This window comes from Acinetobacter indicus, assembly GCF_009914475.1.
Classification (GTDB): Bacteria; Pseudomonadota; Gammaproteobacteria; order Pseudomonadales; family Moraxellaceae; genus Acinetobacter; species Acinetobacter indicus.
Window position 1 is genome coordinate 2,882,474 of sequence record NZ_CP045198.1, and the last position, 57,671, is coordinate 2,940,144.

Annotated in this window: 54 protein-coding genes, 3 tRNA genes and 1 pseudogene (2 of these 58 running past the window's edge); 36 read left to right on the forward strand and 22 right to left on the reverse strand. The window is 46.3% G+C overall.

Going from position 1 to position 57,671, the window contains the following annotated elements; all coding sequences use genetic code 11:
* The 8 genes and pseudogenes from GA693_RS14120 to GA693_RS14155 form a co-directional block, all read left to right on the forward strand.
* Positions 1-1,313 carry the 3' end of a type VI secretion system Vgr family protein gene (locus GA693_RS14120; protein ID WP_160241660.1) on the forward strand. Its footprint begins 1,339 nt before the window's first position, so 1,313 of the gene's 2,652 nt are visible here — the last part of the coding sequence; its start codon lies beyond the left edge, outside the window; the stop codon is at positions 1,311-1,313.
* The gene (locus tag GA693_RS14125) at positions 1,314-2,228 is read left to right on the forward strand and encodes a DUF4123 domain-containing protein (RefSeq protein ID WP_160241659.1); all 915 of its coding nucleotides are present in this window, start codon (positions 1,314-1,316) and stop codon (positions 2,226-2,228) included.
* Positions 2,229-2,329: 101 nt separating this feature from the next.
* On the forward strand, positions 2,330-2,758 hold the full coding sequence (locus GA693_RS14130) for a hypothetical protein (RefSeq protein ID WP_075167225.1): 429 nt from the start codon (positions 2,330-2,332) through the stop codon (positions 2,756-2,758).
* Positions 2,759-3,055: 297 nt separating this feature from the next.
* Positions 3,056-3,502: a hypothetical protein gene (locus tag GA693_RS14135; RefSeq protein WP_160241658.1), complete on the forward strand. Its 447-nt coding sequence runs from the start codon at positions 3,056-3,058 to the stop codon at positions 3,500-3,502.
* A 12-nt stretch (positions 3,503-3,514) separates the two neighbouring features.
* Positions 3,515-3,820, forward strand: a complete 306-nt coding sequence (locus tag GA693_RS14140; protein WP_228718908.1) for a hypothetical protein — start codon at positions 3,515-3,517, stop codon at positions 3,818-3,820.
* A gap of 53 nt (positions 3,821-3,873) precedes the next feature.
* Positions 3,874-5,006 (forward strand): IS3-like element ISAba14 family transposase gene (locus tag GA693_RS14145; protein ID WP_223155595.1). Its coding sequence is split into 2 segments (ribosomal slippage): positions 3,874-4,126 and positions 4,126-5,006, totalling 1,134 coding nucleotides; the frame shifts between segments, so codons are not numbered across the junction.
* A 108-nt stretch (positions 5,007-5,114) separates the two neighbouring features.
* Positions 5,115-6,494, forward strand: a complete 1,380-nt coding sequence (locus tag GA693_RS14150; RefSeq protein WP_228718907.1) for a T6SS phospholipase effector Tle1-like catalytic domain-containing protein — start codon at positions 5,115-5,117, stop codon at positions 6,492-6,494.
* Between the two features lie 236 nt (positions 6,495-6,730).
* A pseudogene (locus tag GA693_RS14155) lies at positions 6,731-7,448 on the forward strand (putative type VI secretion system effector).
* A 94-nt stretch (positions 7,449-7,542) separates the two neighbouring features.
* Here GA693_RS14155 and GA693_RS14160 read toward each other — a convergent pair.
* Positions 7,543-9,255: an electron transfer flavoprotein-ubiquinone oxidoreductase gene (locus GA693_RS14160; protein WP_016659624.1), complete on the reverse strand. Its 1,713-nt coding sequence runs from the start codon at positions 9,253-9,255 to the stop codon at positions 7,543-7,545.
* A gap of 188 nt (positions 9,256-9,443) precedes the next feature.
* On the opposite strand from GA693_RS14160, the gene GA693_RS14165 reads away from it, so the two are divergent.
* The 5 genes from GA693_RS14165 to GA693_RS14185 all read left to right on the forward strand — a co-directional run bounded on the left by GA693_RS14165 (position 9,444) and on the right by GA693_RS14185 (position 13,857).
* Positions 9,444-10,055, forward strand: coding sequence for a DUF1285 domain-containing protein (locus tag GA693_RS14165; RefSeq protein WP_034598302.1), 612 nt, complete (start codon positions 9,444-9,446; stop codon positions 10,053-10,055).
* Between the two features lie 46 nt (positions 10,056-10,101).
* Positions 10,102-10,971: a glutamate racemase gene (gene murI, locus GA693_RS14170; protein ID WP_127801786.1), complete on the forward strand. Its 870-nt coding sequence runs from the start codon at positions 10,102-10,104 to the stop codon at positions 10,969-10,971.
* A 114-nt stretch (positions 10,972-11,085) separates the two neighbouring features.
* On the forward strand, positions 11,086-12,114 hold the full coding sequence (locus tag GA693_RS14175; protein WP_127801785.1) for a DUF4062 domain-containing protein: 1,029 nt from the start codon (positions 11,086-11,088) through the stop codon (positions 12,112-12,114).
* A 66-nt stretch (positions 12,115-12,180) separates the two neighbouring features.
* Positions 12,181-13,209, forward strand: coding sequence for a ferrochelatase (gene hemH / locus GA693_RS14180; protein WP_016659620.1), 1,029 nt, complete (start codon positions 12,181-12,183; stop codon positions 13,207-13,209).
* 3 nt (positions 13,210-13,212) lie between these two features.
* Positions 13,213-13,857, forward strand: coding sequence for an MBL fold metallo-hydrolase (locus tag GA693_RS14185; protein ID WP_016659619.1), 645 nt, complete (start codon positions 13,213-13,215; stop codon positions 13,855-13,857).
* A gap of 69 nt (positions 13,858-13,926) precedes the next feature.
* On the opposite strand, the gene GA693_RS14190 is transcribed toward GA693_RS14185, so the two are convergent.
* Both GA693_RS14190 and GA693_RS14195 read right to left on the reverse strand, forming a co-directional pair.
* A complete protein-coding gene (locus GA693_RS14190; RefSeq protein ID WP_005181916.1) occupies positions 13,927-14,106 on the reverse strand; it encodes a hypothetical protein in 180 nt (59 codons plus the stop codon).
* A gap of 181 nt (positions 14,107-14,287) precedes the next feature.
* The gene (locus tag GA693_RS14195; RefSeq protein WP_005181919.1) at positions 14,288-14,461 is read right to left on the reverse strand and encodes a DNA gyrase inhibitor YacG; all 174 of its coding nucleotides are present in this window, start codon (positions 14,459-14,461) and stop codon (positions 14,288-14,290) included.
* Between the two features lie 84 nt (positions 14,462-14,545).
* Here GA693_RS14195 and GA693_RS14200 point away from each other — a divergent pair, with 84 nt between their 5' ends.
* Complete coding sequence (locus GA693_RS14200) at positions 14,546-15,196, forward strand: class I SAM-dependent methyltransferase (protein WP_171293274.1); 651 nt, start codon at positions 14,546-14,548, stop codon at positions 15,194-15,196.
* Between the two features lie 2 nt (positions 15,197-15,198).
* Positions 15,199-16,401: a TIGR03862 family flavoprotein gene (locus GA693_RS14205; RefSeq protein ID WP_160241657.1), complete on the forward strand. Its 1,203-nt coding sequence runs from the start codon at positions 15,199-15,201 to the stop codon at positions 16,399-16,401.
* Between the two features lie 63 nt (positions 16,402-16,464).
* Here the strand turns inward: GA693_RS14205 and GA693_RS14210 are convergent, their stop codons facing one another.
* Both GA693_RS14210 and GA693_RS14215 read right to left on the reverse strand, forming a co-directional pair.
* Positions 16,465-17,013, reverse strand: a complete 549-nt coding sequence (locus tag GA693_RS14210; RefSeq protein WP_160241656.1) for a hypothetical protein — start codon at positions 17,011-17,013, stop codon at positions 16,465-16,467.
* A gap of 13 nt (positions 17,014-17,026) precedes the next feature.
* Positions 17,027-17,809, reverse strand: coding sequence for a class I SAM-dependent methyltransferase (locus GA693_RS14215; RefSeq protein WP_034598303.1), 783 nt, complete (start codon positions 17,807-17,809; stop codon positions 17,027-17,029).
* Positions 17,810-17,930: 121 nt separating this feature from the next.
* Between GA693_RS14215 and GA693_RS14220 the strand changes: the two genes are divergently transcribed.
* The 3 genes from GA693_RS14220 to GA693_RS14230 all read left to right on the forward strand — a co-directional run bounded on the left by GA693_RS14220 (position 17,931) and on the right by GA693_RS14230 (position 20,560).
* Positions 17,931-19,205 (forward strand): hypothetical protein, encoded by a 1,275-nt coding sequence (locus tag GA693_RS14220; protein ID WP_160241655.1) that lies wholly within the window; start codon positions 17,931-17,933, stop codon positions 19,203-19,205.
* A gap of 100 nt (positions 19,206-19,305) precedes the next feature.
* A complete protein-coding gene (locus GA693_RS14225) occupies positions 19,306-19,503 on the forward strand; it encodes a hypothetical protein (protein ID WP_160241654.1) in 198 nt (65 codons plus the stop codon).
* A 100-nt stretch (positions 19,504-19,603) separates the two neighbouring features.
* Complete coding sequence (locus tag GA693_RS14230) at positions 19,604-20,560, forward strand: 2-hydroxyacid dehydrogenase (protein WP_160241653.1); 957 nt, start codon at positions 19,604-19,606, stop codon at positions 20,558-20,560.
* Positions 20,561-20,658: 98 nt separating this feature from the next.
* On the opposite strand, the gene GA693_RS14235 is transcribed toward GA693_RS14230, so the two are convergent.
* From GA693_RS14235 to glyQ, 7 genes are all read right to left on the reverse strand, one after another.
* Complete coding sequence (locus GA693_RS14235) at positions 20,659-21,084, reverse strand: hypothetical protein (RefSeq protein ID WP_104470692.1); 426 nt, start codon at positions 21,082-21,084, stop codon at positions 20,659-20,661.
* A 204-nt stretch (positions 21,085-21,288) separates the two neighbouring features.
* Positions 21,289-21,813 carry a hypothetical protein gene (locus tag GA693_RS14240; RefSeq protein ID WP_160241652.1) on the reverse strand — a complete coding sequence of 175 codons (525 nt, stop codon included), beginning with the start codon at positions 21,811-21,813 and terminating at the stop codon, positions 21,289-21,291.
* A 290-nt stretch (positions 21,814-22,103) separates the two neighbouring features.
* Positions 22,104-22,493 carry a hypothetical protein gene (locus GA693_RS14245; protein ID WP_005181941.1) on the reverse strand — a complete coding sequence of 130 codons (390 nt, stop codon included), beginning with the start codon at positions 22,491-22,493 and terminating at the stop codon, positions 22,104-22,106.
* A 108-nt stretch (positions 22,494-22,601) separates the two neighbouring features.
* Positions 22,602-22,991: a hypothetical protein gene (locus GA693_RS14250; protein ID WP_005181943.1), complete on the reverse strand. Its 390-nt coding sequence runs from the start codon at positions 22,989-22,991 to the stop codon at positions 22,602-22,604.
* Positions 22,992-22,995: 4 nt separating this feature from the next.
* Positions 22,996-23,589 (reverse strand): DUF6036 family nucleotidyltransferase, encoded by a 594-nt coding sequence (locus GA693_RS14255; RefSeq protein ID WP_034598129.1) that lies wholly within the window; start codon positions 23,587-23,589, stop codon positions 22,996-22,998.
* Between the two features lie 2 nt (positions 23,590-23,591).
* Positions 23,592-25,661 carry a glycine--tRNA ligase subunit beta gene (glyS, locus tag GA693_RS14260; RefSeq protein WP_160241651.1) on the reverse strand — a complete coding sequence of 690 codons (2,070 nt, stop codon included), beginning with the start codon at positions 25,659-25,661 and terminating at the stop codon, positions 23,592-23,594.
* Positions 25,661-26,650, reverse strand: a complete 990-nt coding sequence (gene glyQ / locus GA693_RS14265) for a glycine--tRNA ligase subunit alpha (protein ID WP_005181950.1) — start codon at positions 26,648-26,650, stop codon at positions 25,661-25,663. Before glyQ ends, glyS begins: the two co-directional genes overlap by 1 nt.
* A gap of 480 nt (positions 26,651-27,130) precedes the next feature.
* Between glyQ and GA693_RS14270 the strand changes: the two genes are divergently transcribed.
* On the forward strand, positions 27,131-28,261 hold the full coding sequence (locus GA693_RS14270; RefSeq protein ID WP_005181952.1) for an HPP family protein: 1,131 nt from the start codon (positions 27,131-27,133) through the stop codon (positions 28,259-28,261).
* A gap of 68 nt (positions 28,262-28,329) precedes the next feature.
* On the opposite strand, the gene GA693_RS14275 is transcribed toward GA693_RS14270, so the two are convergent.
* Positions 28,330-28,596 carry a PspC domain-containing protein gene (locus GA693_RS14275; protein WP_005181954.1) on the reverse strand — a complete coding sequence of 89 codons (267 nt, stop codon included), beginning with the start codon at positions 28,594-28,596 and terminating at the stop codon, positions 28,330-28,332.
* Between the two features lie 288 nt (positions 28,597-28,884).
* Between GA693_RS14275 and GA693_RS14280 the strand changes: the two genes are divergently transcribed.
* Positions 28,885-29,481 (forward strand): hypothetical protein, encoded by a 597-nt coding sequence (locus tag GA693_RS14280; RefSeq protein ID WP_228718931.1) that lies wholly within the window; start codon positions 28,885-28,887, stop codon positions 29,479-29,481.
* Positions 29,482-29,606: 125 nt separating this feature from the next.
* Here GA693_RS14280 and GA693_RS14285 read toward each other — a convergent pair.
* From GA693_RS14285 to GA693_RS14305, 5 genes are all read right to left on the reverse strand, one after another.
* Positions 29,607-29,682 (reverse strand) — tRNA-Lys (locus tag GA693_RS14285).
* Between the two features lie 74 nt (positions 29,683-29,756).
* Positions 29,757-29,832, reverse strand: a tRNA-Lys gene (locus tag GA693_RS14290).
* 20 nt (positions 29,833-29,852) lie between these two features.
* Positions 29,853-29,928, reverse strand: a tRNA-Lys gene (locus tag GA693_RS14295).
* A gap of 130 nt (positions 29,929-30,058) precedes the next feature.
* Positions 30,059-31,900 carry a long-chain-acyl-CoA synthetase gene (locus GA693_RS14300; RefSeq protein ID WP_016659608.1) on the reverse strand — a complete coding sequence of 614 codons (1,842 nt, stop codon included), beginning with the start codon at positions 31,898-31,900 and terminating at the stop codon, positions 30,059-30,061.
* Between the two features lie 170 nt (positions 31,901-32,070).
* Positions 32,071-35,472 (reverse strand): Rne/Rng family ribonuclease, encoded by a 3,402-nt coding sequence (locus GA693_RS14305; RefSeq protein ID WP_160241649.1) that lies wholly within the window; start codon positions 35,470-35,472, stop codon positions 32,071-32,073.
* 753 nt (positions 35,473-36,225) lie between these two features.
* Here GA693_RS14305 and GA693_RS14310 point away from each other — a divergent pair.
* The 7 genes from GA693_RS14310 (at position 36,226) to GA693_RS14340 (ending at position 44,548) form a co-directional block, all read left to right on the forward strand.
* Positions 36,226-37,194, forward strand: a complete 969-nt coding sequence (locus GA693_RS14310) for an RluA family pseudouridine synthase (protein ID WP_016659606.1) — start codon at positions 36,226-36,228, stop codon at positions 37,192-37,194.
* 382 nt (positions 37,195-37,576) lie between these two features.
* The gene (locus GA693_RS14315) at positions 37,577-38,245 is read left to right on the forward strand and encodes an HAD-IA family hydrolase (RefSeq protein ID WP_016659605.1); all 669 of its coding nucleotides are present in this window, start codon (positions 37,577-37,579) and stop codon (positions 38,243-38,245) included.
* 537 nt (positions 38,246-38,782) lie between these two features.
* The gene (locus GA693_RS14320; protein WP_005181967.1) at positions 38,783-39,580 is read left to right on the forward strand and encodes a 2-keto-4-pentenoate hydratase; all 798 of its coding nucleotides are present in this window, start codon (positions 38,783-38,785) and stop codon (positions 39,578-39,580) included.
* A 36-nt stretch (positions 39,581-39,616) separates the two neighbouring features.
* Positions 39,617-40,513, forward strand: coding sequence for an acetaldehyde dehydrogenase (acetylating) (locus tag GA693_RS14325; RefSeq protein WP_005181969.1), 897 nt, complete (start codon positions 39,617-39,619; stop codon positions 40,511-40,513).
* Positions 40,514-40,524: 11 nt separating this feature from the next.
* The gene (gene dmpG / locus GA693_RS14330) at positions 40,525-41,544 is read left to right on the forward strand and encodes a 4-hydroxy-2-oxovalerate aldolase (RefSeq protein WP_005181971.1); all 1,020 of its coding nucleotides are present in this window, start codon (positions 40,525-40,527) and stop codon (positions 41,542-41,544) included.
* A gap of 589 nt (positions 41,545-42,133) precedes the next feature.
* Positions 42,134-43,405, forward strand: coding sequence for an OprD family outer membrane porin (locus GA693_RS14335; protein ID WP_160241648.1), 1,272 nt, complete (start codon positions 42,134-42,136; stop codon positions 43,403-43,405).
* A 282-nt stretch (positions 43,406-43,687) separates the two neighbouring features.
* Positions 43,688-44,548, forward strand: a complete 861-nt coding sequence (locus tag GA693_RS14340; protein ID WP_005181976.1) for an alpha/beta fold hydrolase — start codon at positions 43,688-43,690, stop codon at positions 44,546-44,548.
* Between the two features lie 75 nt (positions 44,549-44,623).
* On the opposite strand, the gene GA693_RS14345 is transcribed toward GA693_RS14340, so the two are convergent.
* Positions 44,624-45,301 carry a DUF1345 domain-containing protein gene (locus tag GA693_RS14345; protein ID WP_160241647.1) on the reverse strand — a complete coding sequence of 226 codons (678 nt, stop codon included), beginning with the start codon at positions 45,299-45,301 and terminating at the stop codon, positions 44,624-44,626.
* Positions 45,302-45,607: 306 nt separating this feature from the next.
* A complete protein-coding gene (hcaR, locus tag GA693_RS14350; protein WP_005181980.1) occupies positions 45,608-46,507 on the reverse strand; it encodes a DNA-binding transcriptional regulator HcaR in 900 nt (299 codons plus the stop codon).
* Between the two features lie 284 nt (positions 46,508-46,791).
* On the opposite strand from hcaR, the gene hcaE reads away from it, so the two are divergent.
* The 8 genes from hcaE (at position 46,792) to GA693_RS14390 (ending at position 54,539) form a co-directional block, all read left to right on the forward strand.
* A complete protein-coding gene (gene hcaE, locus GA693_RS14355; RefSeq protein ID WP_005181982.1) occupies positions 46,792-48,159 on the forward strand; it encodes a 3-phenylpropionate/cinnamic acid dioxygenase subunit alpha in 1,368 nt (455 codons plus the stop codon).
* A complete protein-coding gene (gene hcaF, locus GA693_RS14360) occupies positions 48,156-48,674 on the forward strand; it encodes a 3-phenylpropionate/cinnamic acid dioxygenase subunit beta (protein WP_005181997.1) in 519 nt (172 codons plus the stop codon). Before hcaE ends, hcaF begins: the two co-directional genes overlap by 4 nt.
* Positions 48,674-49,000 (forward strand): 3-phenylpropionate/cinnamic acid dioxygenase ferredoxin subunit, encoded by a 327-nt coding sequence (gene hcaC, locus GA693_RS14365; protein ID WP_005181999.1) that lies wholly within the window; start codon positions 48,674-48,676, stop codon positions 48,998-49,000. The genes hcaF and hcaC overlap by 1 nt, the downstream gene beginning before the upstream one ends.
* Positions 49,001-49,002: 2 nt before the next feature.
* Entirely contained in the window at positions 49,003-49,818 is an 816-nt protein-coding gene (gene hcaB / locus GA693_RS14370; protein ID WP_005182001.1) for a 3-phenylpropionate-dihydrodiol/cinnamic acid-dihydrodiol dehydrogenase, read from the forward strand.
* A gap of 67 nt (positions 49,819-49,885) precedes the next feature.
* A complete protein-coding gene (locus GA693_RS14375) occupies positions 49,886-50,851 on the forward strand; it encodes a 3-carboxyethylcatechol 2,3-dioxygenase (protein ID WP_005182005.1) in 966 nt (321 codons plus the stop codon).
* Between the two features lie 4 nt (positions 50,852-50,855).
* Positions 50,856-52,085: a 3-phenylpropionate/cinnamic acid dioxygenase ferredoxin--NAD(+) reductase subunit gene (hcaD, locus tag GA693_RS14380; RefSeq protein ID WP_160241646.1), complete on the forward strand. Its 1,230-nt coding sequence runs from the start codon at positions 50,856-50,858 to the stop codon at positions 52,083-52,085.
* A 312-nt stretch (positions 52,086-52,397) separates the two neighbouring features.
* A complete protein-coding gene (locus GA693_RS14385) occupies positions 52,398-53,306 on the forward strand; it encodes a DMT family transporter (protein WP_016659599.1) in 909 nt (302 codons plus the stop codon).
* Between the two features lie 183 nt (positions 53,307-53,489).
* Positions 53,490-54,539, forward strand: a complete 1,050-nt coding sequence (locus GA693_RS14390) for an MBL fold metallo-hydrolase (protein WP_005182011.1) — start codon at positions 53,490-53,492, stop codon at positions 54,537-54,539.
* Between the two features lie 69 nt (positions 54,540-54,608).
* Here the strand turns inward: GA693_RS14390 and GA693_RS14395 are convergent, their stop codons facing one another.
* Both GA693_RS14395 and GA693_RS14400 read right to left on the reverse strand, forming a co-directional pair.
* Positions 54,609-56,129 carry a catalase gene (locus GA693_RS14395; RefSeq protein WP_005182013.1) on the reverse strand — a complete coding sequence of 507 codons (1,521 nt, stop codon included), beginning with the start codon at positions 56,127-56,129 and terminating at the stop codon, positions 54,609-54,611.
* Between the two features lie 275 nt (positions 56,130-56,404).
* Entirely contained in the window at positions 56,405-57,070 is a 666-nt protein-coding gene (locus GA693_RS14400; protein ID WP_160241645.1) for a TetR/AcrR family transcriptional regulator, read from the reverse strand.
* Between the two features lie 80 nt (positions 57,071-57,150).
* Here GA693_RS14400 and GA693_RS14405 point away from each other — a divergent pair, with 80 nt between their 5' ends.
* Positions 57,151-57,671, forward strand: the 5' portion of a protein-coding gene (locus GA693_RS14405) for an acyl-CoA dehydrogenase family protein (RefSeq protein WP_160241644.1). Its footprint extends 1,132 nt past the window's final position; only the first 521 of its 1,653 coding nucleotides appear in the window; the start codon lies at positions 57,151-57,153; its stop codon lies off the right edge, out of view.

Here is a 57,671-nt window from a genome sequence, read left to right on the forward strand (position 1 = left end):
CACAGCGCGCCCGGGTAGTCGGTCCTGCTGGCGAAAGCATCCATGTCGATGAATGGGGACGGATTAAAGTCCGTTTCCTGTTTACCCGCAGTGATGACCATCAGCATGATGGCGGGGCCGGCAGTAATGACAATGACACCGATTCCGCCTGGGTCGATGTACTGACCCCCTGGGCCGGAGAAGGCTACGGGGCACGTTTCCTGCCACGGATTAATGAAATTGTGGTGATCGACTTCTTTGACGGTAACATCGATCGGCCCTTTGTCGTGGGGCGTCTACATGAAGCAGAACGCTCGCCAACCCAATTCGACCAACAAGGCCAACTCCCCGACACCAAAAAACTCAGCGGGATCCGCTCACAGGAAATTGAAGGCAGTGGCTTTAACCAGCTGCGTTTTGATGATACTCCGAAGCAGATCTCTGCCCAGCTGCAAAGTAGTCATGGTTCTACCCAACTGAACCTGGGGAACTTGAGCCATCCCAAAGCCAGCGCTGAAAGTGACGGTCGGGGTGAAGGTTTTGAACTGAGAACCGATCAGTGGGGTGCAGTACGTGCTGGAGAAGGCTTACTGATTTCGACCCATCCACAGGCACAAGCCGAAGGCAATCATCTTGATACCAGTGAGGCCAAATCCCAGATTGAAGGCTCACTGAACAATGCCCAAGCTTTAAGTGAAGTGGCCAAAAACCAGCAGACGGATCCTTTAGAAGTTCTTGATAACTTAAAGAACTTTTTAGAACAGATCGAACAGCAGGATGAAAGCAAAGCTGCTGCTTTTAAACAGGCCTTAATGATTCTTAGCGCACCAAACTCTATTGCCTTAAGTAGCCAGCAAGATGTGCATCTCTCTGCTGATGGTCAGATCAGTCACAGTGCCGGAGAGAGTATTAACCTCAGTACGCAGCAGTCTTTGATTGCCCATGCCAGTCAGAAACTGAGCCTGTTTGCAGCCCAAGAGGGTGCACGACTGTATGCCGGTAAAGGCAAGGTTGAGATTCAGGCACAGGGTGATGGGGCAGATCTTATTGCCAGAAAGGGGGTGCAGATTATTTCGACTGAGGCAAATGTCGACATCACCAGTGCGAAAGAAATCGTACTGACCGCAGGCGGTTCGCAACTAAGAATAAATGCTTCAGGGATATTTCCTACGACTGCAAGTAAATTTGAGGTGAAAGCGGGTCAGCATCAGTTTGTACCTGGCACGAAAGTAAATATGAACTTACCATTCTTCCCACAAAGTGTGTGTTGGGAATGTTTGGCACGAAGAGCAAGTCAACGTGGTGCATTTGTCAATAAAGGGGATGGTTCATAAATGATAAATTTATTACATCCTGATTTACATCATTTTTTTGAAGAATATCCATCTGAGGAAAATAAGACTTATTTTATTTATGCGTTGGCTGATGCAGCACAAGACAGTTGGTTCTTAAAAAAGAATTCACATTTACATTATCGCAATTTATTAAAAGAAGCTGCTGGTGATAAAGCTGCAGAAATATCACCTCATTTGGTTCAACTCGGGCACAATCATAATATCGAGTGGCACTATATCTCTAAACGCGTGGTTGGGACTCCTCGATTAACCTTAATAATAAGTTCTTTAGATTTTGATAGTTTATATTCACATTTGAGACAATTTCTAAATGTCCAATTTGAAGGTGGATTAGAGATGTATTTAGCATTTTGGGATCCAGCTATTCTTGGTACTTTAGTTGGTCAAATTTCAGATCAGACTCTTTATGTTCAGCAACAAGTGTTATCAGACCAGCAGAAGAAAGTGTTATTAGAGCCTATTCATAGTTGGTGGTATTGGGATCGAAAAGAAAAATTACATAAAATCATCGGTGGTAATGGTCATGAATCTCTGAAATTTTATGATTGGAAAAATCCGTTTACATTTACGCTACTACAAGAAGAATTGATGGTGGAAGCAACCTTTCCTGACCATTTGATTTATTATCTAAATCTGAATAATCCCTTCTTGGTTGAGGGCTTTAATGAATGGGAACTTTACCAGTATGTTGTGGAAAAAATAGCATTAGCACGTGAATATGGTTTGGAGGGTACTCGGGATATTTTAAATTTTATTTGTCTAACGTTGATATATAAAAATACTTTCGAGCAAGAAGAGCTGCTTCAAAGTGTGCTGCTAAAAGTGAAAAATAAGATGATGACAATGGATCAGGCGATGGAAGACTTAGAGAGTTTAGTTGACGAAAACGAATAAACTCATAAAACATAACTTTATGCTAACACAATTAATTTGGCATCAAAGAAACGTGAAGTTAGGAATATTCTTTAAGTAAATTAAAAATTATAGGTGATGTGATGAATATATTTAAAAAAATTGTGATGCTGCCAGTAGGCTTGGCTTTAGGTTTGGTTGGTTGCAGTGCAGGCTCAAGTAAAACTTATATACTTACGACAACCTCCTTTAATTATGATCCAAGTTATCGCACATATGATGTTTTGTTAAATGAAGAGTTAATTGGTAGTGGCGGTACGAAAAGATCGGCAGTTATTACAGGACCACAATATGTTACATGGGGGCAAACAAATATTCGTAAACAACACGTTGCAAAAAATATTCCTTATTTAACCAAAGAGGATTTAAAAGGAAAAAGTTATTTAGCAGTGCATCTCTATCCGGATGATAGTGTTGAAATTACACTTACAGATTCTGAAAGCATGCCTAATGCTACACAGAAAGGGCTAGAATGGAGAAATAAACTACGAAAAGAGAAAAATAATAAATAGTGGTGTCCTATGATAAATAATATAAAAAGTTAAGAATACAAATCAAGATGTAGATAATCTTGGTCCACAAAAAAACAAGACTGTGCTGATGGGGATTCAAGTTAGTCATCCTATTTATGTATCTGGTGTCGGAACCTCATTTAATCGTGAGCTAAATATAGTCGAAAAAAGAATAGCCACAGTGCAAGATTATGAGTTTACAGGTGGTGTAAGACGGATAAGATATGGTGAAAATCAAATCAGTATTAACTTTTCAAAGCCGTTCGAAAAGAAGTTGGAGTCGCGACAGGTGATGTGATGAATATATTTAAAAAAATTGTGATGCTGCCAGTAGGCTTGGCTTTAGGTTTGATAGGATGCAGTTCAGGTTCCGGTAAAACCTATGTTCTAACGACCACATCATTTGGCTATGATCCAAGTTATAGACCATATATTGTACGAGTGAATGGCGAGGAGGTTGGAGGAGGCTTTGGGGCAGCCACTAAACGATCTGCGATTATTACTGGACCACAATATATTACATGGGGACAAACAAATATTCGTAAACAACACGTTGCAAAAAATGTTCCTTATCTGACCAAAGAGGACTTAAAAGGAAAAAGCTATTTAGCAGTGCACCTTTATCCAGATGATACGGTTGAAATCACACTGACTGAAGGGCGGAATATGCCTGATGCTACAAAAAAGGGATTAGAAGTAAGATCAGAATTAATTGATGAATTAAATGAGAATGATAAAAAATAAAAAGGTAAGAATATGGTTTCTCAATTACAAAAAATAAAAAATAGCAATCAAGATGTCAGTAATCTGCATCCACAAGCCAAGCAAGATTGTGCGGATGTAGTTAATATTGCCGTTTTTTTTGATGGAACAGGAAATAATTTAGAGAGCGATCAAGATAAACAAAAATTGGCAAATCCAGCTAAATTGTGGAAAAATGCTCAGTCATATGCTCTATTTGAAGAAGAAAAAAATCGATTAGATATTAAGTTAAGTCATCCAATTTATGTATCTGGTGTGGGAACCCAGAGATGGATCCGTAAATTTGAACAACTCCTATAAGTGATATTCTGCTCCTCAAATGATGTTATAAACATCAATATATGGAGTATTTTATGGCACGTAGACCAAGAAGAAATCATTCAAATGATTTTAAAGCTAAGGTAGCACTTGCTGCGATTAAAGCAGAAAAAACACTTGCTGAATTGAGTGCTGAGTTTGATGTTCATCAAAACCAAATTATTGACTGGAAAAATCAATTGATCTCAGCTTCCTCGCAAGCTTTCGATCAATCAAAAGCTCCAACAGAACCACCCATCGATCTAAAAAAACTACATGCAAAAATCGGTGAGCAGGCATTAGAAATTGATTTTTTAGAAGGTGTGTTGAAGAAACTGGGCCGCTTCAACCACAAAAGTTAATCGACGACTCACTTCAGATTTCAGTATCTAAGCAAGCTAAGCTGCTGAAAGTCTCCCGTGGTTGTTATTACTATCGCCCAAAACCTGTGAGTGCATCAGATCTGAAGCTGATGCGATGTATTGATGAATTACATATGCAATATCCTTTTGCAGGCAGTCGTATGATGCGTGATTTGTTGAATCGTCAAGGACATCATATAGGACGACGTCATACACGTACTTTAATGAAGAAAATGGGTATTCAGGCGTTATATTGCAAACCAAATTTAAGCCAGGCTAATCAAGCTCACCGTAAATATCCATATCTGCTCAAAGGGTTGGCTATTCAGCGCAGTAATCAAGTGTGGTCTACGGATATAACGTATATCCCTATGGCAAAAGGCTTTGTTTATTTATGTGCTGTGATTGATTGGCATAGCCGCAAGGTACTTGCGCATAGGGTATCGATTAGTATGGAGGTGGATTTTTGTATTTCGGCTTTAAATGAAGCGATTGAAAAATATGGTCGACCTGAAATATTTAATACAGACCAAGGCAGCCAGTTTACCAGTGATGCATTTATTGATGTATTGAAATCAAATGGCATTCAAATCAGTATGGATGGTAAAGGTCGATGGGTAGATAATGTGATGGTTGAACGATTATGGCGGAGCGTTAAATATGAAGAGGTGTATCTCAAAGCTTATAGCAGTGTCACAGATGCGAAAAAGCAATTAAGTGCATATTTTGAGTTTTATAATTTGAAACGACCTCATTCGAGTCTAGACAAAATGACACCAAATGAGTTTTACTATGATCAGCTACCCCAACAAAACAAGGTGGCTTAACTAGAGCGGAATATCACTTATAAATACGCTTTTAGTTGTTCAAACAAGTGGGACCACCTCTCCCCATTTAATGGTGAGCTGAGCAAAGTTGATAAAATAATAGCTAAAGTGCAAGATCATGACCTTTCGGGCGGTTTTACAGGCGTTGGTGGTAGAAGACGCTTAGAATATGGTGAGAGTCAAATCAGTAAAAGTTTAGAAAACACCTTAAAACAAAAAATAGCCCAAGCCGAAGTGACCTTAAAGCCTCAAGTTGAAGCGCGAAAAAATGAAGCGATAGTTAAAATGGAGGCAAAGCTCAACGAACATCGTCTAATCAAAAAAGTTAATTTATCGATCTTTGGTTTCTCACGCGGGGCTGCGCTGGCACGGGTATTTTCTAATGAAATGATTTGGAAAACTGAAACTGAGGACTTGAGTTTAAAGTATCAAATCTCAGGTCAAGCAGAACCTGCACCGATGGAAATTCAGTTTTTAGGTATATTTGATACTGTTGCATCTTTTGGCTTACCGGCGACGAATATGCCAAATAAATTCAGTTTTAAAGGTCGAGACATGGTGATCGATCCGAGAGTAAAAAATTGTGTGCATCAAGTCGCGGGGAATGAGTTACGTTTTGCTTTTCCTGTAGATTCAATTTGTGTAGATGGTAAATTAGCTAACCCAAGAACATGGAAAGAAATAGTCTATCCTGGGATGCATTCCGATGTGGGTGGTGGCTATGAGCCAAGTTCACAAACAATTAGTAATAATTTCACCCGTATTCCTTTAAAAGACATGCTTGAAAGTGCTGAAAATTCAGGTGTTAAAATTTTTAATTATGAAAATCTTAAAAAAGAAGACCCTATTTTGTTTGAAGATGAATTTCAGATTGAAGAAAAAACCCAGCAACTTTTTGAGGCCGTTCAAAAAGCAGTAGGAGCCTCGACAGGTGAGGTAAAAAAAGACATTATAAATTATATGAAGCTTCAATATGGTGCCTATGGAACTTTACATCGTCAACGACAACAATATTTAGCACAGGGTAATTCAAAAGAAAATCCAGCTTATCTTTCAGTGAGTCAAATTGCTCGAGAAGAAGCCGGATTTTCTTTACCAACCGGTCCTGCTGATATGGCCACTGAAGTTGAAAGAGTTAAAACAGCTAAAAATTTCACCACATTTGATCAATCTAATTTAACAGGTATAAAACACGTATTTAGAATCATTTATCCATTTGCTAAAGCTTATGAGTTTTTAGTCGATATAGATGATTGGGAATTACAGAGTTGGGAAAAAAATGTTTCACAAGAAGCAGTAGATTTTTATTCAAGCTATGTACACGATTCTAAATATGGTTTCATCTATAATGCAGAGCCATTTAGTTACTTTAGACAACGAACGGTATATGAATCAAAACGAAGCTGGAAAGGTAAAAGAGTCGATAAAAAATTAGGACCTGTCCACGAGCAAATAGCTTATGAAAACAATGAACTTGAGAAAACTTAGAATAATAAGTTTTGAAAGTTAATAAAAACCCTAAGTGGGTTTTTATTAAATAAATTACCTGTTTGGATATTTAGGGTCACTCGTAAGATCAGGTATAACGTGCATAATATTCTGTAAAGGATCTTTAATATCTCGGTCTTACAGCGTATGCGGTTGGCTGTATTAATGAAGAATAAAAAGTCATGACGAGTTTTTAGATGTATGACATGTTAAAAATTGAAGGCCGAATCTAACGTTTGGAAGTTTATGATGGAACTTTAAATACCTCAGGATCTTCGGGAGATACACAGATTGGTGCTTCTGCTATTTTAAGTGGGATTACGGAAAGTGTTTCTCTGTCAGCCCAAACAGTAATTTTAGCTTTACATAGCCGTTTACATGTTAAATCTGTAGTGCTGGAAATAGATGGTCGAGCGTGTATAGGTCAGTTTCATCGAGCTTTATTTGAAGGAAATGAATATGTGATTTGTGTAGTAAGACGTCTTAAAAATAATCTGTATGAACTATATTCCGTATTAAGTCCTAAAACAGGTTTACTGCATATGCAAGTAGGGATGGGCGCTGCAGTTAAACCACATGATGCTTCAGTAATAAAAGGAGGCAGAATTTGGTATGGGATTACATGTGTATTAGTTACAATTATATTTTTTTTGGATTAGAGGATTCAATTTAGAAGACTTCTGGGTTTGGCTTTTTAGTTCTGTAGGCAGCTATTTTATTTTTATATTTATTGTAAACAATGCATCACGTTCATTAAAACATTATTCAGAAAAGTCAGAGCAAATTTTTGCTTTATATGGATTTAAAGACCCAAAGGAGCTACTTTTATTACCGAGCCGTTATTTTAGTGAAAAAGATTGTTTAATGTTAGAAGTAGTGTTTGAATACCGGAAAATTGTTGATGAAGACCCATACCCAGAAAGCTATATCGAAAATAAAGCATCTTTAAAATAATCTGGTTGTATCGCGCTTGATTCAATGATCAGCCAGTTGAATGATCTAAAACAATAAACCCGCTTACGCGGGTTTATTTTGATCTCAATCGAGATTACATATTTGGATAGTTTGGACCACCACCACCTTCCGGTGTTACCCAGGTGATGTTCTGCGATGGATCTTTAATGTCACAGGTCTTGCAGTGTACGCAGTTGGCTGCGTTAATCTGGAAGCGCTTGGAACCATCATCATTTTCCATAATTTCATACACACCCGCAGGGCAGTAACGCTGTGCCGGCTCATCCCATTTAGGCAAGTTCACATCGACCGGAATCGAGGCATTGGTTAGTTTCAGGTGCGCTGGCTGGTTTTCTTCGTGTACGGTATTGGATACAAACACCGAAGACAAACGGTCAAAGGTCAGCTTGCCATCCGGTTTTGGATAGTTCGGCTTAAAGCTTACCGCATCTACGGTTTTCAGTGCGCTGAAGTCAGGCACTAAATCATGCAGAGTAAATGGTACTTTAAAGATGTTCTGGTCGATGAAGTTAAACGCACCACCAAACCATTGACCAAACTTGTGCATCGCCGGGCCAAAGTTACGCGCGTTGTAAAGCTCTTCTTTTAGCCAGCTGTTGTTGAACTTCTCAGTGTAAGAGGTTAATTCTTTTACAAAGAAATCTTCACCCTCAGTCACGCGGGCAATGGCCAAGTCACCACCTTTTTCGACACCGGCAGCAATCGCTTCAAAGACTGCTTCACCACAGAGCATGCCGGATTTCATTGCGGTATGAGAGCCTTTGATTTTGGCAAAGTTCAGGAAGCCTGCATCATCACCAATTAAAGAACCACCCGGGAAAGTGAATTTCGGCAGCGAGTTAAAGCCACCTTTGGTCACGGCACGTGCGCCATAAGAAATACGCTTACCACCTTCCAGATACTGTTTAATCAGAGGATGAGTTTTCCAGCGCTGCATTTCCATAAATGGATACATGTGCGGGTTTTCATAAGACAGATCGACGATCATCCCCAGTGTGACCTGGTTGTTTTCCGCGTGGTAGAGCCACCAGCCGCCGGAAGAACCGGTTTCAGACAATGGCCAGCCGGCACCGTGCATCACCAGACCTGGTTTATGTTTGGCCGGATCAATTTCCCACAGCTCTTTAATGCCGATACCGTAGTGTTGAGGGTCGGCATCTTTGTCCAGATTAAATTTTTGGATCAGGCGTTTGCCTAAGTGACCACGACAGCCTTCAGCAAACAGGGTATATTTGGCATGCAGTTCATAACCTGGGGCAAAGTTATGGGTCGGTTCACCATCTTTACCAATGCCCATATCACCGGTTTGAATGCCTTTTACGGTGCCATCTTCATGGTACAGAATCTCAGACGCCGCAAAGCCCGGGAAAATAGACACTTCCAGCTCTTCGGCTTTCTGGCCTAACCAGCGCACCACGTTGCCGAGTGAAATGACATAGTTGCCATCGTTGTGCATGGTTTTTGGCACCATCCAGTGTGGCGCTTCTTTCGAAGTGGTTTCAGACAGCAGGAAGAACGTTTTATCTTCTGTCACCGGTACATTTAAAGGTGCACCTTCTTCTTTCCAGTTCGGGAACAGCTCATTGATGGCACGTGGTTCCAGCACCGCACCTGACAAGATGTGCGCACCGACTTCGGAGCCTTTTTCTACGACACAAACGGACAGATCATTCAGGTTATTTTCAATTGCAAGTTGACGGATTTTAATCGCCGCAGACAGACCCGCAGGGCCAGCACCTACGATAACTACGTCAAACTCCATCGATTCACGTTCGATGTGTTCCATGTAGGACTCCTCATAATACTAGAAGGTGGCAACCGTCATCTCAGAATCCGGTGCTGCCATGAGTGTTCTTAGTTCCTAGACACAAATTTGCTATCGTGTCTTTTATATTGTGGGCTAGTATAGTTTTAAACCTTGGTCTAGCCAATTGGCTGAATCATATTATTTTTCCGTCAGCAGGGTATTCAATGATGAACAATGAGCACAATGAACCAAATCCGACGAAAAAAGTAGCATTTTCTGATGATAAAAATTTAATGGGCATTGCGCAATACTTAAAAGATGCACAGCCCGGTCACAAAAGGTCAATTCCCCCTTTGGAGCAATGGCATCCAAAGCATTGTGGCAAAATGGATTTAACGGTAAAAGCCAATGGAGAATGGTGGCACGAAGGTCAATTGGTGAAGCGCCAGTCATTAATTGAGCTGTTTTCTACCGTACTCTGGAAAGAAGGTCACACGTTCTATTTAAAAACCCCGGTCGAGCAGATTGAAATTGAGGTGGAAGATGAGCCTTTATTTGTCAATCAGGTAGATCAGGTTGATATTGAAGGCAAGACCTATCTGCAACTGACCACTACCACCCAGGACCTGGTGATTGTCGATGAGCAGCATCCGATCTTTATGCGTGAATATGAAGGGGAGTTGCGTCCCTATGTACATGTGCGTTTTGGCCTAAATGCCCTGATCCAGCGCGCGGCTTTTTTTCATCTGGTCGAGCTGGGCAGCTTGCAGGAAAATGCCGAAGGCGATGCAATTTTAAGCCTGAAAAGTGGTGATTTGCTATTGCAATTAGGCACCTGAGGTTTAAGCTTGAGCCATCCTATTTCAAACTGCTCATTCCGCTGCTATGACTGCCATTCATCCCCTTGCTCCTTTGTTGCACCCTATGACCAGAGCGCAGGCGGATGCGCCAATCGGGATTTTTGATTCAGGCATTGGCGGCCTGTCGGTGGCACTGGAAATTGCCCAGCATTTGCCCAATGAACAGATTGTTTATTATGCCGACACGGCGCATGTTCCTTATGGTCCGCGTGATGATCAGGAAATTCGTGAACTGACTGCTCAGGCCATCGAGTGGCTATATCGGCAGGGCTGTAAAATTGCAGTGGTGGCCTGCAATACTGCTTCGGCTTTTAGTCTGGATTATCTGCGTGCGCATTATGGGGAAGATTTCCCGATTGTCGGTTTGGTGCCAGCCTTAAAACCCGCAGTCTTGCAGAGCAAAACCAAAACCGTGGCTGTGCTGGCGACACCAGCGACCTTTCGTGGCCAGCTAATTAAAGACGTGATTCAGCGTTTTGCCTTGCCGGCCGAGGTCAAGGTGATTCCTTTAACTTCGCTTGAGCTGGTGCCTTTTGTGGAAAGCGGAGCGCAAATGAGTGCTGCCTGTTTAACTACTTTAAGTGAACTGTTACAGCCAGTGGTGGATGCTGGCGCAGATCATCTGGTGCTGGGGTGTACCCATTATCCCTTCTTAAAAACTGCGATTCAGTCTATTTTTGGTCAGAAATTGACATTAATTGACTCAGGAACTGCCGTTGCGCGTCAAACTTCCCGCATTTTAACGAAAAATGAGTTATTATTTGAACAGAGCCGAGCCGATCAGGTGCAGATTCATTGTTATGTCAGTGGTCAAAATGCTGAACATTTACAACCGATTGTCGGGCGTCTGATGCCTGAGCAGATCCGCTGGAAAATTTCCAATCTGCCACGCTAAGCCAGCTCCATAAAGAAAGCAACATGATTGCTTCAGCATGACTTATTTTTTGATTGGGGAACAATACTGATGCCCATTGGGCGCTTCAGCTATTGAGGGAAGGAAGAAGAGCCAATGCTCGATAAACGCTATCAGGTATTTATCTCTACGTCCGGTTCAGAGATGCAGCCGGAACGCATGGTATTGACACAGACCTTGGTGGGAATGGGCTTCTTTTCCTGGGGCTTGGAGCAGCGTACGCCATTGAGTACGGCATTTGCCCGTCGTCAGATTGATGACTGCGATTATGTGGTGCTGTTATTGGGCAGCCAGTATGGCGAGCAGTCGGTATCGGGTGTGGGCTATATGCATCTGGAATATATTTACGCGGTCACCAAGCAGAAACCGATGATTGTGTTTATGCATGAAGACCCGGATTCACGTGATGCCAGCTTGCAGGATGCCAAACCTGAACTGCGGGAAAAATTTAAAGAATTCCGTCGCCTGTTACAGCAGGAAGTCGATCAGGTGTTTTGCTATCGCAGCTTGCGTGATCTGGAGCTGGCGGTACGCTTTAATATGCCGCAAATGCTGGAGCGTTATCCGGTGGTGGGCTGGGTGCGTCCGCAAAATACCCAGGCCCTGCATGATGAAATCGAGCAGCTACAGGCCAAAGTGGCCCAGTTAAAAAATGAACTTGGCAAGACCGAAGCCGATCCGTTTTTAAGCCTGCCCAAAGTATCCATGCATGAAGCTTTCCAGTTTGAATACCGGATGCATGCCTATCAGGATGGTAATTTTAAAGAACTGAAAGTACAAAAACAGCTGACCTGGGCGCAGCTGTTCAGTATTTTAGGCTCGACCTTTATTCATCCGACCCCGGAAGAATATTTTTCCAAACGCATGAATGAATATTTAAATGATACCGGCCTGACTGATGCGCGGCGTGAAATGCCACGGGCGCATGCGGTGGCACGGGCGCAAATCAATATTCGTGCCTTGCATACCATTAAAATGCAGATGCGCCAGAATGACTGGATTGTGCAGGCCGGCCGGGATGAACGCCAGCGTATGCTATGGCAGACTACAGCCAAAGGGCAGAAGTTGCTGGACAGTAACCTGCTTGATAATGATCGTGTTTTTCAATATAAATCGACGTATTAATTCATTTAGTAACAGACGGGAAAGCTGTTAAAGTAAACGCGTTCCCTGATGATTCCTGAGAGCCTAATGTCTGTTGTTGCGAAACCGAAAATCACCATTATTCTGGCCAATTTGGGCACACCGGATGCACCGACTGTGCCCGCGGTACGACGTTTTCTGAAACAGTTCCTGTCTGATCAGCGGGTGATTGAAATTCCCAAACTGCTGTGGCAAATCATTTTAAGGCTGTTTATTTTACCGTTTCGTCCCAAACGCGTGGCACATGCCTATGCCATGGTCTGGAATCAGGATTCGCCCATGCGCGAAATTTTGCAGGCGCAGGTTGATGCCGTCAGACAGACCTTAACTCCACTCTACCCGGAATTTGAGCTGAATATTGTGCCAGCCATGACCTATGGCAACCCGGGCATCGACGCTTTGCTGGCAAAGCTGGCCCAGCAGCCGCAAGATCATCTCCTTGTCCTGCCGTTATTCCCACAATATTCCGCAACCTCCACCGCACCACTGTATGATGCTATAGCCAAATGGATTCCGCAGCAGCGCAATTTGCCGGGGCTGAGCATTATCCGCGATTATTATCAGCATCCTTTGTATATTCAGGCTTTGGCGCAGAGTGTGCGTGAATTTCAGGCCGAGCATGGTCCGGCGGAAAAACTGCTGATGTCATTTCACGGTATTCCACAGCCGTATGCCGATAAAGGCGACCCGTATGCCGAGCGCAGTCGCACAACCGCTCAACTGGTGGCGCAGGCGCTGGGTTTAAATGAGGATCAATGGGCGATCAGCTTCCAGTCACGTTTTGGCAAGCAGGAATGGGTCAAGCCCTATACCGATGTACTGCTCGAAGAATGGGGCAAGCAGGGAGTCAAATCGGTTCAGATCATGAGTCCGGCATTTTCTGCCGACTGTCTGGAAACCCTGGAAGAACTGGCGATACAAAATGCCGAGATTTTTCAGCAGGCGGGCGGGGAACACTATGCCTATATTCCGGCGCTCAACCAGCGGGACGATCATTTACAATTGCTGAATGCCTTGCTTCAGGCTAATCTGGATGCGCTGAAACAGACTTTTGCCCATTTTCAACAGGACGCTTAACCCATGTTACAAGTCAAAATTGTGCCGGTCACGGCATTTGCCCAAAACTGTTCCATCGTCTGGGATGCAGAAAGCAAAGACGCCATTTTGATTGATGCGGGCGGTGAACCGGACAAGCTGCAGGCAGAAGTCGAAGCACTGGGCTTAACTGTGAAAGCCTTATGGTTAACTCATGGTCATCTGGATCATGCCGGTGCTGTCGGTGCCTTAAAAAAACGCTGGAATGTGCCGGTCATTGGCCCGCATAAGGAAGATGCATTCTGGCTGGATATGATTCAGGAAGTATCGGCGCGTTATGGTTTCCCGATTCCTGAAAAGGTCGAGGTGGATCAGTGGCTGGAAGGTGGTGAGCAGCTGCAGCTCGGCAATGAACAGTTTGAAGTGCGTTTTGCACCGGGACATACCCCAGGTCATGTGATGTTCTATAATGCCAATTACGGTTTGCTCTGGACTGGTGATGTGCTGTTTAAAGGCTCGATTGGCCGGACAGATTTCCCGCGTGGGAATCATCAGCAATTACTGGATTCAATCCAGCGTGAATGTTTTAGCCTGCCCGATGAAACCCAGTTTATTTCAGGGCATGGTCCGATCAGTACCATTGGTTTTGAAAAACAGCACAATCCTTTTGTGGCGGGGCAGGCCGGTTAATCTGCAAATTTCACCCTAACCAAAGTCAGCACAGTGCTGACTTTTTTATTGCGCCGTTTTGATTGCCATTTATTTGCGAAACGGGTCATTCAGCTGTTTTTTCGCTTCCATGCCAACCAGCCAGGCCATTAAGGCAAATAATACCGCCACCCCAATCAGCAGCGTATCCTGACTATATAAACCGACCGCCAGCATTAAGATTGCGGCAAGCAGAAAGGCGAAAAAAAGAATTTTCAGGAGCGTGGGCATACAGGGCTCGATAATTAGAATCTCGAGGCCATTTAAAAAAGAACCGAATGCGAATAGGGTAACGTTTTGCAGTAAAATTTTTAAATGTGTGCGCTGTTTGCGCAAAGAAGTTTTAAATGTGTAGGATTTTTATTACACCTTTCCAGTAAAAGCGGCTTTTTGTAAAACCGCGTAACTCATTTTAGTCTTCCGGGTTATCTACCGAGGGTGCATCCTGAGTCGGCAGGCGATATTCATCACTGGCCCAGGCGCCCAAATCAATCAGCTTGCAACGCTCGGAACAGAAAGGGCGAAATTCATTGCCTTCCCAGACAGAAGGTTCACCACAACGTGGGCAAGGGAATGTACGTGGCATGCGGGTCTCCTGATAAAATCCCGGATTAGATTAGGCAAAAACAGCTGCACTTGATAGACTTGTGCGGTTTTTTATAAGTTTGATCTGATTATGCCCATTCGTCAATTTCAAGCCCAGCGTATGCATGCTCCGCGTGACTTTCAAGCCATTGCCAATACTCCTGTCTGTGTGGAAATCGGTGCAGGCAAAGGCAAGCACGCGCTGTTGTTCAGTGGGCAACATCCTGAGCAAACCCTGTATGCGATTGAGCGCACCCGGGAAAAGTTTCTGGCCATGCAAAAGCAGCATGGATTAGAACCGCATGCCAATCTGCAGCCAGTCCATGCCGATGCCTTACCGTGGATTGTACATGCGCTATATCCGGCGCAAGTCGAGCAGTGCTTTATTTTATATCCGAATCCGGAGCCGCATAATCCGGCCCAGCGCTGGCTGAACATGCCATTTTTTGAGTTTTTGCTGTCACGTTTGCAACCGAATGGACAGATTACCCTGGCCAGTAATATCCCTGAATATATTGCCGAAGCTGAACAGCAATTATTGGCGCTATGGAAACTACCGTTTGAGAAACAGCGGATTGCCGCCGATTCTGCCCGGACCCATTTTGAAATTAAATATTTGCAGCGCGGTGAATTGTGCCAGCAACTGATTATTCGCAAACCGGAGGGTTATCGTACCCGTTTTGACGATTTTCAGCCGCTTCAGGGCCAGTCGCCAGCGCAGGCAGTGGAAGAATAAGCATGTCCAAGCGGATTGCCATTATCGGGGCAGGCCCGGCCGGCTTGATGGCGGCTGAGGTGCTCAGCCAGTATGGCTATAACCTGCATGTCTATGAGCAGAAGCCTTCGGCAGCACGCAAGTTTTTAATGGCCGGAAAAACCGGGTTAAATATTTCCCATGCCGAAGCAGTGCCGCAGTTTATTCAGCGTTATGATCAGGCCGACTGGCTGGCGCCGTGGATTCAGCGCTGGGATGCTGGCTGGATTCAGGACTGGATGGCAGGCTTGGGCATTCGCTCTTATGTCGGTTCATCCGGGCGGATATTTCCGGTGGAGATGAAAGCTGCACCGCTATTACGGGCCTGGTTAAAACGACTGGCGGATAATGGGGTGCAGTTTCATTACCGCCAGCAGGTCAAAGGCCTTGAGCAGCAACAGCTGCAGATTCTGGACTTAAAACATGGGCAACTGCGCAGTGAAGCATTTGATGCGATTGTGCTGGCTTGTGGTGCGCTGTCGTGGTCGCAATTAGGCAGTGATGGTGCCTGGCAGGACTGGCTCCGTCCAGAGCAGATTGAACCATTTCAGGCCAGCAATGCCGGGGTGGAATATCCGTGGTCCAGCTTTATGCAGCCAGTGTTTGGTCAGCCTTTAAAACGGGTTGAGGCCTGGGTAGAACCGCATACGCGCAGTATCGGCGATATTGTCCTGACCCATTATGGACTGGAAGGCGGCCTGATTTATAAGCAGGGCCGGGCCTTACGTGCACAGCTGAAACAGCAGCAGCGCATGGTGCTGTTTCTGGATTTACTGCCCGAGCAGTCCCAGGCGCAGCTGGCCAAAAAATTACACCCCAGTAAAAAGCAGTCGCTTAGCAATGTCTGGCGTAAAGCCGGTTTAGATGCAGCCAAAAGCAGTCTGCTGCGTGAACTGGTCGATAAAAGCTTATGGCATCAGCCGGAGGCGCTGGCGGCACAGGTGAAACAGCTGCGGATTGAATTAACGGGTTTTCGCCCGATTGAAGAAGCGATTAGCTGTGCCGGCGGAATCAAGCGCAGTGCCTTCAGCCCGCAGTTACAGCTGAAGGATCATCCGGCAGTATTTTGCTGCGGTGAAATGCTGGACTGGGATGCACCCACCGGCGGCTATTTGCTCACGGCCTGTTTTGCCACCGGACGGGCAGCTGGGGAAGGCGTGCATAGCTATCTCGCTACAGGGCAGTAAAACTCACCGGCATTCTCCCTGTAAAGATCAGGGCTATTTAGGCCCTGAAATGATAGATGTTATTTATTGGTCGAGCTGTGGATACTGGTCGCGCCAGTGTTCTAATTGCTCTTGGGCATGAATAAATTTCCCCAGACCTTTAACGCTGTCTGGTGCACTCTCCGATGCAGCTGAAGCTGGTTGCTGGGCATGCAGCTGGGCCTGATGATCCCAATATTCATACATCAGGCCCTGAATATAGCGGCCTTGTTCGGTCTTTAAATCCAGTTCTTTCAGCATATTCAGAGCCGACTGGATATTGTCACCTTGCCGGCTTCGTGCAAAGCCATCATCCAGCGTACCTTGCTGCTGCATTTGCATCAGTTCGGCTTCCATGTCTTCACTCATCTGGCCAAAACGCTGTTCATAGTCGGTTAACAACTGCAGGTCATGCAAGTCCTGCTCGGTTTTCGGGAAGTCGCGCACCGGCTCACTTTTCAGTTCTTGCAGCACCTGATCTTCGGCGCTTAATTCCTGCTTCGGTTCTGGTGACGGATTACGCTCGCAGGCACTCAGCAGCAGTGCACTGCCAAGCAGACAGGCCAGAGATAAAGGTTTGATCAGATTGGACATGACAGGTTCATCCTTATTGTTCTGTAATTTTTGTAAAGCTATACACATGGGTGAGGTAGGGAAAGTCAATTTGTTGCTGCGGCTGTTTGCCTGTATATTGCAGCACCATCTGCTCGAACTGCTGTTTCAGCTGCTGTTGCTGATGTTCAGGCAGCGCGGCAATAAAACTGGTAGAAAGCAGGCGTTTTGACACCACCTGTTCAACTGTACCGCTTTGCCATTGCTGAAAAGTAGCTTCTGCGTTAGCGTTAAAGCCGGTTGCAGCCGAAAAGACCTGTCGCCATTGGCCGCTATGAAAACGCGGGGTATCACCTTCCAGCGGTGCTATATGCTCGGCCAGTGCCTTGACCCAGTCGATGCGGGTGTCACGCTGATTCCAGATCAGCAATAGCTGACCACCCGGTTTCAGCACCCGGTAAATTTCGTTCAGGGTTTCAAGATTGGCAAACCAGTGAAAGGACTGCGCGCAGCAGACGGCATCGACACTGGCATCAGGCAGTGGCAGGGCATGACTATAGGCTTGAATGCTTTGCACATCAGGATAGTGTTGCTGCAGTTGTGCCAGCATTTCGGCCACTGGCTCAACAGCAATCACATGCGGGCTAAGCTGTTGCAGAATCGGCAGGAATTTACCGGTACCGGCACCCAGGTCGACACAGACCGGTGCGGCATCAGATTTGAGCTGGTTTTTTAACCATGCAACCAGCGCTTGTGGATAACTTGGTCGGACCTGTTGATAAAGTTTGGCGGCTGTGGAAAAGCCTTGTTCTGCTGCAGGATGGAGGAATTGTGTCATATTTTGCGCTTTTTTATCTGCCGGGCATCTATAAAATAACATATTCGCTTTTTAGTCGTCGGCATACGGTCTATTTGTTATTTTGAATCTTGATAGAGGGCTGTGCAGCTCTGGTGTGGGAATGGATAAACACATAATTTTTGAAGACGATCATATCCGCGTCATCTGGATGCCCGGTCATTCAGAGGCGCTGATTTTTTCTTTTGGCGATTTAATTACCCGCGCCAAAGGCCTGACCATTAATGCTGAAAAGTCATTGAGCAAACACGGCTATAATGTGGTTGGCATCATGCCAAAGGAGAAATCCTGGTTTCCCGAACAGTCGATGCGCGCGATGCTGAATGAAATTGCCGCCACCATTGCGCCGTTTCAGCAGCGTATTGGCTATGGCGGTTCGATGGGTGGTTATGCGGCCATCAAATATTCCAACCTGCTTGATTTGCAACGTGTGGTGGCACTGGTGCCGCAATATTCGATTGATCCGGAAGATATTCTGGACACGCGCTACAATATGTTCTTCCATCCGCAGCACAATGCTGACATGCGTATTCAGCCCCAAGATGTTTCGGCTGAGCGCGAATATATCGTGATTTATGATCCGCACTATGCCGAAGACCGCGCCCAGTATTTAAAACTGCAGGCGGTACTGCCTTCGCTGCAGACCCTGCATTTACCGTTTACCGGACATGATGCGATTGCGGTGCTGGCCAGTTCCGATTTGCTCAATGATTTTCTTAGCCATCCTTTTGATCCGGCACATTTTTACCAGAAGATGCGTCAGGTCAAAAAGAACAGCAAGTTCTACTATCGCAAGCTGATTGAAAACCTGTTGCCACGGCACAAACATGCGCTGGGGCAAATCCTGAAAAATAACGAACTGCAACTGGACAGCGGCTTTTTTGATGTCAAGCTCAAGCAGAACCTGATTCGCTCGCTGCTCAGCAATAAACAGGTCGATCAGCATGACCTGCATAAACTCGGGATTCAGTTTAACCTGCCGCAGGAAAGCCGCCGCCAGCTGATGGACTGTTTTGGCCATGGGCTGGTATTTAATGTCATTAGCCAGAAGATCGAAAGCTATGCTGCCAGTGCTGTGGCCTTAAACCATAAATTCCTGATTCCGATTTATGCCAAGGGCAATGGACTGGTACAAATCTGGCTGAATGACCAGCGTTATATTGTGGCCATGAATGATCGTCAGGTCATGAAACTGTTTCAGGAACAGGATGAGCTCAGCGCCGGTATGCACCCCATCGTGATTAAAAAATACAGCGATTATTATGTGCTGAGTTATAAACAGCTGAATTTAAGTAGTGATGAATTTGGCGGCAATGAATTTGTCGATGATAGCCCGGAAAGTGCCAAATTTGTGACCCAGCCCGAAGTGGTGCTGTAAGCCAAAACTGCACTGACCCCGAAGTCCTTGTTTTATTTTATATTCAGGCTAAGATGAAGATGGATGTAAAACAACCAGTGGATAAAAGTAGGGTAGTGTTATGACCATTCGATCTCTGTCTGTTGTGGTACTGAGCCTGCTGGGTTGGGCTGTTCCGTCGGTGGCTTCGGCACAAACGGTGCATTATTCAGCCTATATGGTGTTCGGCAGTGGCCTGTTATTGGTATTGGCTTTAACCATTTATGTCATTCGGCAAATCCGCTTTTCTTTACGCAATTATCACAGCAAGCGCCCATGAACTCATGGGCGTTTTTTTGTGGGCATCCCATTTTTGAACTGACGCGCAGCGCTACAAGTGTGCTTTAATTTCTTCACGCCATGATGAGAGGATGCACCACATGAACGCCATATTTCTGGATTTTGCCTCGCTGGATCAGGATGATTTACAGCTAGAAGACTTAAACGCTGTCTTTCAGCAGCAGTTAACGCTGTATCCAACCACTTCGCCTGCAGAGCTGCTGCCACGGGTGCAATCTGCCGAGGTGATTATCAGCAATAAAGTCTTGCTGGATGCCGCGACATTACAGCAATGCCCGCAGCTTAAACTGATCCTGATTTCAGCCACCGGTACCAATAATGTCGATTTGGAACAGGCACGCCGCCAGGGTGTGGTGGTGTGTAACTGTCAGGGTTATGGCACGGCCGCAGTGGCGCAACATACCTTAATGCTGATGTTAAATCTGGCTACTTCTTTTGTGCGTTATCATCAGGCGGTGCAACAGGGCCAGTGGCAGCGTTCTAGCCAGTTCTGTCTGCTGGATTATCCAATTGTCGAGCTGGCTGGAAAAACGCTGGGCATTGTCGGTTATGGTGAGTTGGGGCAGGCAGTGGCCAAGCTAGCCGAAGCCTTCGGCATGCAGGTCAAAATTGCTGCTCTCGCCAACCGGCCACAATCTGCGTCGCGGGTGCCTTTTGCCGAGCTGTTACCGCAGGTAGATTTTTTAAGCCTGCATTGTCCACTGACCGAAGATACCCGGGATTTAATCGGGCCGGCTGAGTTTGCTGCCATGAAACATAGCGCGTTTTTAGTTAACTGTGCCCGCGGCGGTATTGTCAATGAAGCGGCGCTGGCCGAAGCCTTACAGTCCGGACAAATTGCCGGTGCGGCGATGGATGTGCTGAGTGTCGAGCCACCCAAGCAGGGCAATATCCTGTTAGACTCAGCTATTCCCAATTTAATTTTAACCCCGCATAGTGCATGGGGCAGTGTAGATGCGCGGCAGCGGATTGTGCAGCAAATGGTAGAAAACGTGATCGCGTTTCAGCAGGGCCAACCGATCCGTCAGGTCAATTAAGCAGATATCAAGCAATAAAAAATACGGACGCATTCAGGTCCGTATTTTTGGGTGGAATGAAAAGGCGAGTGATGATGAGGCTCTCGCTCACTCCCGTCTTAAAGTTCGGTCACGGCATAGCTGGTGGCCCCTGAACCGGTTTCAGCAGGTACTGATGCCGCCGGTTGAGCGGTATCTGGCTGACTCAAGCTGCCCTGTACAATTGGTACCGGCTGTTGCGGTGCGCCGCCTAAAGCTTCTTTGGTGTCCTGAATTTTCTGGTTGGCCTGTTGCGTGGTGTTGCTGGTTAAGGTTTTGGTATTTTCCCAGGCCTGATGCACCGAAGGCCGTACTTTTTGCACACCTTTTTCTGCCACTTCACCAACCCGATCTGCCGCGTTTAAAACACCTTGCTGTGCTTTATAGGCCCAGACATGCAGTAAATTCGGATTATCGGCATACGGCTGAATCGGGGCTTGGAGCTTGGTGCTGCTATTCGCTTCTGCTGGTGGAGTTTGTGCCCAGACTGCAGTGCCCATGAGCATAAGGCCAACAGCCAATACGGATTTCATTTTATGCATAATCATGACCCCTGCTAAAAGAGAATGGAAAGCCTAAGCCTAAACTGAAGGCATGAAGAAATCATGAAGATTCCTGTTACTGTGTTGAGCATCTGCTGAATTGTCTTGAAACTCAACCACAAAATTAAAAAAGCCCGCAGGGTTGCAGGCTTGGTTCTCTCATTTTGATTATTGTGCAGCGCCAACCGCGGTATGGGTTTTACTGCTGACTTTGGCTTTGGCCACAGGCGTATCGACATCAACCTGCGCATTGCTGTGCAATTGTACCTGTGCCGATTTCTGTTTCAGGCTGTTTTTGGTTTTTTCCGTACGATCTGCGGCATGTTCACGGGCTGCTGCGGCTTTCTTGGCGGCAGACTGTTTCAGTTCGCTTGAGCGTTCATAGGCCGCCTGTTTTAAATCTGCGGCTTTTTCTTTGCCGGCTTCGGCTTTTTCATTGCTGAACTGTTTGGTGTTTTGCCAGGTGTTCTGGGTCGTGGTTTTTACGCTATGTAATCCTTGACCGACATGCTCGCCTGCGCTGTGTAAGGTCTGCTGCGTACCTTGCACTACATTATTTAAAAGTCCACCAGCCTGTGGCGTCTGCACATCTGCCGATGCGTTGACATTGGCCTGAAGTGCGGGCGCGGCATACAGTGAAGATGTCGCGAGTAGGGCGCTGCTCATGAATATTGTTGTGAGAGTTTTCTTCATAGGATTTTCCTTGCATGTGTGCCACAGACGCAATGCTGTGAGCGGTGCCTATCTTAAGGAGAAAAATATGCGCCGATATGCTTTATGCAAAAACATCCACAATCTTGCTACAACTGCTTAACAATTCAGGCATTTTTGTACACCGGGGATTGGCTGCGAAGTCTTATACCAGTTGGTATAGCAGATATAATTTGAATGATGAAAAATCTATTTATTTTTCGGGTTATTTTTATTTTTTCTAGGAAATGTGGAAAAGCACCATACCTTTTGCAGGCATGATGCTTGAATTTTTAGTTACATTGCGCCAGGGCATCTTTATGGAAATGATCGCGCAGGGTCAGGAAGTTTTTCTGTACCGTGGCATCATGCAGGTCAAAATTATGGGCGGTGCTGGTGCCATCTTGGGCAAAGGTAGCTGAACCGGCTGAAATGAGGGTGTTGCCTTTAAATGCCCATTGTTCAATTGAGCGGCCGGCTTTGAGCTGCCCTCTAAATTCAATCACGCATTTATCAATAAACTTGGTCAGTTTGGCCGAGTTATGCGTGGTGTCTGGATAGACCTCAAGATTTTGGACTTCTTGTAATACCCCCGCTTGTAGTTGTGGAATGACTGGCGCAGAGGTACATGCACCCAGAGAAAGGCAAGTTAGACCAGATAAAATTAAAGTTTTAAGTTTCATAAGCTTCTTTCTTGTTGAGTGTTTTCAGTTTGAGTATAGGGAATATGGAAGGAAAAGCCTATAGGTATGACCTATAGAATAGTAGTACTTAAGAGAAGGAGGAGAGAATTAACTGTAAAGTGAGTAGTGGCGTGTTTGTAAGGTCAGTAATTGAGGTTTTAAATGATTTAAATCTTCATTGAGGCCTACACGTTTTGCCAGAGGGTCAACTAATCTTCTTGTATCATGAGTGCTCGGCAATGGAACGACATTCAAGGCTTGGGAGAGTGCTTTAAGTTGTTGGCGTCTAGAAACACTTGAGCATGAGTATCTGCGGAATTTTTCTAATAGAAAAAACAGTCGGCGCTTTTCTAAGGGGTTTAAACTGGAACTCACAGCAGGTAGTAGTTCTGAATATAATAATGCTTCAGCAACGGGTTTAACCTGCTCGAATGTTGCAGAATTCAATGGCTGCTTTAACAGTGCTTTTAAAGCATGCTCAAATTCCAACTGATTCATGGTGTCAATCTCCCAGGTCTGAAAGAAGCGAAATCATATATTGAATATTAGAATCTAATTGCTCAGGTGTAACGTAATAGTCTTTAGCATTATTTGCTATTTCTTTGAACTGCTCAAGCGAAAACTTGTTTCTTGCATATAACGCTTGAATATCTTCGATGTCTCTGTCAGATAAGCGTGCCAATTTAGAAACAGCCAAATCTACGCCAGATACGAGATAGACCTCTACGATACTTTCAGCGGTTAAGGGGATAACTCGTTCCCTGTAATCAGGATCGATGGAGGCAAGGCTGGTATTAAATCCACTGTCAAATTCTAAATTTGTTTCAAGATTATTATGATCCAGATATTCAATATCATTATTTTCTAGAAATAAGAAAATATCTTCTTTTTTTAATTGGCTGATCGATTGGATTTCAGCATCAATATCATTGCTACCTCGAGCATTGGTGTGGATGTGAAACGCACAGCCACCAAAAATAAATGCCTTAACGGCACCATGAGGAAGATATTGATGATTCATTGAAATCCAATCCTCAAGCTCTTGAAAGAGCTTGAGGATTGCAAGGGTGATAGGTGAGTCGTTATAAATACTCATCTTTAGTGTTGAAGCACCGAAATATCCGCCACTTTGGTAAATAAGGCGCGAAGCTGAGCAAGCAAGCGTAAACGGTTTGTTTTTAATTCAGCATCGTCAGCCATCACCATTACACCGTCAAAGAATGCATCAACAGGCGCACGAAGTGCAGCAAGTGCAGAGAGCGCAGCAGTGTAGTCTTTAGCAGCAAATAATGGCTCAACCATTGGTGTGATTTTCGCAAGTTCAGCGAACAATGCTTTTTCAGCATCTTCAACCAAGTTTGCTTCAACCACTTCGCCAGCTGGTGCCGCTTCTTTGGCAAGAATATTGGCAACACGTTTGTTCGCAGCAGCAAGGGCAGCAGCTTCAGGCAATGCACGGAAGTGATTTACCGCATTGACACGTTTGTCAAAATCAAGTGGTGATTTTGGTGACAACGCTTGAACCGCTTGAATCACGTCAACAGCAACGCCTTGGTCTTCGTATTTGGCACGGTAACGACCTTCTAAGAATGCAGCTGCATCGTTTAAAGTCTTGTCGTGATCTTTGAGTACATCGCCATACGCAGCTAAAGCAAGTTTGATCAAATCTTCGATTGAAACATCAAGCTCGTTTTCAGTCACTAGACGTAAGATACCAATTGCAGAACGACGCAGGGCAAACGGGTCTTTCGAACCTGTAGGCGCTTGACCAATACCGAAAATACCGGTGAGCGTATCTAAGCGGTCTGCAAGCGCAATGGTTGTACCTGTTTTGGTTTTCGGTAAAACATCACCTGCAAATTTAGGCAAGTACTGCTCGCCAAGTGCTTCAGCCACTTCATCATTTTCGCCTTCAAGACGTGCATAGTAAGTTCCCGCGATGCCTTGAAGTTCTGGGAATTCACCCACAAGCTCAGAGGTTAAGTCACATTTTGCCAGCAGGGCAGCTTTTTCAGCGTCAGCCGCATTTGCACCTGTAATTGGCGCAAGCGCAACAGCAAGTTTGGCAATACGTTCAGATTTGTTCCAAAGCGTACCCAATTCTGCCTGGAAGACCATGTTTGCCAATTTCTCTTTACGAGAAGCAAGCGGTTGTTTTTGGTCTTGCAGGAAGAAGAATTCAGCATCCGACAAACGTGGACGAACGACTTTCTCGTTACCTTCAATAATTTGTGACGGATCTTTCGACTCGATGTTTGACACCGTAATGAAGTACGGTTGCAGTTTATTATCGCTATTCACCAGGCAGAAGTACTTTTGGTTGTCCTGCATGGTCGTAATAAGCGCTTCTTGAGGAACAGCAAGGAAGCGTTCTTCAAAGCTTGCACGAAGTGCAACAGGCCATTCTACAAGAGCTGTTACTTCGTCACGAAGATCTGCAGGCACAATCGCAATGGCATTCACTTCATCAGCAAGTGCTTTCACTTGTTGGTCGATGATGGCTTGACGCTCTTCAAAAGACGCCACAACGTAAGCTGCTTTAAGCTTGCTTAAGTATTCATCAGCATGCGTTAAAGTGATTGCTTCAGGCGCATGGAAACGGTGACCATACGTCACGTTACCAGCTTTGTGATCTTGAATGGTGGCATCAACCACGTCATTGTCTTTCAGCAACACTACCCATTTCACAGGACGTACGAATTCGGTACGGCTGGCTGCAGAACGCATGCGTTTTGCAATTGGCAGGTTGTCCAAGGCATTTTGTAAAATTTGCGGTAACAGCGCATCCAGGCTTTGGCCTTTGACATCTTTTAAGTAGCAAACTTTTTCAACTTTACCGGCCTGGAATGTCGAAACCTGATCAACCGTAATGCCTTGGCCACGCATAAAGCCTTCAAGCGCTTTGGTTGGCTTGCCTTCTGCATCATATGCTGCTTGCACAGCAGGGCCGTCAAAACGTTTTTGTGTATCGGCTTGCGCGCCATCTACATTGACGATTTTAAGCGCCAAACGACGTGGTGCAGCATAAGCTTCGATTGAATCGAAAGCCAGACCTGCATCTTTTAAGCCTTTAACCGTTTCTGCCTGTAACGCATCACGTAATTTTTTCAGGCTTTTTGGTGGAAGTTCTTCACAGCCAAGTTCAAATAAAACAGTATGTTTAGACATTATTTGCTCTCCGCTGATTTTTCTGCTTGCGCGGCTTCCGCCTCAACCTGTGCTTTTAACTGTGCCAGAACTTCATCACGTAAGTGCGGTTCCGCCATTGGGAAACCAAGCTCTGCACGTGCGGCCACGTAGCTTTGTGCAATGGCACGCGCCAATGTACGGACACGTAAAATGTAGCGCTGACGCTCAGTCACAGAAATTGCACCACGCGCATCGAGCAAGTTAAAGCTGTGTGATGCTTTGACCACTTGCTCATAAGCAGGAAGTGGCAGTTTTGCTTCCATCAAACGAGAGGCTTCTGCTTCGTAAAAATCGAACAGTTCAAACAGTTTGTCGACTGGCGCATATTCAAAGTTATAGGTCGATTGTTCTACTTCATTTTGATGGAATACATCGCCATAGGTGACCGTACCGAACTGACCTTTAGTCCAAACAAGGTCATACACAGAGTCGACCCCTTGCAGATACATCGCCAGACGTTCTAAACCGTAAGTGATTTCACCGGTGACCGGATAACATTCAACCCCACCGACTTGCTGGAAGTAAGTGAATTGCGTCACTTCCATACCATTCAGCCAGACTTCCCAACCTAAGCCCCAAGCACCGAGTGTTGGTGATTCCCAGTTATCTTCGACAAAACGGATGTCGTGAACCAAAGGATCAATCCCGATGGCTTTTAAAGAATCCAGATATAACTGCTGGATGTTGTCCGGGTTTGGCTTTAATACCACCTGGAACTGGTAGTAGTGTTGCAAACGGTTCGGGTTTTCACCATAACGGCCATCTTTCGGACGACGTGATGGTTGCACATAAGCGGCATTCCAGGTTTCAGGACCCAGTGCGCGAAGGAAGGTCGCAGTGTGGAATGTTCCTGCACCCATTTCCATGTCGTAAGGCTGCAACACGACGCAGCCTTGCTCCGCCCAGTAATTTTGTAAGGCAAGAATTAAGCCTTGGAAAGTATCAATATGCGATATGGCGCGACTCATGGTCATCCACTTAAAATTAGAGAAAAATTGTGCTCAATTATAAGGATTTTGGCGGGAGGTAGCAAAGGTTATCCATACAATGCTGGCGCTTTGATCAGGAAGCGAAGCCTAACCGAAAAATCGTCGTAAAAAATCAGTAGAGAAACCGGCGTTAGATTGATCCGTCTATCCACAAAAACCGGATTTTGGTCTGTAGGATTCGGGGAAAACCCAGCATTGTCATTTCAGTCATTTTTCTCAAAGATCGGTTTCATCTGGTGTATACAGCGCAATCATCTGCGCTGAACGGTGTGTACGCAAAAACGATGTTTTTAAAATGAAGAGCTTATCAATTTTTTCTAAAAAGAGGATGATTCAGTGTGCCTATACTGATATACATCTCAACAGAAAAATTCATAATTATAAGATATAGAATGAATACATCTTATAAGCTGCTTCATTTTATAATGGCGGCCGTCGCCAAAATCACAAAGGATTCCCGTGTTTCATCCGCAATCTGAATGGTTAGAAATCTTAAAACCCAATTTCAAATTACTGCCGCTGAAAGAACGTCTGTTGTGCGGATTGGGTGCTTTGCTGGGCTTAAGTTTATCTTCACTGATCAGCTTATGGATTCTGGGCGATATTAATGCCTGGTATATCGCGCCGATGGGTGCGTCGTCAGTATTGCTGTTTGCGGTGCCGGCCAGTCCGCTGGCACAGCCGTGGAATATGGTGATTGGCAATACTATTGCCGGCATTATTGGTGTGACTTGTGCGCTGTATATTCCGAATCTGACCGAAGCCTTTAGTGTGGCGGTGGCCTTATCTATTATTTTAATGATGTCGACTGATTCGCTGCATCCACCGAGTGGTGCAGTGGCAATTACTGCGGTATTGGGCGGTGAGGCGGTCAGTGAACTGGGCTATTTATTTATCTTTTATCCGGTGCTGTTAAATTCGCTGTTATTGCTGCTGGTGGCGATGATGTTTAACCGACTGACCGGCAAGCAATATCCGCACAAGGCCCAGCTGAATCTGCGTTCGCAAGACCCGACCCCGACCCAGAAAGTCACCATTCAGCCGCAAGATATTCATCATGTACTGGAGCATCAGACCGAGCTGCTGGACATTAGTGAATACGATTTGCAGAAAATTATTCTGGAAGCGCAATATCAGGCCAATGCGCGTATGCAGGATGAAAACGTGCAGGAATGGCGCTGTGAAGATATCATGACCCATGATGTGATTACCTTGCAGCAGGATGATGATATCCAGCTCGCGCTGGACAAGTTCAAGCAGGTCAATTTAATGAGCTTGCCGGTGGTAAATGCCGAGCAGCAACTGGTCGGCACATTGGCACTGTATGAAGTGGTGGAATGGTTTAAACATGCTACCGATGTGCGGATGTCATGGCAGCATCAGGTCAAACACATTATGAACCGCAAGGTGGTGACGGTAAAACCACATCAGAGTATTGCCGATCTGGTCCCGTATTTTGTGGAACGTTCGTTTAACTATATTCCAGTGGTGGAACAGCAGCAGCTGGTCGGGATTATTAGCCGCGCCGATATGATTGCCGCCATGAACCAGCGTCTGATCTGGCTACGCAGCAAAACTACGGAAAGTTAAAGCCAGAAAAAAGAAGCTACGGTAATAGGGGTCCACCGTAGCTTTAAACTGTGCAAGAAAAATGAAGATTAACGGTAACTGTTCTGATCTTCATGAATGGTACGTACCGGATTGCGATAGCCATTCACGTGTTCAATTTCAGCTTTCTTTTTCGGCATCACCAGCCACAGTACCAAGTACACCAGAATACCCGGGAAGGCGGCACTCATAATGGATACCAACACAAAAATAATGCGGAGTAAATTTGCATTCCAACCAAAACGTTCAGCAATACCACCCATTACACCTGCAATCATGTTTGAGCGGTTAGAGCGGTATAAACCAACATTGGCCATTGAGGTCTCCTTAAAAAATAAAATGGTGAGTCAATCAACAACTCATAAAATAAAATTGGCGACCTATTTCCGTTTTTAAAGGGTCAATGCGCTATAAATCGTTAATTTATGTAAATAAAATGACACGGTATAAATATTGCGCTTTAAAATCTTGAAACAGGTCTACAAAAACTGTAGATTTGGGTGAAAATTCATATAATTTCAATAGCTTCGCTGTGAGCCCATCAACCTGATGCAAAGGCATACGGTGGCTATTTTTATTGATACCCGGGAGACACCATATTGGCTGTGCATTGTTCGAAATGGTTATGGGGAATCTGTTGCCTGTCTTTGGCCGCTTGTGACCCGACGTTTAACAGTCAAGAAGGAGAGGAGGCACAGCCGTTTACACCCGTGGCAGACCTGCAGGTGACGGAAGATGTGCCAAGTAAACGCCTGAGTGAAGTGGCTGGCCAACCGGTATTTCCATCTGCAAAAGATGCCGATAAAGCCGTGGTGCCGGAAGCGGCCTTGGCCTATGTCGGCCGGTATCAGGTAAAAATTAGCTGTGAAGATGCCTATGTCAAATGTGAGACCGGTACAGTCGATTTTATTCTGACTTTATTGCCCGATGGCACCGCACATCGTTCCATCGTCTATCTGGGCCGGGTCATGGCCGGTGCACAAATGAATTATCATCTGGATTACTGGATGTATGATGAAACCACGCACCAGATTATTGTGCATCGCAGTAATGGGGTGGAAATTTTTTATGATATTGATGACACGCAGAATCTACGCATGGATTTAGAAAAAATTGCCACAGTATCGACGGTAAATCAGCAGTATTTTTCCCGTAATCCTTTACCGGCACATGCTTATTATCTGGAAAAGTCGGCCGATTAAAAAAGCAGATTGAGCGTTCTTTCATCCACATTAATATTGAGGTTGTAGCGCAGATACGATGCAGCCCAGCATATAAATGTGCAATGCAGAGTAGGGAAGCGAAGATATTTATTCTGGAAGATAAATGGTGGGTCGTCCGCGACTCGAACGCGGGACCAACGGATTAAAAGTCCGCTGCTCTACCAACTGAGCTAACGACCCTGAGGAATAAAAAATAAGCTGCTTATTTTTTAAGATGCAAGAACTGGAGTTTTTGCAGAGTTCCTAAGGAAAGATGGTGGGTCGTCCGCGACTCGAACGCGGGACCAACGGATTAAAAGTCCGCTGCTCTACCAACTGAGCTAACGACCCATCTTAGGCTTTCAAATGAGTGGTGGGTCGTCCGCGACTCGAACGCGGGACCAACGGATTAAAAGTCCGCTGCTCTACCAACTGAGCTAACGACCCATATCATTTGATGGAGCGTATTGTAGCAAGATCTCGTTTGAGCGCAAGTAAAAAATAAAAAAGTTGTCTATGTTTGATTATAAATGAAACAAATTCATGCTAGGGAATCAAAAAATAGACAACTTTGGGCTTAGAAGCGGTATTGATAGGTTTGAATCTGCTCGAAAATTTCCGGGGTTAGATCAGTATAAGCCGCTGCACCGGGCAGCAACACCAGCAAACGATCCGTGGTAGCTGCCGGATTAAATGCCTGTTCTTTGAGCTTGTTTTTCTGATATTTAAAAGTGCCGGTGGTTTCAACCTGGGCCTGAATCCGTAAAAATACGGGAACCGCATAGCCGGGCAGGGCCTGTTTAAACTGGCTCACCATCTGCTGCAGGTCATGTTCATCCAGTGTTGCATCGGCATTTAAGGTAATGGCCGCCATTCCGGCCCGACCATTGGTTTCTGGAATTTCTACGCCGTAGACCACCGCTTCGGCAATTTTGTCATAATCACAGAGTATATTTTCCACTTCGGTGGTGGAGACATTCTCGCCTTTCCAGCGGAAGGTATCCCCGAGGCGGTCAACAAACTGGGCATGACGGAAGCCGATATTTCGTACCAGATCACCGGTATTAAAGTATTGATCGCCACGCTGGAAAACGCCTTTTAAAATCACCGCCTTGTTTTTTTCCGGATCAGTATAGCCATCAAACGGCGAACGGCGGGTAATTTTGCCAATCAATAAACCAACTTCACCTTTTTTGACTTTCTGGCACCAGCCGCGCGCATCCCGGACCGGTTCATTTTTTTCTTTATCGAAAGCCACAATCGCATAGGGGGTTGGAGAAAAGCCAACGGTATTGTCAAAGTTAAAGATGTTGCTAAAGCCAACATTGCCTTCACTGGAGGCATACAGCTCCAGAATTTCTTCAATCCCAAAGCGCTGTTTAAACTTGTTCCAAATGTTCGGGCGCATACCGTTCCCAATCATTTTGGTAACACGATGGTCCTGATCCAGCGCAGATGGCGGTGCATCCATCAGGTAGCGGCACAGCTCGCCGACATAACCAATGGCGGAGGCATTAAATTTCTGTACATCTTTCCAGAAGCTGGAGGTGGAATATTTACGTCGAATTGCCAGGGTTGCACTACCGGCAATTACCCCACACCAGCACACCACAATACCGGTGGCGTGATACAGCGGCAGGGTCACATACATGACATCTTTTGGATTCAGATTTAGCACATGGCCATAGGTGCCGTAAGCCAGGGTCCAGCGGCTATGGGTGAACACCACGGCTTTCGGCAGGCCGGTGGTTCCCGAGGTATAGATATAAAACAGGCCGTCTTTGCCCTGGACCGAATGTGTGGTCGGCGGATTGAATTTCGGGAAATGGTCGATCTTTTCGGCCAGATTATTAAAGCCGTTCGGAGCTTTGCCGGCATCGCGCTGGGTTTCCTGATCGGCAAACCAGTCCAGACGATCTGCCGGTAAATCCAGCGCCTGACGAATCTCCTCTACCGCAGCACGGCATTCTTCGCCAACAATTAGCGCGACCGGTTTGACCAGATTGATGCTATGGGTCAGCACCTTGCCGACCTGTGAGGTGTTTACCAGTGCAATGGTGACGCCAATTTTGGCCAGACCGATGACAGTCGCGATCAGTTCCGGGCGGTTTTCCAGCATTACCGCAATCACATCGCCTTTGCGTGCGCCTTGTGACAGATAATAGTGGGCAATCTGGTTGGCCCATTCATTCAGGGCTTTGTAGCTAAAGCGCTGCTCTTCAAACATTAAAGCCAGACCATGCGGATTACGTTTGACCGCTTTTTCAAAGGCAATGCCCAGACCGGCAGGGGTGGATGGCGTTCGTAAATAGGCTTGACTCAGACCCTGAATAAGATTCGGGACTTTGCCGATAAACTTTGGAATTTTGGCGGCGACATCGGCCAGACCAATAAGATCATGTTGTGTTGTATGGCTCATATGAATCCTATTTATTCTCGACATCCAATCTGTAGTTCTAGCGCATGAATATTGCACTTTAAGGTTTTAATCGTTTCGTTGTAGTGTAATCAACCTAATCTGACAAATTAACAAAAAAAATCCAGCCACCGAAATGACTGGATTTTTTTATTCACCTGCAAAAAAGCAAATTATGACTCAGTTGAGGTGTTGGCTTTCTTTGGTGGACGGCCACGTGGACGACGCGGACGTGCCGGTTTTTCTTTCTCGGCCTTGTCTGCTGCGGCTTCTGGAGCTTCAGCTTCTGCATTTGCCGGTGCTTCGCTGGCATCTGCTGCATCAACTGGCAGTTCAGCCTGTACTGGTTGCGCTGCTTCAGCTTTCGCTGTTTCTTTAGCCGGTGCTTCGGCTGCAGCGCTTTCTTCAGTCGCCACTTCAGTTTCAGTCGCAGTGGTTTCAGCCGCTGGTGCTGCTTCAGTTGCTGCTGGCTCGGCAGTCGCTTCTACAGGTGCTGCTGTGCTGCTTGCAGCAGTGGCTTCTGTTGCTTCAGCTGCTTGAGCGTCCGCCGCAGTTTCTGCTGGTGCATCGTTAGCGGGTGCTTTTTCTGCTTCGTCGGCATGGGCCTGTTTGGCCTGTTCCAGCGCCTGTTCGGCAGCAAGTTTGGCTAAACGACGACGCTCACGCGGATCATTGGCCACACGTTTGACTGGCGCTGGTGGAGTCAGGTCCAGCACAGGAGCAGGTTCTGCTTCTGGCTCAGCTTTGCTGACTTCAACATCACGGGTCACAGGCTGCTTTTGGCTTTCTGCCGCAGGTGCTTGAGCGACCAGGCTGGCTGCATATTGTTCAGTGAACTTTTGCAGGGCGCGGTTAAAGGTTGGGATTAAACCAAACTGCTCAATCAGTACCGAGCAATCTTCACCATACACATGACGGATCAGGCTGCCTACCGTGTACTGCTGCAAGGCTGGAACCTGAGATGGTGACAGCTTTGGCGGCTGGTTTTGTTGCGCACGACCTTCACGTTGCTGGCGACGACGCTGACGCGGATCGTTGCTGGCGCGTTTCACCGGTTGCGATTTGTGCTCTTCAGCCACAATTGCCGCAGGTGCCACTTCTTCTTTTGGTACTGGTGCTTCTTCTACTGCTTCAGTGCTGGTCGCAACCGGAAGTTCAGCAGTTGCTGCAGGTGCAGCGGCTGCGTTCTGGTTTAGCGCGACAATTTCACTTTGTGCAGCATCAACATTCACCACCAGAGCAGTTGGCATCACGTCCTGACGTGGTGCATCCACCAGGTCCACTTTCAGGCCTTGTGCTTCAGCGGCTGGTGCTGCTGTAGCTGCTGCCGGTGCAGCCGTGTCATTCAGCACGCTGGCATCGCGGTGGCGATTTGGACGCTCTGGACGTTGCTGGTTACGACGGTCACGACGTGGCACAGCATCTTGCTGTTGCGCTTCGTTTTGCGTCTGTTCATTGTTGTTGTGCTGACGGCGGGAGTTGCGTTTGTTTTCACGCGCTTCCTGACGTTGCTCCTGACGTGACAGCTGCACCACTTCTTCGTGTACCTGATGCTGTGCTGGGCTGTTGTCATTCTGGCTGTTTTGCTCGCGCGGCTCTTTGTGCTTGCTGCGCTTTTTGTTGTTGTGACGTGATGACTTTTCTTCACGTTCAGCCGGTTTTTCAGCGTGATCACGCTCATGCTTGGCCACAGTTGATGGGGCAAGATAAGCATTGCTGGTTGCTGCTGCTGGTGCAGCCACAGGCGCCGCAGCTGCAATCTGACCGAACTGGCCACGGCTAACTGCGCCATTATTGACCATTTGCTCAATCGCTGCAGCCGCATTGTTGGCGCTACGTGACTGATCAACCGTGTTGGCCTGTTTTTGCACAAACAGGTTTTCTAACCATGCACATGGGCTAGCACTTGGTGCAGCGGCAGCAGGGGCCACTTGTGCAGGCGCAGCGGCTTGAGCTTTGGCTGGACGCTTCTGTTCCTTTTGCGGTGCTGCAGGCGCAGCTGCATGCTGAGCGTGCTGTTCTTCTTCTAAATGCCATTCAGAGGCTTCATAACCTAGTTCCTGTTCGCTTAAGCGGGTGGCTGCTGTGCGTTCATAGCTGGTTGGGGCAAAGCCTTCCGGATTGTAAGAGATTTCGTAATGTGGGGTTTCTAAATGCGGGTGCGGCAATACCGTTACACGTACATTTGAGGTTTGTTCAAGGTAAACCAGGCTGTGACGCTTTTCATTCAATAAGAATGCTGCAATTTCAACCGGTACTTCAACCTGAACTTCACCATGACGCTCACGTAGCGCAATCTCTTCCACTTTACGCATAATCGACAGTGAGAGAGAACGTAAGTCACGTACCATGCCGGTACCATGACAACGTGGGCAAACATAACCGGTCGCTTCTTCTAAAGATGGACGTAAGCGCTGACGGCTCATCTCCATTAAACCAAAGCGTGACAATTGACCAAACTGGATACGCGCGCGGTCGCTTTGCGTTGCTTCACGCAGCTTGGCTTCCACCATACGCTGGTTACGGTCTTTGGTCATGTCGATAAAGTCGATTACTACCAGACCACCGATGTCACGTAAACGTAACTGGCGTGCAATTTCTTCAGCAGCTTCCAGGTTGGTGTTTAGTGCGGTATCTTCAACGTCCTGACCACGAGTTGATTTTGCCGAGTTAATGTCGATTGACACCAATGCTTCGGTTTGGTCAATCACGATTGAACCACCTGAAGGCAGTTTGACTTCGCGTTCATAGGCGGTTTGAATCTGGCTTTCGATACCGAAATGCGCGAACAGTGGTTCATTTAGGGTATAGGTTTTTAACTTGTCGAGCTGACGTGGCATCACCGCTTTTACGAAGTTATAAGCTTCGTTATAGGCCTGTTCTGAGTCAATCAGGATTTCAGCCACATCATCACGCAGGTAGTCACGAATGGCACGCGTGACGACACCGGCTTCCTGATGCACCAGCATTGGCGATGGACCAGAACTTGAGGTGCTTTGAATTTGCGCCCACAGATCTAGCAGATGCTGTAAATCAAGTTGTAATTCTTCTTGAGAACGACCAATACCGGCAGTACGTACAATCACGCTCATACCGCGTGGCACGTTTAAAGAGGCCAGCATTTCTTTCAGTTCTTCACGCACTGAACCGGAAATCTGACGGCTGATACCACCCCCTTTCGGGTTGTTTGGCATCAGGACCAGGTAACGGCCCGCCAGTGAAATAAAGGTCGACAGGGCAGCACCTTTGTTGCCGCGCTCTTCTTTTTCTACCTGAACCAGCAGTTCGGTGCCTTCAGTAATCAGTTCGCGAATATTTGAAGTTTGACGAGGATCGGCCTTGTAGTAAGAGTTGGCAATTTCGCGCATCGACAGGAAACCTTGACGACCGGCACCATACTCAACAAATACAGCTTCTAAAGATGGCTCTACGCGAGTCACATGACCTTTATAGATATTTGATTTTTTTTGTTCACGGGTACGATTTTCTAAATCAAAATCGTAAAGACGCTGACCAGTGACAAGTGCAACGCGAATTTCTTCAGCATGTGTTGCATTAATCAACATACGTTTCATGGGTGTAACACCTTATAGTGATACACAGCAAAACATCGCTCTATACGTAGCGAGCATCAAACATCACGGATCATGGTTCAGATCTCAAATACAGCGGTCTGAACGTTTCTCTACCGGCCTGATAATCGGGTTTCGGTGGATGATTCACGTATTGATGATGTCAATACGGCTTCAATCTTTAAACGATTAAAGTCACCTGGTCGTTTCACTGGCGGACGAGCGGTACATTGGATGTGAGTAACTTTCACTGTCACATTGCTCAAAGATCATCCCTTCTTTTAGTCGAGTGTCTTGATACGGAATTATCGTCGTATCTTTACAATTTGTGCAGATCCAATGTATCAACGCTGTAGCCTGAATGCGACATCAGGGAACGACTAGTCTGATGTGTATCAGTTTACGTTTAAAAACCAACTTGAGGTTGGCGACATATTTTTTCAGGCAAACTGATTTATGTACCTTAAGTACAATTAAACGCAACAGTTTGCAGTTTTGCCGATATAATAAGCCTTCGGCGTCGGCATAATTCTTTTGGGACCTTTACGTGTTTAGTGGAGTGTTTGATTGAATAATCAACTTCAGTAAAAACCGAAATGACCCAACTTTTACCCACTTACGATGGTTTCCGTGCGCTGACTATATCAAACCTTGCATCATCTGCCTATGGGCTAAGCTTATGTTTCTTGTGTAAAGCATAGCCCAAGTGATCAGTTTTTAATCAATTTTAGTATTTTTTTAGGTCGTCGTAACTGTATGAATTCTACCCAACAATGGCAAAGTGTCACTTGGTTTGAAGTCGATGAGCATCAAGCGGGGCAACGGATTGACAACTTTTTGTTTAGCCGTTTAAAAGGCGTGCCCAAAAGCCGGATTTACCGTCTGATTCGTGAAGGTCAGGTGCGGGTCAATAAAAAACGGGTCAAAGCCGAAACCAAGCTGAATATTGGCGATCAGATCCGGGTTGCTCCAATCCGTTTTGAACAGAAAGATGATACCCCGGCGCCGGTGTCAGATAAAGTTGCTCAAGGCTTGCTGAACCGGGTCATCTATGAAGATGAAGGGCTGATGGTGGTGAACAAGCCATCGGGCATTGCCGTGCATGGGGGCAGTGGTGTGGCCTATGGCTTGATTGAGGGCTTGCGCGCGGCCACCGGGAAAAAATATCTGGAGCTGATTCACCGCATTGACCGCGATACTTCGGGTCTGGTGATGATTTCGAAAAAACGCAGCGTATTAAAAACCTTGCAGGACATGCTGCGTGAGCACAAAATCCGTAAAACCTATGCTGCGGTGGTGAAAGGACAGGTGACGCTGGACAAACAGCTGATTGATGCACCTCTACATCGTTATGAGCTGGCCAATGGCGAACGTCGCGTGCGTGTGTCTAAAGAAGGTAAAGAATCGAAAACCCAGTGGAATGTGCAAGAGCGCTTTATGCATGCCACACTGGTCTATGCATCGCCGCTGTCTGGACGTACCCATCAGATTCGTGTGCATGGTCTGAGTATTGGCCATCCGCTGGTGGGTGATGAAAAATACGGTCATGAAACCGAATATCGCGGGCCTAAACCACGCCGTTTATGCTTGCACGCCATGCGTCTGGAGATTCCGGGTTATCCAACCATTGAAGCACCATTGCCTGAAGATATGCAGAGTCTGGTGGCGCAGTTAAGAGCGCAGAAGGCGGATAAGGTGGTAACGCTTGCAGAAGATGATGAGTAATCTTTGGCTTTTTAATTCTCGTTCGTCTTGCTTTATTTAAGTGGGAAATTTCCCTCTTTATTAAAATTAAAGATGAGGAACATTGTTCCGAAAGGGGGAGATTAAATTTCGGAAAAATCCTCTCCCTGAGCAGCACTGCTGCGCAAGTCTCCTTCTTGCACGTCGTTTAAAGCAGTGCTTTAAACTCGTTCAGGAGAGGGAGCGTTGCGATAGTAAATGATATCTGCATCCGAAATGTGCGAAAGGCGACATGGATGTCGCCGTTGGGTAATTAATATCTGTTGTGATCTTGCAATAAAAGTTATTTTCTAATGAAGCTCTCCCTCTTTTTTAAAGGAGGGTCGGGGTGGATTTAAACCGAATCAAATCGAGGAAACCATATATGAATACAGCTGTAGAACTCATCATTTTCGACTGGGATGGCACCTTGTTTGATTCAGTCGGTCAAATTGTGGCGAGTTTACAGTTCGCTGCACAGCAGTTTCAGCAACCCTTAACCGATGAAGCAGCCAAAAGCATTATCGGTTTGGGCCTGCCTGAAGTGGCGCAGCGTTTGTTCCCGATGGTGCCGGAATTGCATGGCGAGATTTTACAGTGCTATTCCGAGCACTATGTAGCCAACTCCAAAACCGATGTCTGGTTTGATGGTGTGGCGGCGATGCTGGATGATTTACAGAATGCCGGGGTAAAACTCGCGGTGGCTACCGGTAAAAGTCGTAAAGGCCTAGATCGTGTATTGCAGCAGACTCAAAGTATGAATCTGTTTGCTGCGACCCGTGCCGCCAGTGAAACCCGCTCTAAACCGCATCCCTTAATGTTAGAAGAAATTCTGGCAGAAACCGGGGTGCGCCCTGAGCAGGCAATTATGGTCGGCGATACCTCTTATGATCTGGAAATGGCGCAGGCTATTGCCATGCCGCGTGTGGGTGTCAGCTATGGGGTACATACGGTCGAAGTGTTACAGCTGTTTCAACCGCTAAAAATTGCCGGGGATGTCAGCAGCCTGCATCAGTTCCTGTTACAGCAGGTACAAATGAAACAGGCCATCTAGGTGGGAGAGCATCTTTTCAGAAGAAGTGAACCTCTTGCCGCTTCTTCTTTTATTCAAGAGCTTATTTTCTTCCTTCTTATATTGATCTCTGCCTGGGCATGTTGCGTGATTGCAAAGTTTCGTCTTTCTTTTTCTGTTCTAGAGGCTGTATAAACACTGTGCAGCCTTATTGCCTCTAAAAGCTGCTGATAAAATCGTCTAATACCGAAGCCTTAAGCGCTGAAACTTCTCATCCAGATTTTCTTAAAAAGTGGATAGAAATACTCGGAAATCTATAGCTATCAGGGGCTTCGTGTCGGTTGAGTTGTGGCTGTGTTATAGGTTCTAGCTATTGTAAAAAATAAAATAAGTATTGGCATAAAAAGTCCATTTTTCCGATTCTAAATCAGTTTATATCTATGCGCGTTTGCTAGAGATCGGCAGCAACAGCCTGTTGCCGCTCTGATCAGTCCCCCCTATATCGGCCGATGTTCAGCTGCATGCCGGAAAATCTAGTCAACAGCATAAGCCCAATTTTTGCAGTTTAAGGAAACATTGATGTCGAATTCTGCTGTTGTTGCATCAGTTGCTCAAGCGTTAAGAGATGCTGAATTATCACAAACTGCGATTGCACCGATTCGCCCACAATTAGGCGGTGAATCTGCTGATGTAGATATCGCGTACGCAGTTCAAGAAGTAAATACCGAACGCGCGTTGAAAGAAGGCCGCCGTTTAGTAGGTCGCAAAATTGGTTTGACCTCGAAGGTAGTTCAGGCACAACTGGGTGTTGATCAGCCAGATTTCGGTATGTTGTTTGCAGATATGGCCTATGGTGATGGTGAAGCCATTCCTGCAGGTTTGCTGATTCAACCGAAAGTTGAAGCAGAAATTGCACTGGTCATTAAAGAAGATTTGACCAAAGAAAAACACACCTATGCTGACATTATCAGTGCAACTGACTACGCACTGCCAGCAGTAGAAGTGGTGGATAGCCGTATTGAAAACTGGAAAATCAGCCTGATTGACACCGTGGCAGACAACGCATCTTCAGCGGCGTTTGTACTGGGTTCTCAACCGGTAAAACTGGAAAACCTGGATCTTGTGAACTGTAAGATGGTCATGACCCGCGGTGAAGAAGTGGTTTCTCAAGGTGTGGGTAAAGCCTGTTTAGCCAACCCATTGAATGCTGCAGTCTGGCTGGCAGATGAAATGGTACGCCGTGGTCGTCCATTGTTAAAAGGCGACATCATCTTAACAGGTGCATTAGGGCCAATGGTTGTGGCGCAACCAGGCGATGAATTCAAAGTTGAAATTGAAGGCTTTGGTTCAGTTACAGCGGCATTCGCTGCTGAATAAGCCCCAACCTGATCAGAATTTTAAGAGAGTACATTCATGAAAAAGATTAAATGTGCAATGATCGGTCCAGGTAACATCGGTACTGATTTGCTTTACAAATTACAACGTAGCGAATGGTTAGAGCCAGTATGGATGGTGGGTATTGATCCTACATCTGAAGGTCTGGCGCGTGCGGCGAAAATGGGTTTAAAAACCACGGCTGAAGGTGTAGATGGTCTTCTTCCTCACGTAATCGAAGATGACATCAAAATTGCATTCGATGCAACGTCTGCATACGTACACGCAGAAAACAGCCGCAAGCTCAATGAACTTGGCGTGTTAATGATTGACTTAACACCGGCTGCAATTGGTCCATTCTGCGTACCACCTGTCAACCTGGAAGCATTGCTTGCGGCTGGTGAAGTGCCAAACGTCAACATGGTAACGTGTGGCGGTCAGGCAACCATTCCAATGGTTGCTGCGGTTTCTCGCGTTCAACCGGTTGAATATGGCGAAATCATTGCAACGGTATCGACGAAATCAGTTGGTCCAGGTACGCGTAAAAACATTGATGAATTTACCCGTACTACTGCAGGTGCAATTGAGAAAGTTGGTGGTGCGAAACAAGGTAAAGCGATCATCATCATTAACCCAGCTGAGCCACCACTGATGATGCGTGACACAGTACATTGTTTAGTTGAAGGTGAGCCAGATCAAGCTGCGATCACTGAATCTGTACATGCGATGATTAAAGAAGTGCAAAAATATGTACCAGGTTACAAACTGGTAAACGGTCCTATTTTTGACGGTAACCGTGTTTCGATCTTCTTAGAAGTCGAAGGTTTAGGTGACTTCTTGCCGAAATATGCAGGTAACCTCGACATCATGACAGCAGCAGCTGCACGTACTGCAGAAATGTTTGCTGAACACGTTTTCAACACTGCTGAAGCTTAAGGAGCAACCTCATGTCTAAGATTATTGTTCATGATATGACTTTACGTGATGGTATGCACCCGCAGCGCCATCAAACCACTGTTGAGCAAATGATTGCCATTTCAACAGCATTAGATGATGCAGGCGTACCTTTAATTGAAGTGACCCACGGTGACGGTCTTGGTGGTTCATCAGTGAACTACGGTTTTGCTGCTGCTACTGACGAAGAATACCTGTCTGCTGTTGTGCCACGTATGAAGAATGCGAAAGTGTCTGCACTGCTTCTTCCTGGTATCGGTACAGTTGATCATTTGAAAATGGCGCATGAAATTGGTGTATCAACGATTCGTGTTGCAACACACTGTACAGAAGCGGACTGTTCTGAACAGCACATCACTGCTGCTCGTAAACTCGACATGGACACCGTGGGCTTCTTAATGCTGGCTCACATGGCTTCTCCTGAGCGTCTTTTAGAAGAAGCACAGAAGATGGTGTCTTACGGTGCGAACTGTATTTATGTCACAGACTCAGCAGGTTACATGCTTCCTCAAGACGTGAAAGACCGCGTGGGTCACTTACGTCAACACCTTGACCCAAGCATCGAACTCGGTTTCCACGGTCACCACAACTTAGGTATGGGTGTATCAAATACGGTTGCTGCGGTTGAAGCAGGTGCAGTACGTGTGGACTTGGCCTCTGCAGGTCTTGGTGCGGGTGCGGGTAACACACCACTTGAATTGTTCATTGCTGTAGCGAACCGTATGGGTATGGATACAGGCGTTGACCTGTTCAAAGTACAAGACGTTGCTGAAGACCTTGTGATTCCAATGATGCACAACCCAATTCGTGCAGACCGTGATGCGGCAACTTTAGGTTATGCGGGTGTTTACTCTTCATTCCTGTTGTTTGCAAAACGCGCTGAAGCGAAATATGGCGTGTCTGCGCGTGAAATCCTGATGGAACTTGGTCGCCGTGGTACAGTGGGCGGTCAGGAAGACATGATTGAAGACCTGGCGCTTACTATGTCTAAAGCACGTGAAATGCAAGCTTAAGTTTTAATTTTAAAACTGGCTTAAGCAAAGCACTCCAATATATTTGGGGTGCTTTTTTTATTGGTGTGATTGAGTTGCTTAATATCACACTTTAAAAATAAATCCGGATTTAAAATCACACAGATCAATGTATTTAAAACGCATCTTATTTTTATATAAAAAGTCTTTTAAATGATCAGCCGAGATTTATTTTAAAAGGATGGAGAAGGGGGAATGGAAAGCTAAGGGGTTTAAATTCGGGGAAAAGCTGAATTGTTTTAAATATTAAATTTTTTATAAATAATACTGATAGTTAAAAGCTATTAGTTAAAGTGTTAATGTTAAAACCAATAAATAAAGCCTAAAAACTCAAAATAAATAAAAAATACAGTGAAAAATAATATGAATAACAGGGGTTTATATTTGCAGGGTGGAGAGTATTTAGCAGGGAAATGATTGGTGAAATATCTTAAAAAAATAAAAAAAGCGCTGTGAAATCAAAAAAATGCCCAAAACGATAAATGTTTAATACTGTGGTCGGATTTTCTATTTGATTATGCTTACGCATGATGACGGCATTGTTTTTATCTGCTGAATGGGAAAATTTACCATGCGTCGTCAAAAATTATGGATAGCAATGCTTGCTGCGACAGCAACTTTAGGAACTTCTGCTATATATGCAGATTTTATTGATGACAGCAATGTTCAACTTAAATTTAAAAATTTCTATTTAGATCGTCAGTATCAAGATAAACCAGAATTGAACTTTGGTTCATGGTCACAGGCGGTAACTTTGGATGCCAAGTCTGGTTATCATGATATTGGTGGTGGCGTGCAAATTGGAGCAGATGTACTGGTTCAACATGCAGTTAAACTCAACGGCCGTGATCAAAATCCGGATTGGGTGTTACCTCACGATGGCAAAGAATCTAAAGATCATTTTGGTAAAGTTGGTGCAACCTTAAAAGTTAAGGTATCTGAAACTGAGTTGAAGGTTGGTGATCTATTACCAATGTCACCAGTGGTATTCTTTGATCCATCTCGCCAATTACTGACTACTTATAGTGGTGCCTGGTTAGAGTCTAAGGACATTAAAGATACTAAACTGACCTTGGCATATTTAGATGGCATTAATGCACGTTATGAAAATCAATATCATGACCTGAGCTTATTTCCGCAAAACAACTTTGCGACAGCAGTCAGTACAGATGACGGTATGTATATTGCCGGGATTGATCATCAATTCACCCCAAAAGTGGGTGGTAGTTACTGGTATGCCGATGTCACCAACATCTACCAACAACACTATGCCGCTGTAAACTATAAAACGACCTTGGCTGAAAACACCAAGTTAGACACCCATGTACGTTATTTTGACAACAGCGAATCGGGTGACCAGCTGTATGGCAAGATTGACAGCCAGGCCGTGTCTGCAGGTGCAAAAATCAACCATGGTATGCACACAGTACAATTAGGCTACCAGCAAATGTTTGGAGAGCATGGTAACAAAGCGCCAATGTTCCCGACATTGGGTGGTTGGGTACCACAGCCTTATCTAGACAACTGGTCGGTGGCAAGCTTTATCCGTAAAGATGAAAAATCATGGAGCTTGGGTTATACCTATAACTTTGCTGATGTGGGTGTACCAGGTTTAACCGCAACTGCACGTCATTTCCGTGGTTGGGATGTCGATAATGGTGCAGGCGAACCGCGTGGCAAAGAAAATGAAAACAACCTGATTGTGAACTATGTGGTACCAGAAGGTAAGCTAAAAGGTTTAGGTTTCAACTACATGTTTATTGATACCAACTATGACAATATCTCAGGTGGTAACGATCTAGAAGAACACCGTATCGCGACGACCTATACCTATACATTCTAATTGGTCAAGCTCAAAGAGCAGCTGCACCTCCAGCTGCTCTTTTTTATGTAAAAACAGATGAAAGTCCTAATAAAAATAAGGATTTAAAATTAACTAAAATGTTTAAAAACAATGGCTTAAATAATCGTTTTTTTGTAGCTTAAAATCGTAATTTTGTATCAGTTGAAAGCGCAGGAGCGGTTAATATAAGCCTATAGAAAACGCATGTTCAACGAGTCACTTGACGTCCAGACCTTCCAAGATTGAGGGAAACGCAAGCTAAAGACTGTATGAGGAGTAAGTATGAGCACTGTCCAAATCCCTGACTATACAACAGATTCATTCTTTGGCTTAGAAGATAAATGGATTGAAACCGCAGAAGGTGAACTCACCCATTACCATGAAATTGGTGAAGGTACGCCAATTCTGTTCTTGCACGGTTCAGGTACGGGTGTATCTGCAGCGGCCAACTGGTGGTTAAACCTGCCACAAATTGGTGAACAGGCACGTTGTATCGCGATTGATACCATTGGTTATGGTCAAACCGTTGTTGCACCGGGTACCCAATACGGGATCCGTGCCTGGGTTGATCACGCAATCCGTACCTTAGATGCTTTAGGTATCGAGAAAACCTGGTTGGTGGGTAACTCTTTAGGTGGCTGGTTGGCATTTCAATTGGCACTGGATTATCCAGAGCGCGTTCTGGGTATCGTGTCTATGGGTACCGGTGGTGCCAAGCAAACTGCGGCACTGAAAGCGCACGCGAACCCAGTACTGACTGAAGAAGGGATCCGTAAGACACTGTCTATGTTCGTGGTGAACAAAGACCTGATTACAGACGAACTGGTGAAAGTCCGTTTTGACTCGGCTGCAAATGACTATGCATCTGACCGTTTAATGGACGTGGTGGGTGCGCGTGACCGTGACCGTTTCGAATTCCCGTTAGACTTCGAAAAAATGAAAGACATCACCGTACCTGTACTTCTGATTCATGGTACTCAAGACGTGGTGATTCCAGTATCCCGTACCTGGGACATCCTGAATGTGGTGCCAAATGCAGATGCACACATCTTCAGCCAATGTGGTCACTGGTCACAAGTTGAAAAAGCCGATGAGTTCAACACAGTTATTAAAAACTACCTGGCGGCGCACGGCGTAAAATAAGCCGGTGATAAAAGCGAAAAAAGGATGGTGACAGGCCATCCTTTTTTTATGGGCGGAATTTCTGGCTCAACCGGTTTAGTGCTGAATAAAGCTGGCCACCAGATTAATACAAATCGCCAGAATAGTGGTGTTAAACATATAGGCCAGCACAATATGCAGCGTGTTCAGGATACGCATCGCGCGTGAGCTGATGCTGACATCGGCGGTTTGTGCCGACGTGCCAATCACATAACTAAAATAGAGAAAATCCGGATAGGTCGGGTAAGGGGTTTTCGGAAACTCCAGCCCACCTGCCTGATGCTGTTGCAGCGCCAGATAATAGTCATGCGCATAGTGAATCGCAAAAATGGTATGCATAAACAGCCAGGCACATAAAATAGTGGTAATCGCCAGCAGAAAATGCCCCATGCGTGCAAAGTCGGTTTGGGCAAATAAGTTGATCTCGACAATAATCGCAATAAAACACATCACCAGGGTGAGAAACAGCAGTAACAGAATCAGCCATTTACTGGCATCCTGCTGCTGGGCGCGTTGCAGAATATGCTGATGATCACTGTGCCAGAAATTCAGCAGGGTAAAGAGCAGATAGCCGGACACGGCAATATTCCAGCTGATGAGCAGGCAGGTCGACCAGGTCCACGGGCTCAAGCACTGAAAAATACCGTACAGCACCGTGGTGATCAGAAAACTGATAAAAAAATAAGGATGAGACTGCATCCCGGTTTTAATATGGCTAAACGGTGTTTTTATCATTCTTATTCCTTTGATCTGGCCCATGACAGATAAAAGCATGCCTAGCATCCTGCTTCAGGGGCAGAACATAGCGGCACTTCACTGTAGTCTAGCTTATTAGACTTAAGTTGTAGTTTGCGGCTGAAAATAAATCTGTGCGGCTAGCAGAGAAAAAGTCGTAAAAGTGCAAAAATGATAAAAAATGGTGCAAAAAAGCCTGCGACTTAAGTCTAATCTGATTAAAAAGTCGGCAAATTGGCCATAAAAAAAGCACCATTATTTAGTCTCGAAATAATGATGCTGGCAGGCAGTCAGCCAAAGCGCGGCTTAATCGCGGTTAATATCCAGATAAAACACCCGGGTCAACAGTTCCATAAACTTGTCGACCGATGGCGAGTTGCTGTTTTTACGGTAACTGACATACAGGTCCAGATAAGGCAGTTCGATATCCAGCGGACGGATGATGGTGTTGTTCATGGTCAGCGGGGCAATGTAGCCCGGCAAAATGGTACAACCCAGTCCCATACCAATCGAGTTGATATTGAACAGGATGTTGTCGGCTTTTTGCACAATATTAAATTCAATACCATTGGTCTTGGCAAAGTTTAGAATCATGTCGTGCAGATTCTGCGACTGCTCTGCGGCCGGAATAATAAAATCAATGCCATTAAGAGCTTTGACCGGAATACGTTCGTATTTGGCCAGCGGATGGTCTTTTGGCAAAATGAAAATCAGCGGTTCGCGCAGCACGAACTGGCTTTCAATTTCATCACTGTTAAAGTTGTGACGGGTAAAGGTGATGTCCAGTTCACCTTTTTTAATGGCTTTCATCTGATCATTGTTGTTCATACTGAGCAATTCAATTTTCAGATCGGGGTTCTGTACGCGCAGATTCGGCAACACATACGGGAAAATCTTCATTTCCGCGACCGGTACAAAGCCAATGCGTAGCATCTGCTGTTTGGCCTGGGACACCTGACGCGCCATAGCCACGGCTTTGTCGGCCTGCGCCAGGGTCAAGCGCGCCTGTTCCAGAAACACTGCGCCTTCTTCTGTCAGTTCGACCTTACGTTTGGTCCGGTGTAACAGTTTTACGCCAACGTCTTCTTCGAGGTCTTTAATCTGTTGACTTAAAGAAGGCTGGGCTGTGTAGAGCTTCAAGGCAGCCTTACTGAAGTTCAGTTCTTCAGCCACGGTAATGAAATAGCGAAGGTGACGTAATTCCATAAACCCATTCCAAAAGATTAATTCAAAAAATGTCTAACTATCATGTCTTAAGAGTATAGTCTATAATCAACTATTAGGTGAAGATTATTCTGCCATTTAGGAAATAAATAGGCTTTCAAATTTTATTAATGCTTTAATAAAGAGAAATAAGCGATAAGTAATTGATAAAATATCTTAATTAAAACAAAAAAAATATTTCACTAAACCCCGCTAAAAAATCATTATCCATGCAAAGTTGAGTCTATTTATTTTGTGCCGTTGTGTCGGTCACAGGAGAGCTTTCAATGAGTGGAAAAATTGATGTGCGCGAAATCGACGCTTTAGTCGATGCACAAAATGGACGTATTACGCCATCTATCTATACTGATCCAGATATCTACGAGTTAGAACTTGAACGTGTATTTGGTCGTACCTGGTTATTCCTTTGCCATGAAAGCCAAATTCCTAAGGCGGGCGACTTCTTCAATACCTATATGGGTGAAGATCCGATCATTGTGGCACGTCAAAAAGATGGCTCGATCAAAGCATTCTTAAACCAATGCCGTCACCGTTCTATGCGCGTAAGCTTCGCAGACTGTGGTAATACCCGTGCGTTTACTTGCCCATACCACGGCTGGTCTTACGGTATTGACGGTTCTTTAAAAGACATCCCGCTTGAAGATCGTGCTTACCCGCATGGTGCATGTAAAGAGCAATGGGGTCTGGTTGAAGTAAACCGTGTGAAGTCTTACAAAGGCCTGGTATTCGGCTGCTGGGATGAAACCACACCAGATCTAGAAGAATACATGGGTGATATCGCTTGGTATCTTGATGGCGTTGTAGACCGTCGTCCAGGTGGTACTGAAATCATCGGTGGTGTACACAAGTGGGAAATCGAGTGTAACTGGAAATTTGCAGCTGAACAGTTTGCATCTGACCAATACCACGCTCTGTTCTCTCACGCATCTGCGATTCAGGTACTTGGCGCGAAACCAGACGACGAATCAACCAAGAAATTAGGTGCTGCTCAAACGGCTCGTCCAGTTTGGGAAACTGCAAAAGATGCACTGCAATACGGTTCACGTGGTCACGGTTCAGGCTTCTTCTTCACAGAGAAACCAGATGCAAACGTTTGGGTTGACGGTGAAGTGGCCAACTACTTCCGCGAAACGTATGAAGAAGTAAAAGAGCGTCTAGGTGAAGTACGTGCGCTGCGTCTTGCAGGTCACAACACCATGTTCCCGACACTGTCTTGGTTGAACGGTACTGCAACACTTCGCGTATGGCACCCACGTGGTCCAAACAAAACTGAAGTTTGGGCATTCTGTATTGCCGATGCTGAAGCGTCTCAAGAAGTGAAAGAAGCGTTTGAACGCTCTGCAACGCGTGCATTCGGTCCTGCCGGCTTCCTGGAGCAAGATGACTCTGAGAACTGGATCGAGATTCAGAAAGTTTTACGTGGTTATAAAGCACGTCAAAACAAATTGATCGTTGAGATGGGTAAAGGCAACGAGAAAGTACGTGAAGATGGTATCCCGGGCATCACCAACTACATTTTCTCTGAAACTGCAGCACGCGGTATGTACCGTCGCTGGGCAGATTTATTGATCCATGAAAAATGGGAAGACGTTGAAAAAGCGGCTGACGAATACGAGAAGGAGCTTATGAAATGAGTCAAATCAGCTTAGAACTTCATCACCAGATCAGTCAGTTCCTGTATCAAGAAGCCAAGCTTCTTGATGACTGGAAATTCCGCGAGTGGTTAGACACGCTAGCTGAAGATATTTCTTATACGCTACGTACCACACCAAACGCACAAACCCGTGACCGTCGTCGTTCGGTTGAACCACCGACGACTTGGGTGTTCAACGATACGAAAGATCTGTTGGAACGTCGTGTTGCCCGTCTTGAAACCGGTATGGCCTGGGCAGAAGAGCCTCCATCACGTACGACTCACATGGTGTCTAACGTGATTGTTGAAGCGTCTGAAGTAGAAGGCGAATACGATGTGTACGTGACTTATTTACTGTACCGTACCCAAAAAGAGAAAGACGTTACGATTTACTGTGGTAAGCGTCATGACAAGATCCGTAAAGTTGAAGGCGGCTTAGGCTTCCAGATCTTCAACCGTAAGATCACGCTTGACCAAGTTACCTATAACTCACATAACCTGAGTGTGTTCTTCTAATGAATAAGATTTTTGTTTGCCAAGTTGACGAGCTTGACGAAGGCGAAGCATTGAAAGTGGACTGCGGCGTAAACGGTATCGATGCGCTGGCAGTATTCAACAATGGCGGTGAATTCTTCGCAATGAATGATCGCTGTTCACATGGTAATGCATCGATGTCTGAAGGTTATCTGGAAGACGACGGTACAGTTGAATGTCCGCTGCACTCTGCACGTTTCTGTTTGAAAACTGGTCAGGCACTGTGCTTGCCAGCAACAGATCCAATCCAGACATTCCCAGTGATTGTTGAAGATGGCGCGTTATATGTAGAGATGGCAGGAGAGTAATCATGGGTTGGCTAAAAGGCGAAGTTGCACTCATCACTGGTGGTGGTTCAGGTTTAGGCTGGGCTTTGGTTGAGCGTTTTTTAGAAGAAGGAGCACAGGTGGCCGTTCTTCAGCGTTCTCAGTCTAAAGTTGATGCTTTACAGGAACACTTCGGTGACCGAATTCTTGCAATCGCTGGTGATGTTGCCAACTATGAAGACAATGTCCGTGCTGTTCAAGCGACCGTTGAGCGTTTTGGCAAGCTTGACTGTTTTGTGGGTAATGCCGGTATCTGGGATCACTATGCCGATATCGTCAACACCTCGGGTGAGCAACTGGATAAAGCCTTTGATGAAATCATGGGCATTAATACCAAGTCGCTGATCCTGGGTGCCAAAGCAGCGCTAGACGAACTGATCAAGTCTGAAGGTTCAATTATCTTCACTTTATCAAACTCTGCGCTGTATTCATCGGGCGGTGGTCCTGTTTATACCGCATCCAAACATGCCGGTGTAGGCATCATGAAAGAACTGGCCTATGAATTAGCGCCAAAAGTTCGTGTCAATGCCGTGGCACCGTCTGCCATGAATGTGAATATCAAAGGCGCGGCATCACTCGGTCAGGAAAATGTTGGCCTGCTCGATGCACGTGATCCTGAGAAAATTGCCCGTGGTATGCCACTGAACTTCTTGCCAGAACCAGAAGATATGACCGGTTCATATGTGCTGCTGGCTTCACGTCAAAACAACCGTCCACTGACCGGCGTGCTGATTAACGCGGAATGTGGCTTGGGCATTCGTGGTTTACGTCAACCACGTGCCGGTTTCTTTGACGAGTAATTCACGCCTTAAAACATAATGGACTAACCCGGCAGCCTTTTGGCTGCCTTCCGTTTAGGAGTCACACATGGCCGTTAAACTTATTTGTGCATCGCACAGTCCTTTAATGGAGTTTGCCACTCCGCAAGAACAACGCAAAGAACAAGCTGTTCGTCAGGCGTTTGAAAAACTGTCTGCGGAAGTCAAAGCCTACGATCCAACCCTGATCATTACCTTTGGTCCAGACCATTTCAATGGTTTCTTCTATGACCTGATGCCAAGTTTCTGTGTGGGTATTCGTGCCACTGCAGCAGGTGACTGGGACTATGGTAAAGACAACAACAAGATTGATGTGCCTGAAGAAACTGCACTCAATCTGGTTCGCCGTGTCCTCGATGAAGGCGTGGATGTGGCCTATTCGTATCGTATGCAGGCCGACCACGGTGTGACCCAGCCATTACATTTCCTGTGTGGTGGTCAGCTCGATCGTTATCCTACTATTCCAGTTTTCATTAATGGTGCAGCTGCACCAATGCCAACCACCAAACGTACCATCGCTTTAGGTCGTGCGGTCGGTCAGTTTATCAAGTCACTGAATCTTGAAAACGAACGCGTACTGGTTCTGGGTACGGGTGGTCTGTCTCACGATCCACCAACCCCGCAAATGGGTTCGGTACCACCAGAAGTGGAAGAATTCCTGATTGCCGGTCGTAACCCGACCCCGGAAGCCCGTGAAGCCCGTCAGGCAAAAATTATTGCCGTGGGTCAGAAGCTGGCCGCGGGGGATACTTCTGTGGCAGTCCCGCTGAATGCGGAATGGGATATTGCTTTGCTGGAGAAATTCAAGCAGGCAGATTTCGCAGCACTGGAAGCCATGACTGAAGCGGAAATCCGTCGTGATGGCGGCCGTGGCGGTCAGGAAGTCCGTTCATGGATGGCGGCATTTGCTGCATTGCATGAGCTGGGCGAATATGACATGACCACCCACTGCTATGAAGAAATCAGCGAGTGGATTGCCGGTTTCGGTATCGTTTCTGCAGAATTAAAAGGTTAACTGAATGAGCAATGTAAACAGCATCGTGATTGTCGGTGCAGGTCAGGCCGGTGCCAGCGCAATTCTGGAATTACGTGGCAACAAATACGAAGGCAAAATCACCCTGATCGGGGATGAAACCCATTTGCCGTATGAGCGTCCGCCTTTGTCTAAAGATGTGATTCTCAAACCAGCCGAAACCAAAATCGAAATTCTGTCAGAAGAAAAACTGGCGGAACTGGGCGTTGAAACCATCCGTGGTAACGGTGTGGCCAAAATCAATGCCGAGGCAAAAACGGTTGAACTGCAAAACGGTGATGTCGTTGCTTATGACAAGTTACTGCTGGCCACCGGTGGTGCAGCGCGTCGTTTACCCAACTTCGATGCGCTGGGTAAACACGTGTACACCCTGCGTAACCTGGAAGATTCACAAGCGCTGGTGCCGGTATTACAGCCGGGCCGCCGTATCATCCTGATTGGTGGCGGTGTCATCGGTCTGGAGCTTGCCTCAAGCGCACGCTTTAAAGAATGTGAAGTGACCGTGATTGAAATGGGTCCAATGGTGATGGGTCGTTCATCACCACGCATCCTGAGCGAGTTCCTGCTGGAGCAGCAACAACTGGCCGGTGTTGATGTACGCCTGTCGACCCAGATTGCAGAATGCAAGCTGGATGGCGAAGAAATTGTGGTAACACTGGAAGGCGGTGAAGAGCTGCGTGCAGATGCTGTGGTCTATGGCATCGGGATTATCCCGAATGCACAGCTGGCCGTTGAAGCCGGTCTGGATGCGGACTTTGCGGTTAAGGTCAATGAAAACTGCCAGACTTCAAATCCGGATATTTATGCAGCGGGTGACGTGGCCACGCAACTGCGTGACTGTGGTAACCACCGCCGCGTTGAAACCTGGGAAAATGCCAACCTGCAAGCGGGTATCTTCGCGCGTCACGTGATGGGCGTTGAACATCCAGCGGCAAACCCGGCCTGGTTCTGGACCGATCAGCTGGACATCAACTATCAGTTTGTTGGTGATATGGCAGCGGCTGAATGGCATGTGCGTGGCGAGATTAAACCTGAACTGCGTGCTGAATCATCATTCGTATTGTTTGGTGTCACCGATGGCGTGATCGTTGGCGGGATTACCGTGAATGCAGCCAAAGACATGCGTCACCTGAAAAAGCTGATCAGCAAACAGGCGGCTTTTGAGGCTGACAAATATCTCGATCTGAGTCAGGATCTTCGTAAGCTGGTAAAATAATCCGGCGATACGGCAGGGCAGACCTTGGGTAACTTTGGTCTGCTTTTTTATGGCTGTTTTATTTTAATGTCGAGACATGAGCACAATGTGCATGGTGATTTGTACATGACTTTGTGTCGGTAGGTCTTACTTTTTAAAGCTGATAAGAATCCTCAAAATTTATTTTTGAGTTCGCAGGGCAAAACTCTTTTCATTGTTTGGGCGTCTCTCTTCGTTCCGTGGTGACATTCAGGTCGTCATCCTCATTATTTCAAGATGGGTTTGAATAAAGATGCCTTCATTTTATGGTTTTCAAATTTAGTTGAGTTGTCTATGAGTTCAAACTCATCTCCCATGATCGTTACCGCCAGTATCTATGCCTTGCTGGTGCTGATCTGGGCCACCACGCCGCTGGCGATTGTGTGGAGTGTGGAAGAAGTCCATCCCATGTGGGTGCTGATTATCCGCTATTTCGGGGCTTCGCTGATTGCGCTGTTTTTACTGAAACTGATGCGTGATCCGTTGCCGCTGGATGAAACCTCACTCAAAAGTTATGTGGCGGGCAGCCTGAACCTGATTGGTGCGCAGCTGTTTATTTATCTGGCAGCCAATTACCTGACTTCGGGTTTAATGGCGCTGATTTTTGGTTTTTCCCCGCTTATTGCCGGTTTAATTGGCCATGTGATTTTAAAAACCCAGAAACTGGTGGCCCTGCAATGGCTGGGCATGGCGGTGGCGGTGGCCGGGCTGAGTTATGTCTTTGCCGACTCGGCAGACAGCAAGATCAACCCGATTGGGATTGTGCTGATGTTAATTAGCATGGTGTCGTATATCAGCTCGATTTTCTGGGTCAAGCAGATTAATGCACCACTGAGTCCGATGTCACAGGCCACCGGTTCCTTGCTGGTCTCGGCACTGGGTTCAATGCTGATGTTGCCATTCATCTGGTCACATATGCCAACCGAATGGCCGGGCATGCAAACCATGATTGGCTTTTTGTTTACCATGATCATGTCTTCGATTGTGGCGATGCTGTGTTATTTCTGGCTGATTCGCCGTCTGGCTGCGTCCACTGTCTCTTTAAGCAATGTGATGACCCCGATTATTGCACTGGTACTCGGAGCGACCCTGAATCATGAGCATATCAGTGCACATGCGGTGGCCGGGATTGCGGTGGTGATGCTGGGCATTGTGATGTATTTCTGGAAAGACTGGCAGCGTCAGTATTTTTCTAAATGGTGACAGCACAGGAAGCCATGCGCTTCCTGCTGTTTTGGCTTTTGCTAAAAACAACAAAAACATAAAACAAAATATTCCACAATTTTGGATACTATGCATATTGCATCGGCACTTGCTGTCCTGTGTAATGAAGACTTAATAAATCACAGGATTTGCTCTACGTGCTTCAATTTTTATCGGACTGACATGAATCAAAACGCGGAACCTAAGCATTTTCAGCTACCAACCGAAACATGTTGGTCACACGCCTGGCGTCAGCCTGCTTTGCAGTTTTTACCTTCCCGGCATTATAACGGTGCCCAGTTTTTCAATCCGGTGCCGGCACCCGAAGGGCGTAGCCGCAGTGATTTGCTGAAATGGCTGTTACAGCGTAAACGCAATAGCTGGACCGCAGAAAACACACCAGAGCAGCCCGCTGAAGGCAAGCGTCCGATTCCGCAGGAACGTCCGAATGCCAGCCTGGATGACTGGCAGATCTGGTTTGTAGGGCATGCTACCGTTCTGATTCAGATTGGCCCCTATAATTTCCTGACCGATCCGGTCTGGTGTGAATATGCCGGACCGCAGCAGGGCAGAGGTCCGAAACGGATTTGCCCGGCTGGAATTGCCCTGGAAGAGTTACCGACCATTCATGCGGTGCTGTTGAGCCATAACCATTATGACCACATGGATCTGGCCACCCTGCGCTGGTTACATGCCCGTTTTGCCATGCCAATTTATACCGGACTGGGCAACAGCTGGTATTTGCCAAAAAACTTTCATGTGGTGGAAATGGACTGGTGGCAATCGGCGCTATTTAATGAATTAAAACTGGTCTATATTCCGGCGCAGCATGGTTCAGGCCGTGGTATGCGCGACCAGAACAGTGCCCTCTGGGGTGGCTTCTCGATTCTGCATGGTGAAGATCACTGCTTCTTTGCCGGAGATACCGGTTATTCCTCGCATTTTAAGGAAATCCATGCCCGTATTGGCGCACCGCGGATTGCACTATTACCGATTGGTGCCTATGAGCCACGGGACCTGATGCGCTATATGCACATGAATCCGGAAGATGCTTTTCAGGCGCATAAAGACCTGCATTCCAAATGTTCGCTGGCCATTCATTACCGTACCTTCCAGCTCACCGATGAAGGCCGTGAACAGCCGGAAGTCGATTTGCAAAATGCCATGCGTAAATCCTCAAAACTGATGAATCCGTTTTATTGCATTCGCGAAGGCAAGAAGCTGATTGTTTAAGTTTAAATCCTGCAACAAAAAACCACCCGAAGGTGGTTTTTTTATGGCTTGAACTCTCTGTGTAGAGGCTTAGAGCACGCCTGGCTGACCCAGCGCAGGGTCGGTGGCTCGAGCGGCCTGAGCATCTGCCACGGTCATCCCCAAGGCTTGGGCTACACCTTCGCCGTAGGCCGGGTCACACATAAAGCAGTTACGGATATGACGGTACTTGATAAAGTCATAGGCATCGCCCATGGCACGCGCAGTATTGTCAAACAGCGCCTGTTTCTGTTCAGGATTCATCAGGTTGAACAGGGCACGCGGCTGGCTAAAGTAATCGCTGTCATCTTGACGATAATCCCAGAAATCGGCATCGCCACGGATTTTCAGTGGTGGTTCACGGTACTGTGGCTGTTCCTGCCATTGCTGGAAGCTGTTTGGCTCATAGTGTGGCAAGCCGCCATAGTTGCCATCCATACGGCCCTGACCATCACGGCGGTTAGAGTGGACCGGACAACGGGCTGCGTTTACCGGAATCTGGGAATGGTTTACCCCCACGCGATAACGTGCGGCATCGGCATAGTTAATTAAACGCGCTTGCAGCATACGGTCTGGTGAATAGCTGATCCCCGGCACCAGAGTACTTGGTGCAAAAGCGGCCTGTTCCACATCCTGGAAATAGTTTTCTGGGTTACGGTTCAGTTCAAACTCACCGACTTCAATTAATGGATAATCACCTTTTGGCCAGACTTTGGTCAGGTCAAACGGATGATAAGGCACGGTTTCCGCTTCGGTTTCCGGCATGATCTGCACGAATAGGGTCCATTTCGGGAAATCGCCACGTTCAATTGCATTAAACAGGTCATTTTGGCTGCTTTCACGGTCCTGGCCAATCAGTGCTGCGGCTTCGGCATCGGTCAGGTTTTTAATGCCCTGCTGGGTACGGAAATGGAATTTGACCCAGAAACGTTCATTGTTGGCATTAATGAAGCTGTAGGTGTGGCTGCCAAAACCATGCATATGGCGATAACCATCAGGAATACCGCGGTCTGACATGACAATGGTCACCTGATGCAGCGCTTCTGGTAACAGGGTCCAGAAATCCCAGTTGTTGTTAGCAGAACGGACGTTGGTTTTTGGATCACGTTTTACCGCTTTGTTCAGGTCCGGGAACTGGCGCGGGTCACGGAAGAAGAACACCGGTGTGTTGTTACCGACTAAATCCCAGTTGCCTTCTTCGGTATAGAATTTTAGTGCAAAACCGCGAATATCACGTTCGGCATCGGCAGCACCGCGCTCACCGGCCACCGTCGAGAAGCGGGCAAACATTTCGGTTTTCTTGCCGACTTCAGAGAAAATTTTGGCGCGGGTATATTGGGTAATGTCGTGAGTCACGGTAAAGGTTCCGAATGCACCTGAACCTTTGGCGTGCATACGACGCTCAGGAATCACTTCACGAACAAAGTTCGCCAGTTTTTCATTGAGCCATAAATCTTGGGTAAGTAATGGACCGCGGGCACCGGCGGTCATACTGTTCTGGTTATCGACCACCGGAGCACCGGCATCGGTGGTGAGGTGGGTGACCGGACATTTTTTAAAGTCTTGGCTCATTATCGTTCTCCGTTATTGTATTCATGTGCTGACGTTGGACACGGGCTGGATTCTCCAGGCAGGTGACATCTCATGAAATTAACCGTTATCAAAGTCATCAATATAAAAAATAAACCCAGCTTATCATTGAAATCTACCTTGCAATAGCTGGCTGGGCAGAATGACGATGGATAAAAAAACATAAAAATGCAACTTGGTTCTTATTTAACTTAAACCGAATATAACACTTTTTCAAATAGATAAAACGATTAGTGCTCAAAGGAATAATCGATAGCTTAAAGTTTTGATTTCTGAGTGTTTTGGTCGGATTTTGTTGAGATGAGCCGGGCTAAAAATGGCTGGATGGCCAGTTCAATATCTGCCTGCAGTTGCGGCCAGTCCTGAAATGTGGGCTGGATTAACAGGGTTTGTGAAATAAAGCCATAACTGATGCGATGCAGGTTTTCGGCACAGCGCAAGCGTTCGCGGGTTTCAGGCGTATAGCGGCTTAAAATCTGCTGCCAGCTGTCCAGCATCAGCTGATAATGCTTTTGATAGGCCTGCTCGCTCGACAGGCTGCGTTCCAGTAAAAACACACTGGCCCACAGCCGCTGTTCGCTGCGGATACGGTCAAGCTGAAAGCGCAGCAGGGTCAGTATATCGCTGCAAACATCACCAGTTGTGGATAACTGTAGCGGTGGCTGGGTATAACTGCGTAGCGCCTCGGCATGCTGGATAATCTGCTGGTGAATCACCCAGGCCAGCAAATCTTCTTTCTGGGCAAAGTATTCATAAAAGGTGCCCAGACCGACCCCGGCCAGTTCGGTAATCTCACGGATGGTCAGTTGTGCGGGTGTCTGCTGCTGCAAAAGCCGAACAACACTGTCCAGCAGTGCCTGCTGGGTCTGTTTGGCCCGGGACTGGCGAGGCTTACGCCGCAGCTGTACAGAGGGGGAGGTCATGACTGAAAACCGAACATGCTGTGGGTGAATATTCTTTATACTGAAAGCCTATCATCATAATCAATCAGGAACGATGAACGATGCAGGCATGGATGACCCATTCTATTCAGAATCAGTTTGATGAACGTCAGGATTATAACCTGTTTGCGAGTGACCGCGTGTTGCAGGAAATCTTGCAGCGCTATGGCAGTCAGGATCAGGCACGCCTTAGCGCCCTTGGTCAGCAGGCCGGATCGGCAGAGGCTTATCATTCTGCCCATTTAGCCAATAGCCATACCCCGCAGTTACAGGCCTTTGATGCTCGCGGCCGCCGTCAGGATGTGGTCGAGTTCCATCCGGCCTGGCATTACTGGATGGCGCTGAACCGGGAATTTCAGACCCATGCCCATCCCTTTATTGAACCTCAGTCCGCATCTGGCTGGCTCGATTGGGCAGCGCGGTTTTATCTGAGTGGTCAGGTCGAATGTGGCAACCTGTGTCCTGCCTCCATGACCCTGGGCAGTATTCCGCTTATTCAGCGTGAACCTGAACTGTGGCAACAGCTCGGCGATAAACTGCTGTCGAATGAATATGATGCGCGGGATATTCCAATGGCGCAGAA

Excerpts from the sequence above, each read along its gene's own strand:
- GA693_RS14275 (WP_005181954.1), bottom strand. The coding sequence starts at position 28,596 with ATGGCCAATGTTGGTTTATACCGCTCTAACCGCTCAAACATGATTGCA.
- GA693_RS14250 (WP_005181943.1), bottom strand. The coding sequence starts at position 22,991 with ATGAATCAGTTGGAATTTGAGCATGCTTTAAAAGCACTGTTAAAGCAG.
- GA693_RS14305 (WP_160241649.1), bottom strand. The coding sequence starts at position 35,472 with ATGAAACGTATGTTGATTAATGCAACACATGCTGAAGAAATTCGCGTT.
- dmpG (WP_005181971.1), top strand. The coding sequence starts at position 40,525 with ATGTCTAAGATTATTGTTCATGATATGACTTTACGTGATGGTATGCAC.
- GA693_RS14235 (WP_104470692.1), bottom strand. The coding sequence starts at position 21,084 with ATGCTCATGGGCACTGCAGTCTGGGCACAAACTCCACCAGCAGAAGCG.
- GA693_RS14140 (WP_228718908.1), top strand. The coding sequence starts at position 3,515 with ATGGTTTCTCAATTACAAAAAATAAAAAATAGCAATCAAGATGTCAGT.
- GA693_RS14215 (WP_034598303.1), bottom strand. The coding sequence starts at position 17,809 with ATGACACAATTCCTCCATCCTGCAGCAGAACAAGGCTTTTCCACAGCC.
- GA693_RS14300 (WP_016659608.1), bottom strand. The coding sequence starts at position 31,900 with ATGAGCCATACAACACAACATGATCTTATTGGTCTGGCCGATGTCGCC.
- hcaB (WP_005182001.1), top strand. The coding sequence starts at position 49,003 with ATGGGTTGGCTAAAAGGCGAAGTTGCACTCATCACTGGTGGTGGTTCA.
- GA693_RS14395 (WP_005182013.1), bottom strand. The coding sequence starts at position 56,129 with ATGAGCCAAGACTTTAAAAAATGTCCGGTCACCCACCTCACCACCGAT.
- GA693_RS14335 (WP_160241648.1), top strand. The coding sequence starts at position 42,134 with ATGCGTCGTCAAAAATTATGGATAGCAATGCTTGCTGCGACAGCAACT.
- GA693_RS14165 (WP_034598302.1), top strand. The coding sequence starts at position 9,444 with ATGAACAATGAGCACAATGAACCAAATCCGACGAAAAAAGTAGCATTT.
- GA693_RS14310 (WP_016659606.1), top strand. The coding sequence starts at position 36,226 with ATGAATTCTACCCAACAATGGCAAAGTGTCACTTGGTTTGAAGTCGAT.
- GA693_RS14195 (WP_005181919.1), bottom strand. The coding sequence starts at position 14,461 with ATGCCACGTACATTCCCTTGCCCACGTTGTGGTGAACCTTCTGTCTGG.
- GA693_RS14135 (WP_160241658.1), top strand. The coding sequence starts at position 3,056 with ATGAATATATTTAAAAAAATTGTGATGCTGCCAGTAGGCTTGGCTTTA.
- GA693_RS14190 (WP_005181916.1), bottom strand. The coding sequence starts at position 14,106 with ATGCCCACGCTCCTGAAAATTCTTTTTTTCGCCTTTCTGCTTGCCGCA.
- GA693_RS14160 (WP_016659624.1), bottom strand. The coding sequence starts at position 9,255 with ATGGAACACATCGAACGTGAATCGATGGAGTTTGACGTAGTTATCGTA.
- GA693_RS14230 (WP_160241653.1), top strand. The coding sequence starts at position 19,604 with ATGAACGCCATATTTCTGGATTTTGCCTCGCTGGATCAGGATGATTTA.
- GA693_RS14255 (WP_034598129.1), bottom strand. The coding sequence starts at position 23,589 with ATGAGTATTTATAACGACTCACCTATCACCCTTGCAATCCTCAAGCTC.
- hcaE (WP_005181982.1), top strand. The coding sequence starts at position 46,792 with ATGAGTGGAAAAATTGATGTGCGCGAAATCGACGCTTTAGTCGATGCA.
- hemH (WP_016659620.1), top strand. The coding sequence starts at position 12,181 with ATGTCTGTTGTTGCGAAACCGAAAATCACCATTATTCTGGCCAATTTG.
- GA693_RS14400 (WP_160241645.1), bottom strand. The coding sequence starts at position 57,070 with ATGACCTCCCCCTCTGTACAGCTGCGGCGTAAGCCTCGCCAGTCCCGG.
- GA693_RS14385 (WP_016659599.1), top strand. The coding sequence starts at position 52,398 with ATGAGTTCAAACTCATCTCCCATGATCGTTACCGCCAGTATCTATGCC.
- GA693_RS14210 (WP_160241656.1), bottom strand. The coding sequence starts at position 17,013 with ATGTCCAATCTGATCAAACCTTTATCTCTGGCCTGTCTGCTTGGCAGT.
- GA693_RS14390 (WP_005182011.1), top strand. The coding sequence starts at position 53,490 with ATGAATCAAAACGCGGAACCTAAGCATTTTCAGCTACCAACCGAAACA.
- murI (WP_127801786.1), top strand. The coding sequence starts at position 10,102 with ATGACTGCCATTCATCCCCTTGCTCCTTTGTTGCACCCTATGACCAGA.
- glyQ (WP_005181950.1), bottom strand. The coding sequence starts at position 26,650 with ATGAGTCGCGCCATATCGCATATTGATACTTTCCAAGGCTTAATTCTT.
- GA693_RS14175 (WP_127801785.1), top strand. The coding sequence starts at position 11,086 with ATGCTCGATAAACGCTATCAGGTATTTATCTCTACGTCCGGTTCAGAG.
- hcaD (WP_160241646.1), top strand. The coding sequence starts at position 50,856 with ATGAGCAATGTAAACAGCATCGTGATTGTCGGTGCAGGTCAGGCCGGT.
- GA693_RS14325 (WP_005181969.1), top strand. The coding sequence starts at position 39,617 with ATGAAAAAGATTAAATGTGCAATGATCGGTCCAGGTAACATCGGTACT.
- GA693_RS14205 (WP_160241657.1), top strand. The coding sequence starts at position 15,199 with ATGTCCAAGCGGATTGCCATTATCGGGGCAGGCCCGGCCGGCTTGATG.
- hcaR (WP_005181980.1), bottom strand. The coding sequence starts at position 46,507 with ATGGAATTACGTCACCTTCGCTATTTCATTACCGTGGCTGAAGAACTG.
- GA693_RS14240 (WP_160241652.1), bottom strand. The coding sequence starts at position 21,813 with ATGAAGAAAACTCTCACAACAATATTCATGAGCAGCGCCCTACTCGCG.
- GA693_RS14130 (WP_075167225.1), top strand. The coding sequence starts at position 2,330 with ATGAATATATTTAAAAAAATTGTGATGCTGCCAGTAGGCTTGGCTTTA.
- GA693_RS14225 (WP_160241654.1), top strand. The coding sequence starts at position 19,306 with ATGACCATTCGATCTCTGTCTGTTGTGGTACTGAGCCTGCTGGGTTGG.
- GA693_RS14315 (WP_016659605.1), top strand. The coding sequence starts at position 37,577 with ATGAATACAGCTGTAGAACTCATCATTTTCGACTGGGATGGCACCTTG.
- GA693_RS14345 (WP_160241647.1), bottom strand. The coding sequence starts at position 45,301 with ATGATAAAAACACCGTTTAGCCATATTAAAACCGGGATGCAGTCTCAT.
- GA693_RS14320 (WP_005181967.1), top strand. The coding sequence starts at position 38,783 with ATGTCGAATTCTGCTGTTGTTGCATCAGTTGCTCAAGCGTTAAGAGAT.
- GA693_RS14220 (WP_160241655.1), top strand. The coding sequence starts at position 17,931 with ATGGATAAACACATAATTTTTGAAGACGATCATATCCGCGTCATCTGG.
- GA693_RS14125 (WP_160241659.1), top strand. The coding sequence starts at position 1,314 with ATGATAAATTTATTACATCCTGATTTACATCATTTTTTTGAAGAATAT.
- hcaC (WP_005181999.1), top strand. The coding sequence starts at position 48,674 with ATGAATAAGATTTTTGTTTGCCAAGTTGACGAGCTTGACGAAGGCGAA.
- GA693_RS14185 (WP_016659619.1), top strand. The coding sequence starts at position 13,213 with ATGTTACAAGTCAAAATTGTGCCGGTCACGGCATTTGCCCAAAACTGT.
- GA693_RS14375 (WP_005182005.1), top strand. The coding sequence starts at position 49,886 with ATGGCCGTTAAACTTATTTGTGCATCGCACAGTCCTTTAATGGAGTTT.
- hcaF (WP_005181997.1), top strand. The coding sequence starts at position 48,156 with ATGAGTCAAATCAGCTTAGAACTTCATCACCAGATCAGTCAGTTCCTG.
- glyS (WP_160241651.1), bottom strand. The coding sequence starts at position 25,661 with ATGTCTAAACATACTGTTTTATTTGAACTTGGCTGTGAAGAACTTCCA.
- GA693_RS14245 (WP_005181941.1), bottom strand. The coding sequence starts at position 22,493 with ATGAAACTTAAAACTTTAATTTTATCTGGTCTAACTTGCCTTTCTCTG.
- GA693_RS14340 (WP_005181976.1), top strand. The coding sequence starts at position 43,688 with ATGAGCACTGTCCAAATCCCTGACTATACAACAGATTCATTCTTTGGC.